This is a genomic window from Enterobacter sp. Lyrl_3 (assembly GCF_051948675.1).
Taxonomy (GTDB): domain Bacteria; phylum Pseudomonadota; class Gammaproteobacteria; order Enterobacterales; family Enterobacteriaceae; genus Enterobacter; species Enterobacter cloacae.
On the sequence record NZ_JAYJLI010000023.1, the window covers coordinates 1 to 42,722 of the forward strand.

The window sequence follows — 42,722 nt, forward strand, 5'->3', positions numbered from 1 at the left end:
GCGTGGCGAATGCCGAAGCGGGCAACACCGTAACCGTGATTATTGGCGGCAACAGCTACACCGCGACGGTGCAGAGCGATCTGAGCTGGTCCGTGAGCGTGCCGGAGTCGGTCCTGACCGCGCTGGGCAACGGCGATTTAACGGTATCAGCGACCGTCACCAACGGCCACGGCAACACCGGTACGGGCGAACGCGATATCACCATCGACGCCAACCTGCCGGGTCTGCGTGTGGACACCGTGGCGGGCGACGATGTGATCAATAGCATCGAACATGGTCAGAACCTGATTGTCACCGGCTCCAGCGACGGGCTGGCGGCGGGCACAACGCTCACCGTGACCCTGAATGGCAAAACGTATGCGGCTTCCGTGCTGGCAGATGGTACATGGAGCGCGGCGATCCCGGCTGCAGACGTCGGGGCGCTGGCTGCTGGTACGGTCACCGTCACCGTTGCAGGCCAGAGCGCAGCAGGCAACCCGGTGACCATCAGCCATGACGTCACGGTCGATCTGACCGCGGTCGCCATCAGCATTGACACCATCGCCACCGACGACGTGATTAACGCGGCGGAGAAAGGTGCGGATCTGGTGCTCTCCGGTAGCACCAGCAACGTGGAAGAAAACCAGACCGTTATCGTCACCTTTGGCGGCAAGTCTTATACCGCCACCGTCGATGCAGACGGCAACTGGGCCGCCACCGTACCGTCCGCGGATCTCGCGGGCCTGAAAGACGGCGATGCCAGCGTGCAGGTGAGCGTCACCAACGCGCACGGCAACAGCGCGTCCGCAGGGCGTGAGTACAGCGTAGATGCCACCGCGCCAGGCGTCACCATTGATACGGTTGCTGGCGATAACGTCATAAACGGCAGCGAAGCATCCGCTGGTGTGACTGTCTCCGGCACGACCACGGCAGAAGCCGGGCAGACGGTTACCGTGACGCTGGGCGGCAACAGCTATACCGCCCAGGTACAACCGGGCGGCACCTGGAGCGTCAGCGTACCTTCCGCCGATCTGTCCGCACTGGCTGATAATGGCTATACGGTGCAGGTGAGCGTCAGCGATACGGCGGGTAACCCGGGCAGCGCGAACAAAGCGATTACGCTGGATACCACACCGCCGACCGTCAGCTTTAACGTGGTGGCGGGCGATGATGTCATCAACAGCGTGGAACATGCGCAGGCGCAGATCGTCAGCGGCACGTCCACCGGCGCGAACGTAGGCGATAAGGTCGTCATCACCTTGGGTTCAAACCAGTACACCACCACCGTTGATGCCAGCGGTAACTGGAGCGTGGGCGTACCGGCGGGCGTGATTTCTGCGCTCAATGACGGCACCGTGACCCTCAGCGCAACCATCACCGACAGCGCGGGCAACAGCAGCACCCAGACCCACGACGTGGTGGTCAATACCGCCTCCGTGGCGCTGACGGTTAATACCCTCAGCGGCGATGACGTAATCAACGCAGCAGAAGCCGCTACGTCTCTGGTGATTAACGGCTCCAGTGCCCAGTTTGCCAGCGGCACGGTGGTGACCGTGACCCTGAACGGCAAGAGCTATACGGCCACCATTCAGAGCGACGGCAGCTGGAGCACCACCGTACCGGCAGCCGATGTGGGTGCGCTGGCCGATGGCGCGAACTATCAGGTAGCGGTTTCGGCGCAGGACAGCGCGGGCAACAGCGCTTCGGCAACGCACAGCATCAGCGTGGACACCACTGCGCCAGTGGTGAGCATTGCAACGCTGTCGGGCGATGACGTGCTGAACGCAGCGGAAGCGCAGCAGCCGCTGACCGTGCACGGCTCCTCCAGTGCAGAGGCGGGCCAGACCGTCACCGTGACCCTGGGCGGCAAAACCTACACTGCAACCGTGGCGAATGACGGCACCTGGACGCTGGATGTTCCGGCCACTGACCTGGCTGCACTCAGCCAGGGCGCGCTGACGGTGACCGCGTCGGTCAATGACAACGCCGGTAATAACGGCCAGACCACGCACACCTTAACGGTGGACACCGTTGCGCCGACCGTCACCATCAGCACCGTGGCCGATGACAATATCGTCAACAACGCCGAGCAGCTGGCCGGCCAGACCATCCGCGGCACCACTACGGCGGAACAGGGCCAGACAGTGACCGTCTCCTTTAACGGCCACAGCTATCAGGCAACCGTCGCGGCAGACGGTACGTGGTCGGTCTTCGTACCGGGCCGAGATTTCCTTGGCCTGAGCGACGGGGATTACACCATTACCGCCTCGGTGAGCGATAAGGCGGGCAACCCGGGCAGCGCCACGCACGACGTGACGCTGAACGGCGATGTACCGACGATCGTTATTAACACCTTTGCCCAGGACGACATCGTCAGCGCCGCCGAACACGGTACGCCGCTGGTGATCAGCGGTACTACCGACGCGCCAGCGGGCCAGACGGTGACGGTGACCCTGAACGGCAAGTCCTATACGACGACCGTGCAGAATGACGGCAGCTGGAGCTATACGCTCGGCAGCGCAGATGTTTCCGCGCTGGCAGACGGCGGCGCGTATGTCATTAACGCGCAGGTGAGCAACACCATCGGCAACACCGCCAGCGACAACCACACCGTTACCGTGGATCTGACTGCGCCATCGATGGGGATCAGCATTGATTCCCTGCAAAACGACACCGGTCTGAGCGCGAGTGATTTCATCACCAACGACAGCCAGATTATCCTCAACGGTTCCCTGACCGCGCAGCTCGGCAACAACGAGAAGGCGCAGATCAGCCTGGACGGCGGGGCCACGTGGAGTGATCTGAGCGTCACTGGCACGACCTGGCGCTACACCGATAGCCGCACTCTGACGGACGATATGTACCAGTACCAGGTACGGGTGATCGATAACGCGGGCAACGTGGGGGCAACGGACAGCCAGGACGTGGTGATTGATCTGACCGCGCCTGTGGCAACGAGCATTACGGTTGACTCCATCTCCCAGGATACCGGTCTGTCCGACAGCGACTTTATTACCAGCGATACGCAGATCAGCCTGAAAGGGACGCTGGGGGCGGCGCTGGGCAGCGGTGACCACGTCCAGATCAGCCTCGACGGCGGCCAGAACTGGACCGATGTTAGCGTCAGCGGTTTGAACTGGACCTATGTGGATGGCCGTACGCTGGCCGACGGGGATTACAACTACCAGCTGCGCGTCATTGATGATGCGGGGAATATCAGCGCTACCGTAAGCCAGGTAGTGACCATCGATACCGTTGTGCCGGACGCCAGCAAAACGATCGCTATCGACAGCATCAGCGATGACACCGGCCTGAGCAGCAGCGACTTTATCACCAGCGATACCTCGCTGACGCTGCACGGCTCGCTCGGCGCGACGCTGGCCGACGGGGAATATGCCCAGATCAGTATCGACGGCGGCGTGACCTGGCAGAACGTGATTGTCACTGGCAACAGCTGGTACTACGTGGATGGCCGCACGCTGGCTAACCAGACCTACGACTACTACGTTCGCGTGGTGGATGCCGCGGGTAACGTGGGTGCCAGTGCTCATCAGCAGGTCACCGTCGACACGGTGGCCCCGGATGCGGCGATTACGGTGAGCGTGGATAACATCACCGTGGATACCGGCTTCGACAATAACGACTTCCTGACCAGCTCGACATCCTACACCCTGCACGGCACGCTCGGTGCTGAACTGGGAGCGGGTGAGTACGTTCAGGTGAGTATGGACGGCGGCACTACCTGGGTCTACGCCACCGTGAGCGGCACGCAGTGGAGCTATAACGACACGCGCACGCTGACCGACGATAGCTACAGTTACCAGGTACGTGTTGTCGACCAGGCGGGGAACGTCGGGGCTACCACGTCGCAGGTGGTAACGGTGGATACGCAGGCGCCGCAGTACGGCGTCACTATCGACAGCATCAGCGACGATACCGGACAGTCCGGCAGTGATTTCATCACCATGGACACCACGCTGACCATTAACGGTTCGCTCGGTAGCGCGCTGGCAGGCGACGAGCGCGTGCAGATCAGCCTCGACGGCGGGAATACGTGGGTTGACACCACGTTCACCAACCAGCGCTGGAGCTACACCGATACCCGCGATCTGGATGACGGGAACTACACCTACCAGGTGCGGATTATCGACCAGGCGGGTAACGTTGGCTCCACCGCGTCGCAGGTGGTGACGGTCGATACTACGCCGCCAACCACCGTGGGTACCGTGGTGAGCTACACCGACGGTGAAGGCGAGCGTCAGGGCACTTACGGTACGTCGGTGGCGACGGATGATACCTCACCGCTGATCAACGGCACGCTGAACCGCGCCCCGGACGACGGTGAAATTGTGCAGCTCTATCGCGACGGCATTCTGCTTGGTCAGGTAACCATGAACGGCAGCGCCAGCTGGTCCTTCCAGGACAACGGCCTGAGCGATGGCAACCACACCTACATTGTGCGCGTCACCGACAAAGCCGGTAACTACACGGAATCGGACGGGTTTGTGCTGAACGTCGATACCAGCGTGCCGACCACCACGGCGGCAATTACCGCCCAGACCACCTCCGATACCACGCCGATTGTCAACGGTACGGTATCCGCAGACCTGGTGAACGGTGAATATCTGGTGGTGACGGTGAACGGGAAAACCTACACCTCCCAGACCGGCGGTGCGGTCGTGGTCGACCCGGAACACAACACCTGGTATCTGCAGATCCCGGACAGCGATGCGCTGGGCGTGGCGAGCTATAACGTCACCGCTCAGGTGAAGAGCAGTGCGGGCAACGGTAATACCACCGGTATTGCCAACGGCAGCCTGGTGATTGATACCACCACCGTGAATACCGACTGGGCGACCACGGCGGGTAACCTGAATAACTCGACCATGACCGTCGGCACGAACAGCAGCGGCCTGTGGAATATCATTGCTAACGGCCAGTCTTACTCCAGTAGCGATAGCTCCACTTATGCGGGTAATGCGCTGACCAACACGCGTTCCTACTACGTGGTCAGCCAGACGGCCGCAGACTTTGACCGAAACGGCACACAGGATGTGTTCGGTACTGAAACCGGCTACGCAGGCTCCACGCAGGTCATGTGGACCTACGATGGCAGCACCTATAACGCCAGCCAGCTGGCGATGGGGACCACCATCTGGTACGGCGGCGTGGTGGCGTACGACAAAAACGGGGATGGTTACCTGGATCTGGCGTACGGCGATGCGGGTATGGACTCATTGACCTATCTGGTGAACAACAACGGCGTCCTGTCGCCGGATGGCACCGGCGGTGAAGGTGGGTTCTACGGTCAGTTTGACTCTGGACGTGAAATCTCCGGTGTCGACCTGAACAATGACGGCACCGTAGACATTGTGCAGCACACCAACCGCAGCAGCGCGTACTCGTTAACGGTGATTAATAACAACGGCAACGGCACGCTCTCCATCGGCCAGAACCTGACCAACGTGTTTGTCGCGAACGCCTCGAATACCACCACAGCAGCCTCCATGACGTGGGCGGACTTCAACGGCGATGGCTACATGGATCTATACCTGGGCAGCAGCTACAACAACACCGGCGGGGTGATCTACTACAACAACGGTGCAGGGCAGCTGTCCACGACCAAGAGCGCGGTAGAAGCTTCTAACGCCACGGCGGGGTATCTGTCGGTGGCGGTGGACTGGAACGGTGACGGGCAGATGGACATCATCAAGCTCAGCACCTACGGCGCGTCACAAACCGCAACCCTGTTCACCAACAACGGTTACGGTTCCACCTGGACCTCGAGCCAGCTGGCGTCTGGGCTTGCCAACGTCACCGGCGTGGCTGCGGTGGATTACAACTGGGACGGCGCACAGGATCTGCTGGTGTCGCAGCAAAACGGCAAGGTGGTGCTGGTGCAAAACAGCAAAACCATTGCCGACGGCACCGCGATGCACCTGCACATTGTCGACAGTGAGGGTATCAACGCTTACTACGGCAACACGGTCAATCTGTATAACGCCGCGGGTGTGCTGGTGGCCTCGCAGATCATCAACGCCCAGTCCGGTATCGGCTCGAACGATACCTCTGCGCTGGTGAGTTTCTACGGGCTGGATCCGAATGAGACCTACTCGGCCGAGATCGTCAAGATCACTAACGGCGTGTCGGATAACGTCACCTGGAGCGGCCTGGAGGCGGGCAACGGTAAGGAGGGCTACGTGCTCACTGCCGAAGCGGCCACCGGCGGCCACAGCGGAACGATTACCGGCACCGGGTATAACGACAACTTTATCGCAGAGGACGGCACCTATACCTATAACGGTTCCGGCGGCTGGAATACCCATTCCGACTATGACACCTGGAGCAACACCGGTGGGATGGACGTGGTGGATTACCGTAACGCAACGTCCGGCATTACCGTTGATTTACGTCTCTCCACGGCGCAGGACACCGGGTTTGGCACCACGCGGTTGTTGAACATTGAAGGGATCAACGGCTCGGACTTCGACGATGTCATTACCGGCAACAGCGGTGATAACCAGTTTGAAGGCCGGGGCGGAAACGACACCTTCAATATCGGCAGCGGCGGCCACGACACGTTGCTCTATAAGCTCATCAACGCGTCGGATGCCACGGGTGGTAACGGTCACGATGTGGTGAACGGCTTTACCGTCGGCACCTGGGAAGGCACGGCGGATACGGACCGTATCGACCTGCGCGATCTGCTCTCCGACAGCGGTTATACCGGCACGGGTTCGGCGAGCTATGTGAACGGGGTGGCAACGCTGGACAGCAGCGCGGGGAACATCACCGATTACATCCGCGTGGTGCAAAACGGCAGCAATACCGAAATCCAGGTTGACCTCGACGGTACGGGCGGTCAGTTCTCGCCTACCACGCTGGTGACCCTGAACGGCGTCCAGACGGATCTGGCGACGCTGCTGGCCAATCATCAACTGTTAATTGCGTAAAACCCTGCCGCGGGGAGCGATCCCCGCGGCCTTTTGCGTTTCTTTAGACGACTTACGTTAACCCGGAGATTATGAAGACACATCCACAGTACGAACCCTGGTTGCAGGGCATGCTCACCATCGCGAAGCACTATCGGCTGGATTTTTCGGCGGAGCATGTTCGGGTCACGATTAACCATGAAAGCCAGTCCCCGCGCCAGCTGGTGCTGGAGGAGATGGCGCGCCAGCTTGGGCTTGGGATGCGTAAGGTGGAAGCAGACGCCGTCTCCCTCGACCCGTGGCGTTTACCGCTGCTGGCGGAGTTCACTGGCGGACAGATCGCGGTTATTAACCGCATGGACAACGACGGCAACGTCAGCCTGCAGTTCAGCGGCGATGGCGGGCTGGAGACAACATTAACGCGGGAAGCGCTCGGCGCACGGCTGAAAACACTGCTGGTGTTGCGCCCGCTCGAATCCACGCCGGATGCCCGCGTGGATGATTACATTAAACCCTATGAGAAAAACTGGTTCTGGCAGCTGGCGCTGAAAGACTGGCGACGCTACAGCGACATCATGCTGGTGGCGCTGGTCGCGAACGTGCTGGCGCTCTCCGGCATGGTCTTCTCCATGCAGGTGTACGACAGGGTGGTGCCGTCGCAGTCTGAAGCCACGCTGTGGGTACTGTTTGGCGGCGTCATGCTCGCCATCGTGTTCGAATTCATTATGCGTATGCTGCGCGTGCATATTTCGGATGTGGTGGGTAAGCGGGCGGATCTGCGGATCTCCGAGCGGGTGTTTGCTCACGCGCTGCGGATCAAAAACGGCGCGCGCTCTAAATCGACCGGGTCGTTTATCGCCCAGATCCGCGAGCTGGAGTCGGTGCGCGAGCTGATTACCTCCACCACCATTGCGGCGATTTCCGATCTGCCGTTCTTCCTGCTGTTTGTGTTCATTCTGTGGATGATTGGCGGTCCGCTGGTGCTGGTGGTTCTGCTTGCTGTGCCGCTGCTGCTGATCCCGGGCCTGCTGGTACAGCGCCCGCTGGGAAAACTCTCCAGCGAAGGGATGCGCGAATCCGCCATTCGTAACGCCACCCTGGTGGAGGCGGTGCAGGGCATTGAGGACATCAAGCTGATGCGCGCCGAACAGCGTTTTCAGAATCAGTGGAATAACACCAACGATGTGGCGGCCACCGTCGGAATGAAACAACGCTGGCTGACCGGACTGCTCCTGACCTGGACCCAGGAGGTACAGTCGATTGTTTACGCGGTAGTGTTGCTGGTGGGGTGCTATCTGGTCATCAGCGGCGACATGACCACCGGTGCGCTGGTGGGGACCTCGATTCTGGCCTCGCGCACCATCGCGCCGCTCTCACAGATTTCGGGCGTGCTGTCCCGCTGGCAGTCGGCGAAGGTGGCGAGAAAGGGGCTGGACGACCTGATGCAGCGCCCGATTGACGATCCTCAGCAGGGTAAAAAGGTGCATAAAGCCCATCTGCGCGGGAACTATACCCTCGACGAGGTGGGATTCTGGTACGACGACGAGGAAAAACTGACCGTGCTGCACATCAGCAAATTGCAGATCCGCGCCGGCGAACGGGTGGCGGTGCTGGGGCGCAACGGCTCCGGCAAAAGTACCTTACTGCAGCTTCTGGCCGGGATGCAGGAACCGCAGCAGGGAAGCATTCTGCTGGATGACATTGCCTTAAATCATCTCGACACCGCCGATGTGCGCCGGGATATGCAGCTGCTCAGCCAGCAGGCGCGGCTGTTCTTTGGCTCTGTGCGCGACAATATCCTGATGGGCAACCCGCTTGCTACCGACGAGGAGATCCATCAGGCGCTGGTGAACAGCGGTGCGCTGGAGTTCGTGCGTAAGCAGAAAATGGGGCTGAACTACCTCATCAATGAAGGGGGGGCCGGGTTATCCGGCGGCCAGCGACAGGCGCTGTTGCTGGCGCGCGCCCTGATCACGTCGCCCAATATTCTTCTGCTGGACGAGCCTACCGCCTGGCTGGATGAGATGAGCGAAAAGCAGTTCATTCAGCACTTACAGCAATGGCTGGGCAAGCGCCGGACGCTGGTGGTGGCAACACACCGGCTGCCGATTCTGGATCTGGTTGACCGCATCATCGTGCTGGAAAACGGCAAAGTGGTGATGGATGGCCCGCGCGACGCGATCCTGCGTCAGCACGGTATGGCGCCGCAAAAGGCAGCGCAGCGTACCGTGACCATGAAACCGGCGGCCGTGGCCGAGGAGGGAATGGCATGAATGATCTATCCCGCTATAACAGCCGCCTGAAAGAGCCGCGCCTGCCGCGCTCAACGTGGGTGGCCTGGTCGCTGTTCGCGCTACTTGCGGCGTTTATCGCCTGGGCGAGTCTGTTCCAGCTTGATGAAGTCACCACCGGCAACGGCAAAGTGATCCCGTCTTCTCACGAGCAGGTCATTCAGTCGCTGGAGGGGGGCATTATCCATAGCCTGCTGGTGCGCGAAGGTGACATCGTTGAACGTGGGCAGCGGCTGGCTCAGCTTGACCGCACCAAAACAGAATCCAGCGTGCTGGAAAGTGAGTCTCGTCTGAATGCCGCGCTGGCCACGGCTGCGCGCCTGAAAGCGGAAGTGAACGACACGGAACTGACGTTTCCGGAAGAGCTGGATGACGACGTTGAACTGGTCAAACAGGAAACGGCGCTCTTCCAGTCCCGTCGCGAAAGCCTGGAAAAAGGGCTGGCCGGTTTGCGTCAGGGGGCTGAACTGGTCCAGCGCGAGCTGTCGTTAACCCGTCCGCTGGTCACTCAGGGGGCGGCGAGCAAGGTGGAGGTGTTACGTCTGGAGCGGCAAAAAAACGAGCTTGAGAACAAAATCACCGAAATGAAAAACCAGTATTACGTGCGCGCCCGTGAAGAGCTGGCGAAAGCGAATGCGGAGATCGAAGCCCAGCGCTCGGTCATGAAAGGGCGCGAGGATTCCCTGACCCGTTTGACCTTCAACGCGCCGGTGCGCGGGATTGTGAAGGACATCGACGTCACCACCGTCGGCGGGGTTATCCCGCCCAATGGGAAACTGATGAGCCTGGTGCCTCTTGACGATCAGATGGTGGTTGAAGCGAAAATTTCACCGCGTGATGTGGCGTTTATCCACCCCGGACAAAAAGCGCTGGTGAAAATCACCGCCTATGACTACTCGATTTATGGTGGACTGACGGGCGAGGTGACCATGATTTCACCCGATACCCTTCAGGATGAGGTCAAAAGAGACGTGTACTACTACCGCGTCTATATCCGTACTGACAGTAACCACCTGACCAATAAACAGGGCAAGGAATTTCCGGTGTTTCCGGGGATGATTGCGACGGTGGATATTAAAACGGGCAGTAAATCCATTCTGGATTATCTGCTGAAACCACTCAATAAAGCGAAAGAGGCGTTGCGGGAACGCTGACGAACAGAAAAGGGCGCTCGGGAAACCGAACGCCCCAGGATTATACCGGGGAGGTTACGTCACCCCTCTGGCGCCGCTCCTTCGGAACCACGTTGATGTAATGCGTGACATAGGCAAAATATAAACCGGCATAATTTTCGACGAGCTGCATAAATGCAGGATAAATGGTCATGCGGCCATCCCCTCTGTCTTTAAGATAACCTGCCTCTTGCGCGGATTTAATTATGCGCGCCACGTGGATACGTGAGACAAAAAACGCTTTCGCCAGCGTGCCGGGCGAATAATCAATTATCGCGCCATGTGCGGTTTTGTTTTTAATGGCCTGCAAATATAAATACAGCATAATCATTCGCCCTCCATCCTTATCAATAAATAACCCCACTTCCGGTAACACGGCTTTGAAGGTTAATCCGCGAAACAGATACTCAGCCGCCCGGCGGAAAAAGTTATTTCTCAGAATATCGTTATCTAACAGGTTAAGGTCGATGTTAAATGTCGGGTAAAGAATACTGACGGGTATAAATGCGCCGCTCATGTAACGTTTTAGTTCATCCAGTCCTTTTTGCGTGGGGGCGATGCGCGTCTTTCGGCGATCCTCCATACAGCGCCAGGTCTTAATCCGCCCGGTAGTTCTCAGTAAGGTGATGATAGCAATAACGCTGTTGGGACTGGCGATTTTGTATCGCGAACATAATGCTTTTATCTCTGAAACAGATTCGGCCTGATTGCCGAATATAAAACAACACATGGCAAGAATAATATTGAATCGTGATTCCTGGAGCATTGTTTTGTAGAACAAGGGTTGTTTTTTATAGATGCTGTCATTGATTTTGTAGTGTTCTATTATTGCCTCGCTAAACCGCGGGTTGTTCTTAATAACATCCCTTCGATGTAGCAAGGCCCTGGATGAGATATGATTATCCATAGCATTTTCTCTTTTTGAGCAAGCCGACGTAATGAAGTGACCAGACTTCTTTTTCGGAATTTTCATTATACCTTGCGGGGAAAACATTTTCCGTCGTTATTTGCAAAGATTGTTATATTTGCACAGCATATGGATCCAGGCGGTGATTAACGCAAAGATGTTGCAGGACGAGACGTTGATAACGGTTTATTAACCTACGGGGGTAAGATAAAATTAACCTGTTACGCAGGTTATATTCAGGCTTGTGACATTTCCGCATGTTTTTAGTCTCGATGTGCTGGTCATTATTGACCAGGGCAACGGTGTTTTTGTACCCAGGAGCGCATTATGATTCAAAACAATTCTCACAATAATCATGATTGTCATGCACAGGAATTTGTTATTTCAGCCTGCAGTTTTACGTTCCAGGGGTACCGTCTGTTACTGAAAGAGCAGGGAGGAGTGGCGTCACAGGTACGTTTTGAGGATGACGTCGCAAATCGGGAAGATGTCTACACTATTATCAAAAATCAGGACGCTAAAATTACGGTCTTTCTCGGGGAAGAGATCGTGGATCTTTTGCAGAGCCTCAGGCACCTTGCCGATCTTCTTAACACGCTTCCCGTCATCCGCCCGGTCACTCTGTATGGCAATATACCTGACAGTTGGCTGTACAGGACCTTGCGTAGTTTATTGAATAACAATCAAAAATTATCTCTGATCCGCATCGCCAACAGCGGCGATATTATTGCGCGTGTCCAGAAAAAAAGCGACGCATGCAGGGACAGATCTCGCTCATTGCAGGATCATCATGCGGACTGTAGCTTTAAAGATCGTCAAAAAGGGCTCACAAACAGAGAACTCGATGTCTTATTAAATTTCTACCGGGGTATGTCGGTAAATAAACAGTGCAAAAAATTTGGGCTGACGAATAAAACGGTATATACACATCGCAAGGCCGGTTTAAGAAAGCTGCAATTAATCCAGTTGTGGTATAAAAATTCTCAGGGTTTTTCTGCACCAGGGAGTGGGGAACGGCAGGGGAAAATAGAATCACTGTCCAGTACTGAGGTGGATGTCTTTAATGCGCTGCTTAAAAGGGAGATATTTCCTGCGTATCAAATCATCACCGATAAAAATAAAAAGGGTGTGGGGTTTGAGATTTTATTACGCTGGAACAAGAACGGTAAAATTATCAAGCCTGCCCATTTTCTTACCGGGGTGAAAAATCGTGAGCTATGGTTGAATATCACGGCGCTGGTGCTGCATGCCGCTGTTTCTGGCATCAACAAATATAACGGGAAATATTATTTTTCGGTGAATATACCGCCGGAACTCGCGGCAGGAAATGCCTTGCCCGAGATGGCCAAAAAAGCCATCAAGATGCTGCTCAAACCCCAGTGGTCCGGGAACCTGGTCTTTGAATTTGCTGAAGATATTGATGTGACCAAAGATAAAACCATCCCAGAAACCATGCGTCGCCTGCGCAGTACGGGGTGTCGGTTATTCCTGGATGATTGCTTCTCCAGCCATCAAACCATGTTTCCGGTGAGGCAGGTTCATTTTGATGGTTTAAAGCTTGACCGGGATATCGTCGGAAAGTTTGTCGCTAATGACAATGATTACAAACTTATCAAAGCGATTCAGATATACAGTGACATGACCGGCAGCGAATGTATTGCAGAGGGGGTGGATAGCGAAGAGAAATTTGAAAAGCTGGTGGCGTTAGGCGTAAAAAGTTTCCAGGGATATTATCTTTCCCGCGCCGTGAAGGAAGAGGAGTTAGATCGCATGGTAAGATTGTTTAGCTAATAAAAATAAGGCCCCGTGGGGCCTGAGATTATTTACGGCCGAGTAACAGGCCCAGAACAATACCCACTGCACCAGCCGCAATCAGGCCGGTTAACGGGTTATTTCTGACTGCCTCAGTGACATCAGAAACGGCATCACTGGCCTGCGCAGCATATTTTCGTGCTGCCCCTTTCACCTGATGTTTAGGGGAGTCAACGAATTCACCAAACTGCTGCTGAGCAGAGCCCGTCAGTTCGTCGAGTTTATTTTTGGCTTTATCACCAGCATACTGTGCGTTTTTATCAGCGTCGAAATCAGACATTGTTACCTCCTTTTGTGGATAATTAAAGGATAGCCGCTATTTCAACATCTGAGAGCCGTAATGCGGATTCTGGCGCGTTTTAGGATATGTCTCCCTTCGCGCCGCCTTACTCGTCAGACTCGTCTTTGCCGTAAAACAGTTTGCCAATTTTGATGAGAGGACGCCCCTGCGACTTACGGTGAAGGTTGCTGTCACGCAGGGAATATACGCATCCGCAGTACTCCTGCTGATAAAACTGTTCGCGCTTGCTGATCTCAATCATCCGCGACGATCCGCCTTGTTTGCGCCAGTTATAATCCCAGTAGACCATGCCCGGATAGTGGGCTGCCGCGCGCTGACCGCAGTCGTTAATCTGCTGCATATTCTTCCAGCGCGAGATGCCAAGGGAGCTGCTGATCACACTGAAGCCATTTTCCGCCGCGTATAACGCCGTGCGTTCGAAACGCATATCGAAACACATGGTGCAGCGGATCCCACGCTCAGGCTCCCATTCCATCCCTTTTGCGCGTTCAAACCAGTTGTCCGTATCGTAATCCGCATCAACAAAGGGCACGCCGTGTTTTTCCGCAAAACGAATATTCTCTTCCTTACGGATGAGGTACTCCTTTTGCGGGTGGATATTGGGGTTATAGAAGAAGATGGTGTAATCAATGCCCGAGGACTGAATGGCCTCCATTACCTCGCCGGAGCAGGGCGCGCAGCAGGAGTGCAGCAGCAGTTTGTCAGCGCCGTTTGGCAGGGTAAGCTGAGGACGAATGAAGGGGGCTGTGCTCATGGTATTCAACAATATGTTAATGAAATTTATGGAATTGTAGCATAGAGCCCGCACAGCCGGGATCTCTGCACAGTGCGCGCCGTTTACCCGGCAAATTTCAGCAGCGCTTCTCCATCCAGGCGATAGCGCACCCACTCGGACTGCGGGAGCGCGCCAATGCTCAGATAGAAGTCGATTGCCGGCTGGTTCCAGTCCAGTACGCTCCATTCCAGACGACCACACTGGCGTTTTACGGCGAGCTGCGCGATATGCTTCAGCAAGGCTCTTCCCGCGCCTTTACCGCGATAATCCGGGGATACATACAGGTCTTCCATATAGATACCGTTGCGGCCAAGCCAGGTTGAATAGCTGGTGAAGAACACGGCATAGCCAGCGATCTTACCTTCATACTCCGCGATCAGCGCTTCGGTTTTACTGTCTGCGTCAAAGAGGGTTTCGCGGATCTCGTCCGGCGTGGTGATCACTTCTTCCGGTGCTTTTTCATAGACCGCCAGCTCATAGATCATGGCGTAAATGGCCGCCGCATCCTCGGGGCGGGCCTGACGAATAGTAATGCTCATGGTATTTCCTGCATGTTTTGCGATTGATGGCGCTAAGCATACGGAGTATTGTCCGAAGAATTAAGTGCAATGAAATCAACAAATGATGAATATTATGCATCCGGCCCTGAGACGCCTTGATTTAAACCTGCTGCCCGTTTTCGACGCCATTTACCGTCACCGTTCGGTTCGCCTGGCCGCCGATGAGTTAGCGATGAGCACATCGGCACTGAGCCATGCACTGTCACGTTTGCGAACGACGCTGAATGATCCGCTATTTTTCCGGGAAGGGCATCGCATGTCACCCAGCGTGTATGCCACACAGCTCGCGCCGTCCATTGCATCTGCTTTGTCGTTTCTTAATCATGAGCTTACCCCGCAGCCGGAGTTTGAAGCGGCCAAAAGTAGCGAGAGCCTGCACATTGCGATTACAGATTTTACCGCGCTTTGCATTTTCCCGGCCCTGATGCACACGTTGAAGGATGCCGCGCCGGGTTTGCGTTTTGAACTGCGCTATCTGCCACACAGCCCCGCGCTGACGGAGCTGCTGGCAGGCGAAGTGGATCTGGCGCTCGGTTTCAGCACGGCCGAGGAGATCCGCCATCCTGAACTGGAGGAGATAAGCTGGTTTGAAGATGAGTATGTGGTCATCAGCAACGCAAGCCGGACGCGTCTGACGCTGGAGGATTATCTCGCGGCCCGCCATCTGGTGGTCACCCCCTGGAATGAGAAGCAGGGCGTGCTGGATTTACGGCTGGAGGAGTTGGGCTATACCCGGCACATTGCGATCAAAACCCCGTCAATGCTCAGCGCGCCGTTTATCGTTGCGCAAAGCGATCTGCTGATGGCCATTCCCCGGTATGCAGCCGAAAAGCTGAAGGCGGCAGTGAATATCAACATTTTTACCTTACCGTTCGCCATTCAAAAATTTGACGTGAAAATTTACTCCCATAAACGCAGCGGTCAGCGGGGCGCAACCCGCTGGCTGAAAGAAGAGTTGCAAGCGCTGGCGCAACAGGGTGATAAATGATTAATGAATATATTGTCTGAAATATGAACGCGCGCCTGCCGCAAGTCATCGGCAGGCACGCGGGGGCCGTAACTGATAGGGGTTCAGTTGGTATCTCAGTAAAATATATGTTAAGCATGCGGTCCCTGTAACAGGGGACAGCGGATCCAAAAGTTAACTTATTAAATGATTAGCTATCGCGGGGCACTCTTATTATCAAAGGGGTTGTCTCAAATCCGTGCGGGCATTTGCGCGCATTGCAATGCTCAGCGTATGAGCAGTCCTCAGAATCCAGGTTTTTATTAAAAGGACAGGCCATTTTGTTTTTTATTTCGTCCCACAGGTTCTCATTGTATGGCGAGACGTTATAAAGGGATATTTGGTTGAACACCCCATTTACAAAAATTCCATTTTTTGTTGTATGTATTCTGTCTCCGGGCAAAAGATAGATGTCACTTTCGTACCAAATTATTAATCTTAATAATTTCAAACCAACAATGTGCGAATAAACGATTCCTGTGTTAGGGCAAATGACAGAACTTAATACTCGCCACGACATCATACTCTTCTCCATAAGATATTTTTACCTGGATTTAGGTTTAGCACGTGATCAGACATCGAACAATGTTGTAACTCATTGATATTGATCGTTATTTTAAAGTTTTTTGATTTTTCTCTATATATAACAATGGCTTGCGCAATATGGTTTCGATAATTATTTTGAATTATATATCTTACATCAAAGAGGAGTGGTTTGATTTTGACCGTTTACAGGTTCTGAACGCCAAAAAATAAGATTTCGTAGAAGCCTTTATTATTAAGGAAAATTTAATCATGGCGGAAACCATTTCATTTCAACCTGTTACCAGGTTTAAGGTTTAGAAGGTTTTTTGAATTATTATCAATGCTGCTTATCGATTCCAGCGAATAAAGGGTACTGGTGACGCTTTTTTTTGGCTTAGCCATAGAAAATGGCTTAATTCGAATGTTGAGGCCAGCATTTCAAAGAGAAATTATTCAGAATTACTTATGTATGATAATGCGCTTCAAGAGCCTGATAACCCTATGAAAGCTGTTGTTTACATAATGTTGCTTTAAGGGGTACCATACCCCCCTATAGTATCAGGAGGCCGTATGCCGCACTCACCCGAAGATAAAAAACGTATCCTCACTCGCGTTCGTCGCATTCGGGGCCAGGTTGATGCCCTTGAACGCGCGCTGGAGTCGGGCGACCCCTGTCTGGCCATCCTGCAGCAAATTGCCGCCGTGCGCGGTGCTGCCAATGGCCTGATGGGCGAAATGGTCGAAATTCACCTCAAAGATGAGCTGGTAACGGGGGAAACCACGCCGGATCAGCGAGCCGTGCGCATGGCAGAAGTCGGCCATTTACTGCGCGCTTATCTAAAATAAACCCACACACCACACAATAAGGGAAGACACTATGAAATCTCGCGCAGCCGTCGCATTTGGCCCTGGCCAGCCGCTCAAAATCGTTGAAATTGACGTTGCTCCGCCGAAGAAGGGCGAAGTGCTGATCAAAATTACCCATACCGGGGTGTGCCATACCGATGCCTTTACGCTGTCGGGCGACGATCCGGAAGGCGTTTTCCCGGCGGTGCTCGGCCATGAAGGGGGTGGTGTGGTGGTGGAAGTGGGCGAAGGCGTGACCAGCCTGAAGCCGGGCGACCACGTAATCCCGCTCTACACCGCAGAATGCGGCGAGTGTAAGTTCTGTAAATCCGGTAAGACCAACCTCTGCCAGGCGGTTCGCGCCACCCAGGGCAAGGGGCTGATGCCGGACGGTACCACCCGTTTCTCCTACAACGGCGAGCCGGTTTACCACTACATGGGCACCAGCACCTTCAGTGAATACACCGTTTGCGCGGAGATCTCACTGGCGAAGGTGAACCCGCAGGCGCCGCTGGATAAAGTCTGTTTGCTGGGCTGCGGCGTCACCACCGGGATTGGTGCAGTACACAATACGGCGAAAGTGAAAGAGGGCGACACCGTGGCGGTGTTCGGTCTTGGCGGGATTGGTCTGGCGGTGATTCAGGGCGCGGTCCAGGCGAAGGCCGGGCGGATCATCGCGGTGGATACCAACCCGGAGAAATTCAAACTGGCGGGTGAAATGGGCGCGACCGATTTCGTGAACCCGAAAGATCACGAAAAACCGATTCAGGAGGTCATTGTTGAGATGACCGACGGCGGCGTGGACTTTAGCTTCGAATGTATCGGCAACGTGAACGTGATGCGTTCCGCGCTTGAATGCTGCCACAAAGGCTGGGGCGAGAGCATTATCATCGGCGTGGCCGGTGCGGGCCAGGAGATCAAAACCCGTCCGTTCCAGCTGGTAACCGGGCGCGTATGGCGTGGCTCAGCGTTCGGCGGCGTGAAAGGGCGCACGCAGCTGCCGGGGATGGTTGAAGATGCGATGGCCGGGAAAATCCAGCTTGATCCATTCATTACCCACCGTTTACCGCTGGAGCAGATCAACGAGGCGTTCGATCTGATGCATGAAGGTAAATCCATTCGTACCGTCATTCATTTCGGCGACAAGTAACTATTACGCCAGCGGTTTTTCGCCGCTGGCGTTTCTTTAATAATCTTCTCTAAAGTGTGACCAGTGCGGCGTTTTTAGCCGTAATCTAAATCTCAGCCGTGCCGATGACTATTTAACAGGCGTGTTTTTACGCATCTTACCTACAAGAGAGTCGACGGTCATGGACAACACTACTTCGATGCCAGCGCAGCGCAAGCTGGGCTTCTTGCATCACATCAGGCTGGTTCCGCTGTTTTCCTCCATTCTCGGTGGCATTATTCTGCTATTTGCCTTGAGCGCAGGTCTGGCGGGGTATTTCCTTTTACAGGCCGACACCGATCAGCAGGATGTCACGTCTGAAATTCAGGTGCGTATGGGGCTGTCGAATAGCTCAAACCATCTGCGAACCGCGCGTATCAATATGATCCACGCCGGGGCGGCGAGCCGTATCGCGGAAATGGATGCGATGAAGCAAAACATCGCTGAGGCGGAAAAACGGATCAAGCAGTCTCAGGAAGGGTTTAATGCCTACATCAATCGCCCGGTTCGTACGCCTGAGGATGAAGCGCTGGATGCCGATCTGAAAACACGCTATGACGCCTATATCGCAGGCCTGCAGCCGATGCTTAAGTTTGCAAAAAACGGCATGTTTGAAGCCATCATTAACCATGAAAACGAAAGCGCCCGCCCGCTGGATGACGCCTACAACGCCGTGCTGCTGAAGGCGATAAAGATCCGCACCGAGCGCGCGAACGCCCTGACGGTTAAGGCACACAGCCGCACCCAACTGGGCTTGATGTTTATGGTGGGCGCGTTTGCCCTGGCGCTGGTGCTGACGGCCATGACCTTTGTCGTGCTGCGTCGCACGGTGATCACCCCGCTGCAGCGCGCCGCGAAACGCATTGAAAATATCGCCAAAGGCGACCTCACCATGCCGGACGATATGGCCGGACGCAGCGAAATTGGCCGCCTGACGCGCGACCTGCAAACCATGCAGCACTCGCTGGAGAATACCGTCGGTACCGTGCGTCAGGGGGCGGAAGAGATCTATCGTGGCACCAGCGAAATCTCCGCAGGCAACACCGATCTCTCTTCCCGTACCGAGCAGCAGGCGGCTGCCATTGAGCAGACGGCGGCCAGCATGGAGCAGCTCACCGCAACGGTGAAACAGAACGCCGATAACGCGCACCATGCCAGCAAGCTGGCGGAAGATGCCTCTGGTAAAGCCAGCCGTGGCGGCCAGATGGTCTCCGGGGTGGTTAAAACCATGGGCAATATCTCTACCAGTTCGAAGAAGATCTCTGAAATTACCGCCGTGATTAACAGTATCGCCTTCCAGACCAATATTCTGGCGCTCAACGCGGCGGTAGAAGCGGCGCGTGCGGGTGAGCAGGGGCGCGGGTTTGCCGTGGTGGCAAGCGAAGTTCGTACTCTGGCAAGCCGCAGTGCGAATGCCGCCAAAGAGATTGAAAGCCTGATCAACGAATCCGTTTCGCTGATTGACCAGGGCTCGGGTGAGGTCGTCGCCGCCGGTAATACCATGAATGAAATCGTCGAAGCGGTTAAACGCGTCACGGACATTATGCTGGAGATCGCTGCCGCGTCTGATGAACAGAGCCGTGGTATTGAGCAGGTGAGCCAGGCGATTTCTGAGATGGATAAAGTGACCCAGCAGAACGCCTCGCTGGTGGAAGAGGCTTCCGCCGCGGCGGCGTCGCTGGAAGAACAGGGCGCGCGTCTGACCGAGGCGGTGGGTGCGTTTCGACTGAGCGGCGCGAAGCAAGGCCGGGCGGCAACGTTTGCGCCAGTGGCGAAGAATGCGCCGCTGCGTCCGGCGGCAGCGGTTTCCGGGGATAACTGGGAGACGTTCTGAGTAGCGTGTTGTGTCGGGTGGCGGCTTCGCCTTACCCGACCTACAAATAAAAAGGGACCTTTCGGTCCCTTTTTTCATCGCTTACTTTTTATCGGGTAACGCATACGCGATAACGTAATCACCGCGATCCGGTGACTGGCGGGCGCCGCCAGCGTTAATGACGATGTACTGTTTACCGGTTTTCGGTGAAACGTAGGTCATCGGCCCGGACTGGCTGCCGACCGGCAGACGGTCTTTCCAGATCTCTTTTCCGGTGGCGGTATCGAACGCGCGCAGGTAGAAATCCTGAGTGCCGGCAAAGAACAGCAGGCCAGACTGGGTGGAGAGCGACGCGCCAAGGGTTGGCATCCCGATAGGGATCGGCATATGCATGCGAATACCCAGCGGGCCGGTATCTTCCACGGTGCCCACCGGCACCTGCCACACCAGCTTGCCGGATTTCAGGTCAACCGCGGACATCGTGCCAAACGGCGGTTTCTGGCACGGAATACCCAGCGGTGACAGGAAACGCTCGCGCATGGCGCCGAACGGCGTGCCGTCCATGGGCACAATACCCATCTCAATCCCGCTGGCGTCTTTCGCCACGCTGGCACGCGGTACCATGTAGTTGGCCAGACCCAGGCGCATATCGTTGACGAACATCAGCCCGTTGTTCGGATCGACTGAGACGCTGCCCCAGTTCATCCCGCCCAGTGAGCCAGGGAACTGCAGGGAACGATCGAGACCCGGCGGGGTAAAGACCCCCTGATGGCGCATCTCTTTAAACTGAATGCGGCACAACAGCAGGTCGACAGGCGTCGCGCCCCACATATCGGACTCGGTCAGGGTCTGGTTGCCAATCATCGGCATACCGACGGAATACGGCTGTGTCGGGGAGTAGCGTTCGCCCTGCACGTTACCCGCCGGGACCGGCCGTTCTTCCACTTTCGCCACCGGTTTGCCGGTTTCGCGGTTGAGCATAAAGATCATGCCCTGTTTACTGGTCTGCACCAGAACCGGCGTGGTTCCGCCTTTACCGTCTGGCAGATCGTACAGCAGCGGTTGAGAAGGCAGATCGAAGTCCCACAGGTCGTGATGGGTGGTCTGGAAATGCCAGCGGACCTGGCCGGTGGTGGCGTCAACGGCAACGATGGAGGAGCTGTATTTATCATCCAGCGCGGTGCGTTCTCCGGCCCAGAAATCTGGCGTGGCGTTACCGGTTGGCAGGTAAATCAGGTTCAGTTTTGCGTCATAGGACATTGCAGACCAGACGTTCGGTGTACCGCGCGTGTAGGTCTGGCCTTCCGGCGGCAGGCCGGTCAGGTTCGGATTACCCGGATCCCACGCCCAGGCCAGTTTACCGGTATGAACGTCATAGGCGCGCACCACGCCCGGCGGTTCGCCGGTGGAGAAGTTATCCGCCACGCGTCCGCCGACCACCACCACGTTTCCTGCCACCAGCGGCGTGGAGGTTTGCTGATAGTAGCCCGGTTTTATCTCACCCATACCCACGCTCAGATCCACGGTACCTTTGTCACCAAAGTCTTCGCAGGCTTTACCGTTATCGGCGTTGATGGCAATCAGGCGGGCATCGGTGGTGGGCAGGAACAGACGGCGCGGACAGGCGGCGGGCTGCGCATCTGTCTGTGACGTTGTCACTTTTTGTGAATCTTCAAAATAGCCCAGCCCACGGCAGCGCTGCCAGTTCGGGGCCGTGGCTTTGGCGTCGTAACGCCACTTCTCTTTCCCGGAATCTACATCCAGCGCCAGCACTTTGCTGTACGGCGTACAGACGTAGAGCGTGTCGCCAATCTGCAGCGGCGTGTTCTGGTCTTCCGCACCGGAGCCGTTGCTCTGGGGGATATCCCCGGTATGGGCAACCCACGCGACTTTCAGCTCGTTAACGTTCTGCTTGTTGATCTGGTCGAGGGCCGCAAAACGATCCCCGTGGGTGGTATTACCCCAGTGTTCCCAGTTCTTCTGCTGTTCGCCAGCCGCGACCGGTTTCACCGGCACCGGCTCATTCGCCGCCACCAGCGTTTGGGGTTTAAACATCCAGCCCAGGCTGACAAGCATTGCCACGGCGAGCAGCGCCGCCACGCCAAAGGCCGGGCCTTTTTTCACCGGCGTCGCACGGTTTGCCGCACGCAGGAACGGCCAGACGAGGGCACACAGGAATGCCAGAACCGCAAAGGTGAAGAGGCGTGAGAAGAGCGGCCAGAAATCCCAGCCGGCATCGCTTACCGCCCAGAACAGCGACGCGATAAACGCGATGCCATACAACACAATCCCGCTGCTGCGGTTGATGAAAATCAGGATCGCGGCAATCACCATTACCACGCCCATGATCAGGAAGTATCCACTTCCGCCTACGGTGACGAGTTTAAAACCCAACCCGCCAACGGCCAGACCGACGATCGCCATCAGTCCGGCAAGGAGCCACTGCAGGATACGGGGTATCCCACGTGGCGCGCTGCCAAATGCCATCTCTTTCTCCTTAAGATCCCCCGCTGCTCAGCACGACAACGTGCCGGAAGTGTACCAGGTGGGTAATAAATGCAGTGGGAATAATGATTAATACGCTTGAATTCGGGGTTGATAAAACACTTACGAACCATTTGGTGAATTCGTCGCTATGATAAAACTGTTAAATTGTTTTGCGCAATTGTTAATAAATGATTTCGCATTAAATGATTAGAACGCAGGAATGACCCTCGCCCCGGGGGGAGAGGGTCAGGGCAAGGGGAAAGGAATCAGGCAGGCATCGATTTACGTATCGCGCTCAGCAGCGTCTGTGCACCTGAGGAGAGCGGCGTATCAACGCGGGTTAGAATGCCAATCGGTTCGCCGGCGCCGGGCGAGGTCACCGGCAGTGCGGTGAGCGTGCCCTGGCGTAAATCATCTTTGACCGCGCCGGAGGGGACGAACCAGACGTAATCATAATCCACGGTAAGCTGGCGTGACAGGGAGGCGGACAGGGTTTCAATACAGCCTGTCGGCAGCGTACAGCCCTGCATCTGCAATAACGTTTCGGCATTTTGCCGTGGAACCGTACCTTTTGGAGACACGACCACCGGCCACTCCATCACCCGGCTTAGGGTAACCGTATCCTGCAACAGAGGATGGTTGGGGCGTACCACCAGCTTCAGGGATTCCAGGAACAGCAGTTCATAATTCAGCCCCACCATCAGTTCGGGATCTGACATCCGTCCGATACCCAGATCCAGCTCGCCGGATTTCAGCCCCGCAAGCAGCATGGTGTTATTCATGGTGGCGACCTGCAGGGTCGTATGTTTCTGCTGTTTGTGAAACTGACCAATGACCGGCGGCAAAATGCCCAGCGCCGCCGTGGGCAGGGCACCCACACGGACAATCTCGTGCGTCTGCTCTTCTTTACGGTTTAGCGCCTGTCCGGCGGTATTGAGCGCATCAAGCACTTTGACTGCATGGGTCAGAAACTGCTCGCCGACCAGGGTCAGTTGTGCGCCCAGACGGCCGCGATCGAACAGACGGGCACCGGTCAGTTGTTCCAGCTCGTTAAGCGTTTTTGAGAGAGCAGGCTGGCTCAGGTTAAGGGTTTCAGCCGCACGCCCCAGCGTTCCCTGTTGAGCGACGGCCACAAATGTATGCAAATGGCGCAAGCGTATGCGCTGACTGAACAGACCATTTTTTTCCATAGGCGATGTTAAAAACAGAGCGATGCGGGTGACAAGCTAAGTTGTTTAATTTTGATAACTTGATAGCAAAATATTTTTAACATTTGATCTGTTTGAGTTACAACATGTTTTTGGCGGGGGGCTGAACGTCCTTGTTCATTTATTGCACATTCGGGCAGGGAAACGTTAAATCACGCCATCACCGCCGTCGGAACACCATACCTGGCCTGTCGTAAAGGAACACTCATCTGACGCCAGCGTGACGTATAAAGGTGCAATCTCCACCGGCTGGCCCGGACGGCCCAGGGGTGTGTCACCCCCAAACTGCTTCACTTTTTCCATCGGCTGGCCGCCGCTGGATTGCAGCACCGTCCAGTAAGGCCCGGGAGCCACGGCATTAACGCGAATGCCCTTCGGCCCCAGTTGTTTGGCAAGGGATTTGGTAAACACCGCCAGACAGGCTTTGGTCTGGGCATAGTCCAGCAGGACAGGGCTGGGTTTTACCGCCTGCACTGAGGAGGTGTTAATAATTGCCGCAGGGGCTTTCAGATGGCGAAGCGCTGCTTTGGTGATCCAGAACGGGGCATAAACGTTGGTTTTAAACGTGGCATCGAAATCTTCGGTAGTGAGTTCTTCCAGCGATTCCCGATACTGCTGGCGACCGGCGTTGTTCACCAGAATGTCCAGTCCGCCAAGTTTAGCCACCGCTTCTTCCACCAGGTTCTGGCAGAAGGTTTCATCCCGGACATCCCCCGGCAGCGCGACGGCGTTGCGTCCTTCGGCCTTGATCAGGTCGATGACTTCTGCGGCGTCTTTCTCTTCTTCAGGCAGATAGTTAATGGCGACATCGGCGCCTTCACGGGCGTAGGCAATGGCCACCGCGCGGCCGATACCGGAGTCACCGCCGGTAATCAGCGCTTTTTTGCCCGCCAGACGGCCGTGGCCTTTATAGCTCGTTTCCCCGTGATCGGGAACAGGTTGCATCTCAGAAGCCAGTCCTGGTGGCGTCTGCGGCTGTTCCGGGAAAGGGGGTTGCGGATAAGCGTTCGTACGTTGTTGAGTATCACTCATAGCTGACTCCTTAAGCCAATAGGTGAGTTAGGATGAAAATACAGCGTTAACGCTTCGCTGAGTTATTTCTGCAGATGATCGACACGCACCACGGAAGGCGATGACTTTTTATCAAGCGAACCGTTAATGCTGATCATCTGGTCTGGTTTGACTGTTCTGCCGTCAAAAACTGCTTTTGGGATAATAACGTCGATTTTTCCGGATTTATCCTGAAATACATACTTATCGCCGCTACCGTCAATAAGGTTGCCGCGCAGTGAAATGGTCGCGCCATCATGCATTTGTCTCGCCTGGTCGATGGTCATAATACGGGCATCATCGGTGCCGCGATAACCGCTATCCAGCGCATGTGGAGGAGGCGGCGCTTCACCCTTTTGTAACCCGCCGTTATTATCAGCCCATGCGGTTGGCACCATAAATATTAAAAAAGCGGAAATAAGTGATAATTTCATCTGATATCCTTCATTTAAGGTGTCTTGACTTATTAAGTATTGTTGCTATTCCTTTATGTGGCAAATGTGATAAGTCTTAAAAACATTCGCCATACAAAACAGAACGTTTGGTAAATAAGCGAAACGGTGATGGCTGCCATGAATGATAAAAATGAAAAGTTACCCGGGATAAATGAGAGTTATCGCTTGCTGAGGTTTGAATATGCATTTCGCCAGGTCGGATTTATTGTGTTACTGAGTATTATCATCGCAGCGATTGCCGGTCTGTTTTCAAGTGGGATAGTGAGTGACACGGAGAAAACCAATTCTGCAAAAAACCTGACCCTCAACTATGAGCGCTTTGCGCGTCGCCAAACGGAGTCGCGACTTCAGCTGACCTTTCCGGTCAACAGCGAGGGCAAATACACTGTGAGCATGACCAGCGAGAGCAGCGACGCCTACGAGCCGGGCAGCGTCTGGCCGCAGCCAGACAGCATGTACAGCCGCGGGAACACGCTCTATTTTGTCTATAATCATCTTGAAAAATCGCCACATTTTTCGGTCTGGCTGTTCATTACCCCGACCAGAGGTGGTAAATGGCACAACGTCATTCGTGTAAACAACCTGCCGGATATTCCTTTCTGGCAATTTATTTACCCTTAGGAGGCTGCCATGGATATGGTTTTTAGGGCGTTGGCGATTTACCTGTTTCTGGTGGTGGTCTTCAAAGTTGCCGGACGACGTGCGTTGCTGCAGATGACCAGCTTTGACCTTATTCTCCTGTTAATTATCAGCGAAGCAACCCAGCAGGCCCTGCTGGGGGAGGATTTTTCGGTCACGGGTGCAATGATAACCATCACCACGCTGGTGGTTGTGGATATTATTTTTGGACTGATGAAAAAGTATTTTTCGCCGGTGGAGAATATCCTGGATGGCACGCCGGTAATTCTGGTTGAGAACGGCGTGCCCTTAGCAGATAAACTAAAAAAGGTCGATGTTTCATGTGATGATATTCTGGTTTCAGCCCGGCAGAATAATGGTATTACAAAGTTAAGCGAAATCAAATATGCCATTCTGGAACGCAATGGCCATATTTCCATTATTCCTGAGAAAAAATGAGAGGCCTGATGATGAGCAATCTATACCACGACAACAGCATTACCGTGGCTGAACTGACCAAAAAACTGGCGAGCAGGTTAATCGATGCCGGGCTTCGCTTAACAACCGCAGAATCCTGCACCGGCGGAAAGCTTTCCGTGGCGCTCTGCGCGGAAGAGAACACTGCCGATTTTTATGATGTGGGGCTGGTCGTCTTCAGCGATAGCGCGAAGGAGAGGATCCTGGGCGTAAGCCCGGAAACCCTCGCGCGGTTTACCGCCGTCAGTGAACAGACCGTCACCGAGATGGCAGCCAGCATCCGCGACATTGCCCAGGCCGATGTCAGTATTGCCATCAGCGGGTATGCCGGGCCGGAAGGGGGAGATGACGGCACGGCGGCGGGGACCGTGTGCTTCGCCTGGAATATCGGCGGAAAGACGGAAACGAGCAGGGTGCTCTTTTCCGGCGACTGTCAGGACGTGGTGGAAAAAGCGGTGCATTACTCGCTGGCTGAATTAGTGACGAAATTATCGGGCTGAAATAACGCGGAGGTTTTATGGCTGTGATGGTCATTACTGGCGGGACGGCGGGCGTGGGGAAAGCCACGGCGCTGCACTTTGCAAAAGCAGGCTACGATGTGGGCATTATTGCGCGCGAGGAGACAAGCCTTCACTCGACCCAGGAAGAGCTACGCCGTTTTGGCGTCAATGCGTTGGCCGTGCAGGCGGATGTGGCCGACAGTCAGGCGGTGGTGGATGCCGCCAACGAAATTGAGTATCGCCTTGGGGCGATAGATGTGTGGGTCAATAATGCCATGGGGGCGGTGCTGGCGCCGTTTCGGACCATGACGCCGGATGAATTTCGCCGTGTCACAGAAGTCACCTACCTTGGCTACGTGAACGGTACCCGTGCCGCGTTGGAACTGATGGTGCCGCGCGATCGAGGCGTGATTATTCAGGTTGGCTCCGCGCTGGCCTACCGCTCCATTCCTCTGCAGTCCGCCTACTGCGGCGCCAAAGCCGCGATCCGGGGCTTTACCGATGCGGTGCGTACCGAGCTGATGCATGAGAACAGCCGGGTGCAGCTCGCCATGGTCCAGATGCCGGGGCTGAATACCCCGCAGTTTGAATGGGCACGGAATAAGTTTGCCTGGGCGATGCGCCCGGTTCCGCCGGTGTTTGAGCCGGAAGTGGCCGCGAGTGCCATTTTCAGGGTGGCGCAAAAACCGGTGCGCGAGCTGTGGGTGGGCAGCAGTACCATCCAGTCGATTGTCGGCCAGTTCCTCTTCCCCGGCTTTCTTGATCGTCTGATGGTGAAAAAGGCCTGGGAAGGGCAGATGACCGACACCCTGAACGCAGAAGACCGGCGGGATTATCTCGACCAGCCGGTCAACGACCTGCATAAAATCCACGGCCATTTCTCCGCTGAGGCGAAAACGCGCGCCAGCGCCGTCTCCTCCGGCGCGCCCGGGAAAGTGCTGCTGGGCTCCCTGGCCGTCGCAGGGATTGTGCTCACACGCCTGATGCGCGGCCGCAAAAAGTAGTCAGCGCAGCGCGCTACGGTTTGTCCAGAACCAGCGATAGCCGTAGCCGCCTATATCCAGCTCAACGGTTTTGCCGCAGACCAGCGCATCCTCGTAGCGTTTGTCTGCCAGGCAGGCGGTCCAGGTGGCGTGGCGGATCCCTCTGGCGGTGAAGGTCACCGGTTTATCGCTGAAATTAACAAAGGTAAGAATGCTGCGATCTTCAGCCTCGTAGTAAATCCCCAGCACTGCATCATTATCGATGGCGATAAGATGAAACGGCGCCACGGCAATCTCCGGGAATTCAGACCGGGTGTTGGCGATATCGATAATCCGGTGCAGCAGTGAGTTGCGGTGCAACAGCGAATCCGCCACGTTAATTTTCTGATAACGATAGGGCCCGTGGTCAATGATGGGCGCGATAAAGCTCTGCGGGTCTGCGTCAGAGAAGCCACCGCCCTGAGAGGGCGCCCACTGCATGGGCGTACGCACGGCGTAACGCTCTTCTAAATCCAGATCATCACCCATGCCGATTTCATCCCCGTAGCGCATAACGGGCACCCCGGGCAGGGAGAACAGCACGGCGTGGCAGAGCGCCAGCCGCTTCTGGTCGCCATTCAGCATGGGCGCCAGGCGACGGCGGATCCCACGCTGGTACACGTTCATCTCTTCATCCGGGGCGAACGTGTCGAGGACGAACTGTTTATCCTTTTTACCGATCCCCTCCAGATCCAGCTCGTCGTGGTTACGCAGCCAGTTGGCAAAGCAGCAGGAGTCCGGCGGGACGATCATTTTCTTCACCGCGTTGCGCAGCGGGCGGGCGCTTTTCCTGGCCAGGCTCACGTAGAAATATTTGTTAAGCCAGAAGTTAAGCACCAGATGCAGGCGGTCGTTATTGCCAAAATAGTCCTTGTAGGCTTCCACCTCTACGTCAACTTCCCCGAGCAGGATCGCCTGCGGGTTATGTTGGGTAATCAGGCGGCGCAGGTGCTCCAGGATCCACAGCCCCTTTTTCTCGTCACCGCCTCCGGCCTGGGTGGTGAGATGCGACGCGGCATCCAGACGGAATCCCGATACGCCAAGCTTGAGCCAGAAGAGGATAATGTTCTCTATCTCTTTAATTACCGCAGGTGAGGTGAGGTTGAGATCCGGCTCGTGGCGATAAAACATATGCCGGTAGTATTGGCCCGCCTCGTCATCCCATGTCCAGATGCTCTTTTCCACGCCGGGGAACATCGGAGGCGTATCGTCATCGTCATTATCTGACCACAGATAATAGTCGCGAAAGGGGGATTTCGGGTTGCGCCGGGCCTCCTGAAACCAGGGGTGGGCGTCCGACGTATGCTGGATCAACAGCTCGATAATGACCTGCATCCCCAGCTCACGTGCCTGCTCAATAAAAGCGATAATATCCGCCAGTTTGCCGAACCGGGGGGCGACCTGCAGGTGGTCGCTGACGTCATACCCTTCGTCCAGAAAAGGGGTAAGGTAAAATGGGGTGATCCAGATTACTGTCGCCCCCATGCGGCGTATATATCGCAACTTGGCCGTTATTCCGGCGATGTCTCCGCAGCCATCGCCGTTTAAATCGTAAAACAGTGCCGTATCAATTTGATAAATAATGGCCCGTGTATGCCATCCTGCCATCCTGCACCTCAGTGGTAACCTTCTGTATCAGAAACTTTTCCCCGAAAGACGTAGTAACTCCAGGCGGTGTACACCAGGATCACCGGAATAATCAGTAACGTCCCCACCAGCATAAAGAGCTGGCTGGCGGGCGGGGCCGCGGCATCCCACAGGCTAATGCGCGGCGGAATAATGTTCGGCCACAGGCTGATGCCAAGTCCGCTAAAACCGAGAAAGATAAGCCCAAGCGTCAACAGGAACGGACGCGCGTGGCTGGCCGGGTTGCGGGTCAAGCGCCAGATCCACAGGCTAAATACGCCTACCAGCAGAGGCACCGGCAGGAACCAGAAGAAGTTAGGCAGGGTAAACCAGCGCTCGGCCACGTACTGCCAGCCGAGTGGCGTCCAGATGCTCACCACCGCGATGACGACAATCAGCGCCAGCAGCACGTGGCGGGTCAGTTCGCGCATGCGGTTTTGCAGTGCACCTTCGCTTTTCATGATAAGCCACGTGGTGCCCAGGAGCGTGTAGGCCACCACCAGCCCGATACCGCAGAACAGGTTGAAGGGGGTCAGCCAGTCGAGGGCAGAACCCACGTAGCGACGGCCTTCCACTTCAAAACCGTTGATCACCGCGCCGACCACCACGCCCTGGCTGAAGGTGGCGAGTAGCGAGCCTCCCGCAAAGGCATAGTCCCAGAACTGGCGGTGAGAGGGCGTCGCTTTGAAGCGGAACTCAAAGGCGACACCGCGAAAGATAAGACCGATCAGCATGGCGGTAAGCGGAATGGTGAGCGCATCGATGATCACCGCATAGGCCAGCGGAAAGGCGCCAAAGAGCCCTGCGCCGCCCAGCACCAGCCAGGTTTCGTTGCCGTCCCAGACGGGGGCCACGCTGTTCACCATCACGTCGCGCTCTTTAGCATCGCCCACGAAGTTAAACAGCAGACCGATCCCCAAATCAAAGCCATCCATGATGATGTACATCAGGGTGGCGAAGACGATGATGGCAAACCAGATAACCGAGATATCGACGCCCATCAGATTCTCTCCTCTTCCGGAACAGACTCAGCGGCAGACAGCGGACGGGCGGGAGTGCCCGAGGTGTTTGAGGTTAGCGTGTCCACCGGCTGTGGTCCTTTCTTAATCAGACGCACAAGGTAGACATAGCCCACGCCAAACACCGAGCAATAAACGACGATGAAGGCCAGCAGGCTGATGCTCATCTGCAGCGTGCTATGCAGAGAGACCGCGTCGATGGTGCGCAGATAGCCGTAGACCACCCACGGCTGGCGACCCACTTCGGTGGTCACCCAGCCAGCGAGCAGCGCCAGCAGACCGGCTGGCCCCATACAGAGGGCAAACCAGTGGAACGGGCGCGAGTGATACAGCCGGTGGCGATAGCGTAGCCACAGGCTCAGGACGCCGAGGGCAATTATCAACAGCCCCATGCCAACCATGATGCGGAACGACCAGAAGACGATGGTGGAGTTCGGGCGATCTTCTTTCGGGAAATCTTTCAGCGCGGGGACCTGTTTATCCAGACTGTGGGTGAGGATCAGGCTGCCGAGGGCCGGGATCTCAAGCCCGTATTTGGTGCGCTCCTCTTCCATATCCGGCAGACCAAACAGCAGCAGCGGGGTGGCTTCCCCTGGCGGATTTTCCCAGTGCCCCTCGATGGCGGCGATTTTGGCAGGCTGATGCTCAAGCGTGTTCAGGCCATGCATATCCCCGACTACGGCCTGAATGGGGGCGACCAGCAGGGCCATCCACATGGCCATCGAGAACATTTTGCGAATGGCGGGCGTGTCGTTGCCGCGCAGCAGGTGCCAGGCCCCCGACGCGCCCACAAACAGCGCGCTGCACAGGAACGCGGCAATGGACATATGGATCAGCCGGTACGGGAAAGAGGGGTTGAAGATGACGGCCAGCCAGTCTTCAGGGATCACCTGGCCGTTCTCAATGGTGAAGCCCTGCGGAGTGTGCATCCAGCTGTTAGAGGCGAGGATCCAGAAGGTGGACATTAGCGTACCCAGCGCCACCATGCAGGTTGCGAAGAAGTGCAGTCCCGGTCCAACCTTGTTCCAGCCGAACAGCATTACGCCGAGGAAACCGGCCTCGAGGAAGAAAGCGGTTAATACCTCGTAGGTCAGTAATGGCCCGGTGATGCTGCCTGCAAACTGAGAGAACCCGCTCCAGTTGGTGCCGAACTGATAGGCCATGACCAGCCCGGACACAACGCCCATACCAAAGTTGACGGCAAATATTTTGAGCCAGAAATGGTACAGGGAGCGCCAGACGTCGTTTTTGGTACGCAGCCACATCCCTTCGAGCACCACCAGATAGCTGGCAAGCCCGATGGTGATCGCCGGAAAGAGAATATGAAACGAGACGGTAAAAGCGAACTGAATTCTCGCCAGATGAAACGCGTCGAGTTCGAACATGGTCCGTACCTCTGGAACGATGGGGCACGAGAATTACCAGGCAGCGGGAGCTGCCTGGCAAAACCGGTTACGGTTTTTTCTTACCGGCGCCTAGCTCGGCACCTGTTAACGGGTCGGCGTTCGGATCGGATTTTGTGCGAGCAGACATCGCCTTAACGAGCGTAGCCTGTTCGGTCGAGAGCGTCACGCTTGCACTCCCGTCTCCACCGTCAACCGCAGGTTGGGGGGCCTCAACGTAGTCGAAATGCTTATCGCTGTTCCAGCTTCCGCGGACCTCGCCACCTTCAGACATATTGTAGTACTTGTTGGTGAATTCCTCGATTGGCGGCAATTTCCCCGGCGGGAAATTATTGCGAATAGACTGAAGCGCCTTCTCGAAGGAGAGCTGGTGCGCCGCCTCTCGCGTCATCAGAAACGCCAGTGCATCTTTCACCCCGGGATCGTCTGTCACGTTGATCAGACGCTCATAGATGATTTTTGCCCGCGCCTCTGCGGCCACGTTCGAGCGCAGATCCGCCGTGGGTTCACCAATGGTATCAACATAGGCCGCCGTCCAGGGCACACCCGCAGAGTTAGTGAGCGGGGTACCGCCGCCGTAGAGCAGGGAGGTGATATGGCTGTCGTTGCCGTTTTCGGTCATGGACCGGTACAGCTCGGCTTCGTTCTCTACCCCTTCCGCCAGCGCGCCTTTGGCCCCTTTATTCAGCATGCCGACCAGCGTCCCGATGATTTCGAGGTGGCTCAACTCCTCGGTCGCGATATCCATCAGCATATCTTTACGGCCAGGATCGTCATCACTCAGGCCCTGGGTGAAGTAGCGACAGGCGGCCGCCAATTCACCCTGCGGCCCGCCAAATTGTTCCAGCAGAAGATTGGCGAGGCCGGGATTCGGTTCAGCAACGCGAACCGTGTATTGCAGCTGTTTGACGTGTCGAAACATACACTCTCCTGTGGTTTATTTTTTCGCTTCGACACCTGATGCATCAGAACGCAGCAGGAACTGTTCCGTCGTTTGCGGAATATGACGAATCAGCCAGTCGGCCATCTCGCGCTCTTCGGCGAGAATGGTTTCAATGGCGGGTACAGAGGCGGTGTCGCCCGCTTTTTTGGCCGCGGCCAGCAGGGAGGTGTAGCAGGCAATTTCGAACTGTTCGAAAACATAGCCGCTGATGGAGCCTTTAACAATCTCATCGGACGGGAACATGCCGCCGATGGACTGGCCGAGCGCAGCCATTTTGCTCATCGAGTCTTTTAAAACCGAACGAGAAATATCATTACGATCGAGGATTTCCTCCAGCAATGTGATTTGCCGTTTTGTCTCATTAAGGTGCTGCTCAATACGGGCGCGAACATCAGGATAATTTTCAATACGGCTGGCCATCGATTCCAGCATTGATTCGGCTTGCTTTTCCATTGCATGGGCATCGCGTAGCCAGTCATGGTAGTGTTCTACGTGATTCATATTTCGTTCCTCATTATAGGTTCGCTTATTTGGTCTCACTTTCAGCAGCCTGATCGGCACGTGCGGCACTGTAGCCAGATAAATGGCCGACAATATTGGCGTAAATACTGATGATAATGACCCATAGTACGCTATTCTTCCACCATATTACGGAAGGGATAGCAAGAATGAACCATATTATAGCTGCCGTTAAATGGCACCGTTTAATTGTCCTGGGACTGATGCTCATTATATTTAACCTGTGTTATAGCGTCATTTTTGCGCTTTTTGGTTAATATTTCCTACGGCCAGGTCGGTGAGTTTAAGATCGGTTTCTTTTTCTTCTTCCAGTGTTTCGGCAAGAAGTTTAACGGCTTTTTTATAGCCAAGTTGTTCTGCTAATGTGGCAAGGGTACCGTAACTGGCAATTTCGTAATGTTCCACTTTTTGCGCAGCAGCAATTAATGCAGCATCACGGACTTCATTCTTTTCTGTGCTTTCGATGACCTCATTGGCCTCTTCAATTAAGCCTTCCATTGCCACACATTTCATTCGCTTAAGCTTAATACCGTCTTCCTGTTCGATAATCTGATCGATACGCTCAATCTGACCCTGCGTCTCCTCAAGGTGGGCGGTGAAGGCCGCGCTGAGCTTTTCACTGGAGGCGGCGCGGGCGAGTTTGCTCAGGGCTCGGGTAAGCTGTTTTTCCGCGCTGTAGGTATCGGACAGTAGATGAATAAAAACATCCTCGATACTTTTCATATTCATATATTTTGCTCCGGTTAAAACGTTAAGGGAACTGCGAGCCTTTCGGCCCGCAGCATGCTCTCTGGTATTACTGAGACAGCTTAATAAAATCAGGAGTTATCAGATTTACGGCCTCCGCCGTGACTATTCTGACCCCCTTTCTTACCTGCTTCAGATGCGCGTTGCGGATCGTTTTTGAAATTACCGCCGCTGTGCTGGCCGCCTTTACGTCCAGCTTCTGATGCTTTTTCACGGTCTTCAGCGAAATTACCGGAACCACCACGATGCTCTGCCATATTAAACCTCATAGTCATATATTGGTTATGTCAGTACGATACAGAAATATTCCGTATCACTCGTCGTTCGAGTAATAACTTTAGACGCTGTGCGGCATGCGTCAAATGCGTTTCGCCATTCACGGTTGCGTTATTTAAAAATATTGGTGGGTTTACGCTTCGTTTGGCGAAAAAATATGGATGAGTGGGAAGGACTTGTAAAAAAATGCTCGGATTAATCCTAAGTTGCCGCTAAAAACCTGAAAGGTGAGGATAAAAATTGTAGCGCCACAATTTCGTTCAATTTTTAGCCGGGATGGTCTCCAAAATTACTCCTTTAAAGCTAGAAAACAGAATAATCATTAATTATAAGGAAACTCCTGGACGACGGGCCGGGGGGAAAGGAAGGGGGCCTGGTACGGCCGCGACAGGTTCGGGCAGCACACGGTTTGACCACTGTCGTCGTAAGATCACAAATCGTAAATTCTTCCCCCCGGAAGGAACGGGTTTCTCTACACTCCAGGTAATATTCACTGGAGGCATGACACCATGGCGAACACCATCACGGCTGATGATATTCGGGAACATTTTTCGCAGGCTATGTCGGCGATGTACCAGCAGGAAGTTCCGCAGTACGGCACCTTGCTTGAGCTCGTCGCGGACGTAAACCTGGCGGTTCTGGAAAACAATCCACTCTTACATGAACAACTGGCGAATGCAGATGAGCTGGCGCGCCTGAATGTGGAGCGTCACGGGGCTATCCGCGTTGGCACCGCAAAAGAGCTTTCTACTTTACGTCGTATGTTTGCCATCATGGGCATGTACCCGGTCAGCTACTACGATCTCTCTCAGGCGGGCGTTCCGGTTCACTCGACGGCATTTCGCCCGGTGGATGATGCGGCGCTGTGCCGTAACCCGTTTCGTATCTTTACCTCACTGCTGCGCCTTGAGTTGATTGAGAACGTTGCCCTCCGCGAGCGGGCGGCGGAGATCCTCTCTCACCGCAACATCTTTACGCCGCGCTGCCTGGCGCTCATCGAACTGCATGAAAAAGAAGGGGCGTTCACCGAGGCGCAGGCGCGGGAGTTTGTTCAGGAAGCGTTAGAAACCTTCCGCTGGCACCGTCATGCGACGGTAGATCAGGAGACCTATCTGGCGCTGCATAATGAGCATCGCCTGATTGCGGATGTGGTCTGTTTCCCGGGATGCCACATCAACCACCTTACGCCACGCACGCTGGATATTGACCGGGTGCAGGAGCTGATGCCGAAGTACGGCATTGAACCCAAAATTCTGATTGAAGGGCCGCCGCACCGCGAGGTGCCGGTGTTATTGCGTCAGACCAGCTTCAAGGCGCTGGAAGAGCCGGTGCTGTTTGCCGGGGAACATAAAGGCACCCATACCGCGCGCTTTGGTGAAATTGAACAGCGCGGGGTAGCGTTGACGCCGAAAGGTCGCGAGCTTTATGACAGTTTGCTCGCCGAGTCCGGCACCGGTAAAGACAACCTGACCCATCAGCTTCATCTGCGTGAAGTGTTCAGCGCCTTCCCGGACAGCGAGCTGATGATGCGCCGACAGGAGCTGGCGTATTTCCGCTATCGCCTGACGCCAGCGGGTGAAGCGCATCGTCATGCGTTTCGTCCGGGCGACGATCCGCAGCCGTTAATTGAACGCGGGTGGGTGGTTGCCCAGCCGATCACCTACGAAGATTTCCTGCCGGTCAGCGCCGCAGGGATTTTCCAGTCCAATCTCGGGAATGAAACCCAGGCGCGCAGCCACGGTAACGCCAGCCGGGATGCCTTCGAAGCGGCGCTGGGCTGCCCGGTCTATGACGAGTTCGCACTGTACGAGGAGGCGGAAACCCGCAGCAAACAGCGTTGCGGTTTGCTCTGAAATCGTTACTCTTCAGGGGTGTGATGGAAAAAGAAGGTAGTTATGCAATATCCCTCCGCCCCTGTGGTTGAAACGCGCTACGGCGCACTGGCTGGTTTTACGGATAATACTGTTCAGGCGTGGTACGGCATTCCCTACGCCGCACCGCCCGTTGGCAACTGGCGGTGGCGCTCGCCGCGACCGCCCGAACGCTGGGATGGGGTTCGCACGGCAACGGCGTTTTCCGCCTCAAGCTGGCAAAGCAGCGAATATTGCCAGGAGCTGGGCGGCGGGGATCCCGGACAGTTTTCAGAGGATTGTCTTTATCTTAACGTGTGGTCGCCCGTTGACCGCGTTGAGCCGCTGCCGGTGATGGTCTGGCTGCACGGTGGTGGGTTCACGCTCGGCGCGGGTGGCTTACCGCCCTATAACGGCAGGGCGCTGGCGGAACGCGGCGTGGTGGTGGTCACCCTCAATTACCGTCTTGGTCATCTCGGCTTTTTCGCCCATCCTGCGCTGGAGGGGGAAGAAGATCGCGTGGTGCATAATTTTGCCCTGCTGGATCAGATCGCCGCCCTCGAGTGGGTGCGGGACAATATCGCCGCGTTTGGCGGCAATCCCGAAAACGTCACGCTGTTTGGTGAATCAGCTGGCGCACGCAGCGTGTTGTCGCTGCTGGCCTCGCCGCTGGCGAAAGGGTTATTTCATAAAGCGATTGTGCAAAGTGGCTATACCTTGCCGGATACCCCGCGCGAGCAGGCCCTGCGAAAAGGGGAAGCGCTGGCCGCGCATTTTGGGCTGGAGAACGCGACAGCGGAGCAGTTGCGTGCTATTCCACCTGAGTCGTTCTGGCCGTTAACGGCACCGCTGAATATCGCCCCGGCCCCTGTTGCCGGAGATTGTGTTCTCCCGGAGCCGATGCTGGACGTATTCTTCGCCGCCCGTCAGCAGCCTGTCCCCATCATGATTGGCTCCAACAGCGACGAGGCGAGCGTAATGGCGGTGTTTGGCATCGATCTCGCCGGACAAATTCAGAAGCTCCGCCGGGAGCGGCGCTTTGGTCTGGGGCTGATCAAGCTGCTCTATCCAGGCGTGAAAGGCGATGAAGAGCTGGGAAGGCAGGTGTGCCGGGATATGGCGTTCACCACCATGGGCTATGTGGTGATGCAGGCCCAGCAGCGCGTCGGCGCGCCGTGCTGGCGCTACTGGTTTGACTATGTGGCCGAAGCGGAGCACGCCATCTATCTCAACGGTGCCTGGCACGGCAACGAGGTGCCGTATGTTTTTGATACGCTCGGAGAGGTGGAACCTTCACGGCAGTATGTGAACGCGCGTGATTTACAGTTCGCCGCCCACGTGGCCGACTACTGGGTGAGTTTTGCCCGCGATGCCGGGCATCGTGACAGCCTGCCTGGGCCGACGCACTGGCCAGCCTGCCGTAAAGGGCGTGACGTCCTGTTACGCATTGGTGTGAATAAGCATGCAGGTTTTAAGCTTGAAAACCGCTTTATGCGCGCCCGCATGAGCCTATTCAAACGGGTGATGAAGCACCACGTTAACCTCGATTAAGCAAACAGGCACGAAACGCGGCCAGGCCGTTTTCCGTGCCTGGCGCTTCGCGCAGCACCAGCCGGTAGCTCGCACCGGTTTTTATACTGGTCGCAAAAGGCCGCACCAGCCTTCCTGCGCGGATGTCCTCTTCCACCAGCGTTTCATCGGCGATGGCGACGCCCAGCCCCTGAATGGCCGCCGTAATGGCGAGATCCATCGTGTCGAAGTGTTGATTTTTGTGCATAACAACGCCCGGCTCATCCTGTTTCGCCAGCCACAGTGACCAGTCGGTTTTATCCCGTGTCGGGTGAAGAAAGGTTAATGAACCCAGTCCAGTCCCCGCCCGCAGCGGGCTGAGCACCGGAGTTAACGCCTCTTCGAACAGCAGATCGCCCGCGCTCATGTGCGTGCCAAACACGATGGCGGCGTCGTAGGATTCGGTTTTAAAGTTGACGTTATGATCGGTGGTGGTGGTCAACGCGATTTGCAGATCGGGCTGCTCGCGCTCTACCTCCAGCAGGCGCGGCACCAGCCAGCGCATGGCGCAGGTAGGCGCTTTCAGCCGGATCACCGTATGCTGGGTGCGGGCCCGATCGGCCACGTTCAGCATCTGTTCGAAAGCGGATTGTAGCTCCGGCAGCAGGGCGCTACCCTGGGAAGAGAGGCGTAATCCGCGCGCGTGGCGTTCAAAAAGCGGAAAGCCAAACCACGCTTCCAGAGCGGCGATTTTACGGCTCACGGCCCCCTGAGTCAGACAAAGCTCTCTGGCGGCATGGGTGAGATTCAGGTGACGCGCGGTCACCAGGAAGGCGTCGATGGCATTGAGCGGGAGCGAACGGCGCGACATAAAAACACCTCAGCTATGCATTTTTCTCATGGCTATTATGACAACAATTCGATTGTCCCGGCAACGGCGTTGTTGTTTGAATAGTTATGCAATCCCCATGAGAAGGATAAATGATGACCCTGAAGACCGCGGTACAAACCCGTTCCAAATTACCGGATGTGGGTACCACCATTTTTACCGTAATCGGCCAGCTTTCTGCTCAGCACAACGCCATCAATCTTTCTCAGGGCGCACCGAATTTTTCCTGCGACCCGAAACTGATTGCGGGCGTAACCCGCGCAATGGAGGCAGGGCATAACCAGTATGCCGCGATGACCGGCCTGCAGCCTTTGAAAGAGCGTATCGCGGAGAAAATTGCCACCCTTTACGGCACCACGTATGACCCGGGGCGCGAGGTGCTGGTTACCGCCAGTGCCAGCCAGGGGCTCTATTCCGCCATCAGCGGGCTGGTGCATCCGGGCGATGAGGTGATCTACTTCGAACCGTCATTTGATAGCTACGCGCCGATTGTTCGCCTGCAGGGTGCCACCCCGGTCGCCATCAAACTCACGGTGCCGGATTTTGCCGTGAACTGGGATGAGGTCCGCGCGGCCATCACCCCCAAAACGCGCATGATCATCATCAATACGCCACATAATCCAAGCGGGCAGGTGTTCTCCGCGAATGACCTGCAGCAGCTGGTGGCCGTGACGCGTAATACCGATATCATTATTTTGTCTGACGAAGTGTACGAGCACGTCGTTTTTGACGATGAGCCGCACCACGGTATGGCCACACACCCGCAGCTGGCGGAGCGTAGCGTCATTATCTCTTCCTTCGGAAAAACCTATCACGTTACCGGATGGCGCGTGGGGTACTGTGTTGCACCGGCGGCACTGATGGAAGAGATTTGTAAAGTGCATCAATTTTTGATGTTTTCTGCCGATACGCCAATGCAGCATGCGTTTGCCGAACATATGACCGATCCGCAAACCTGGCTGTCGCTGGCGACGTTTTATCAGCGCAAGCGCGATCTGCTGCAAACTCTGCTGGCTGAGTCGCCGTTTAAACTGCTGCCGAGCGCGGGCTCGTTCTTCCTGCTGGCGGATTACAGCCCATTCAGCGACGAGCCCGACAGCGAGATGGTGAAACGGCTGATCGTTGAGTGCGGTGTCGCGACCATTCCGCTGTCCGCTTTCTATACGGATGGTACGGACAATAAATTGATTCGTCTCTCTTTTGCCAAAGATGAGGCGACGTTACGGGCAGGTGCCCAGGCCCTGTGTCGGGTTAAACCACGCTAAGGAGTTTGAGATGAAATTACGCGCGTTAGTTGTCGGCATGGGACTGCTGTGTACGTTTTCGTCATTCGCGGCCACCGAACTGCGGTACGGACTGGAAGCGGAATATCCACCGTTTGAGAGCCGCAATGCCTCCGGCGAGCTGGAAGGGTTTGACGTTGAATTGGGGAATGCCATTTGCAAAGCCGCAGCGCTGAAATGCACCTGGGTGGAAACATCCTTTGATGCGTTGATTCCGGGACTGGTGGCGAAGAAATTTGATGCCATCAACTCGGCGATGAACATCACCGAACAGCGGCGCAAAAGTATCGATTTTACCCAACCTATCTACCGCATCCCCTCGCAGTTAGTCGGCAAGGCCGGAACCGCAGTAGAGGCGACACCTGAAGGGCTGAAGGGCAAAACCATTGGCGTGTTGCAGGGTTCCATTCAGGAAACCTATGCCAAAGAGCACTGGGAAAAGCAGGGTGTCACGGTAGTGTCGTATAAAGATCAGAATATGGCGTGGGGCGATTTGCTGAATGGCCGCATCGACGCCTCGCTGGTGATGTCCGCGGCCGGGCAGGCAGGGTTCCTGAGCAAGCCGCAGGGGAAAGGGTTTGGCTTTATCGGCAAACCGGTGTCTGACGATACCATCCTCGGCAGCGGGATCGGCTTTGGGCTGCGCAAAGGGGATGAGGCCACCAAAAAGCAGCTTGATGCCGCGATTGATAAAGTTCGTGCCGACGGCACGATCGCAAAACTCGCTGATAAGTACTTCCCGGGTATCGATGTCAGCGTAAAATAACCACCTCATTTCGCCCCGGTTGTCGATGTCGCACCGGGGCATTTTTCTTCACACTTTCCAGGCTTTCTTTACACCACTTTCGGGCCGTTCTGGTCGACAGAAAATATTTCTCACTTTGCTCATATAATCACCGGCCAACAATTGGATTCTTAACCGTTTTTGTTTAGGCTGTGCGTTCTTTCTTGCCGTCATTTCGCCGAGCGCGAAACACATTCACACGACCATAAGGACGTTTTTCCAGGCATGAATCGCAGACGTTTTTTACAAGGTTCGCTGGCAATGGCAGCCCTGAGCGGCACTTCTGGCCTTGCTTCACTGTTCTCCAGAGCGGCCTATGCCGCTGACTCTGACATCGCTGATGGCCAGAGCCGTCGTTTTGACTTCTCCGTACTGCAATCCATGGCCCATGACCTGGCGAAAACCCCGTGGGGTGGTGCGCCGCGTCCGCTGCCGGAAACGCTGGCAACCATGACGCCGCAGGCCTATAACGCCATCCGGTACGATGAAAAGCAGTCCCTGTGGAACAACATTGAAGGCCGTCAGCTTGACGTGCAGTTCTTCCACATGGGGATGGGCTTCCGCCGCCGCGTGCGGATGTTCTCCCTGGACCAGTCGACCTCCCAGGCGCGTGAGATCCACTTCCGCCCGGAGCTGTTCAGCTACGGGGATACCGGGGTAGATACCAAACAGCTGGAAGGGCAGAGCGACCTCGGTTTTGCTGGCTTCCGCGCCTTCAAAGCACCTGAGCTGGCGCGTCGCGATATTGTCTCTTTCCTCGGCGCGAGCTATTTCCGTGCGGTGGATGACACTTACCAGTACGGCCTGTCGGCGCGTGGTCTGGCGGTGGACACCTTTACCGACACGCCGGAAGAGTTTCCTGATTTTACGGCCTTCTGGTTTGAAACCGTCAAACCGGGCGACACCACCTTTACCGTCTATACGCTGCTGGACAGCCCAAGCATTACCGGTGCCTATAAGTTCGTGATCCACTGCGAGAAGAGCCAGGTGATCATGGAGGTGGAAAACCATCTCTATGCGCGTAAAGACATCAAACAGCTCGGTATCGCGCCGATGACCAGTATGTTCAGCTGCGGCAATAACGAGCGCCGTATGTGCGACACCATTCATCCGCAGATCCATGACTCTGACCGTCTTGCCATGTGGCGCGGTAACGGCGAGTGGATCTGCCGTCCGCTGAACAACCCGCAGAAATTGCAATTCAATGCCTTTGTCGATAAAAACCCGAAAGGGTTTGGTTTGCTGCAGCTTGACCGGGATTTCTCCCACTATCAGGACGTGATGGGCTGGTATAACAAACGCCCAAGCCTGTGGGTGGAGCCGCGTAACGACTGGGGTAAAGGTGCGGTTGGCCTGATGGAGATCCCGACCACGGGTGAAACGCTGGATAACGTGGTTTGCTTCTGGCAGCCGGAAAAAGCGGTCAAAGCGGGCGATGAGCTGGACTTCAAATATCGCCTGTACTGGAGCGCCATGCCGCCGGTACGTTCCCCGCTGGCCAACGTCTTCGCGACGCGTACCGGTATGGGCGGCTTCCCGGAAGGCTGGGCGCCGGGTGAACACTACCCGAAAGTGTGGGCCCGCCGCTTCGCCATCGACTTTGTCGGCGGCGATCTGAAAGCGGCCGCGCCGAAGGGGATTGAGCCGGTGATTACGCTCTCCAGCGGTGAAGCGAAGCAGGTGGAAATCCTCTACGTTGAGCCGTTTGACGGATACCGCATTCTGTTTGACTGGTACCCAACGTCCGATTCGACGGAGCCGGTGGATATGCGCCTGTTCCTGCGCTGTCAGGGCGATGCCATCAGTGAAACCTGGCTGTATCAGTATTTCCCGCCAGCGCCGGACAAACGTAATTACGTTGACGACCGGGTAATGCGTTAACGATCGATTCCCTCTCCCTTCGGGAGAGGGATCCCCACAAATAATGCCTGCACAGACGGCCCCCTCTCCCTTTGGGCTGAGGGTTCCCT

Annotated in this window: 35 protein-coding genes; 17 read left to right on the top strand and 18 right to left on the bottom strand. The window is 55.9% G+C overall.

Annotation, left to right across the window (positions count from 1 at the left end):
- The 3 genes from VF709_RS22805 to VF709_RS22815 all read left to right on the top strand — a co-directional run.
- The coding region (locus VF709_RS22805; protein WP_440232352.1) for a beta strand repeat-containing protein at nucleotides 1-6,932 on the top strand (6,932 nt) is incomplete at its 5' end.
- Nucleotides 6,933-7,003: 71 nt separating this feature from the next.
- The gene (locus VF709_RS22810) at nucleotides 7,004-9,184 is read left to right on the top strand and encodes a type I secretion system permease/ATPase (RefSeq protein ID WP_149896392.1); all 2,181 of its coding nucleotides are present in this window, start codon (nucleotides 7,004-7,006) and stop codon (nucleotides 9,182-9,184) included.
- Nucleotides 9,181-10,356, top strand: coding sequence for an HlyD family type I secretion periplasmic adaptor subunit (locus tag VF709_RS22815; protein WP_028027873.1), 1,176 nt, complete (start codon nucleotides 9,181-9,183; stop codon nucleotides 10,354-10,356). Before VF709_RS22810 ends, VF709_RS22815 begins: the two co-directional genes overlap by 4 nt.
- Nucleotides 10,357-10,396: 40 nt before the next feature.
- Here the strand turns inward: VF709_RS22815 and VF709_RS22820 are convergent, their stop codons facing one another.
- Entirely contained in the window at nucleotides 10,397-11,281 is an 885-nt protein-coding gene (locus VF709_RS22820) for a MarR family transcriptional regulator (protein ID WP_440232354.1), read from the bottom strand.
- A gap of 327 nt (nucleotides 11,282-11,608) precedes the next feature.
- On the opposite strand from VF709_RS22820, the gene VF709_RS22825 reads away from it, so the two are divergent.
- The gene (locus VF709_RS22825; protein WP_149896391.1) at nucleotides 11,609-13,072 is read left to right on the top strand and encodes an EAL domain-containing protein; all 1,464 of its coding nucleotides are present in this window, start codon (nucleotides 11,609-11,611) and stop codon (nucleotides 13,070-13,072) included.
- Between the two features lie 28 nt (nucleotides 13,073-13,100).
- Here the strand turns inward: VF709_RS22825 and VF709_RS22830 are convergent, their stop codons facing one another.
- The 3 genes from VF709_RS22830 to VF709_RS22840 all read right to left on the bottom strand — a co-directional run bounded on the left by VF709_RS22830 (nucleotide 13,101) and on the right by VF709_RS22840 (nucleotide 14,708).
- Entirely contained in the window at nucleotides 13,101-13,373 is a 273-nt protein-coding gene (locus tag VF709_RS22830) for a DUF883 family protein (RefSeq protein ID WP_013096686.1), read from the bottom strand.
- A gap of 106 nt (nucleotides 13,374-13,479) precedes the next feature.
- A complete protein-coding gene (locus tag VF709_RS22835) occupies nucleotides 13,480-14,148 on the bottom strand; it encodes an epoxyqueuosine reductase QueH (RefSeq protein ID WP_149896390.1) in 669 nt (222 codons plus the stop codon).
- Nucleotides 14,149-14,231: 83 nt separating this feature from the next.
- Complete coding sequence (locus VF709_RS22840) at nucleotides 14,232-14,708, bottom strand: GNAT family N-acetyltransferase (RefSeq protein WP_149896389.1); 477 nt, start codon at nucleotides 14,706-14,708, stop codon at nucleotides 14,232-14,234.
- Between the two features lie 82 nt (nucleotides 14,709-14,790).
- On the opposite strand from VF709_RS22840, the gene VF709_RS22845 reads away from it, so the two are divergent.
- Nucleotides 14,791-15,717 (top strand): LysR family transcriptional regulator, encoded by a 927-nt coding sequence (locus VF709_RS22845; protein WP_149896388.1) that lies wholly within the window; start codon nucleotides 14,791-14,793, stop codon nucleotides 15,715-15,717.
- Between the two features lie 169 nt (nucleotides 15,718-15,886).
- Here the strand turns inward: VF709_RS22845 and iraM are convergent, their stop codons facing one another.
- Entirely contained in the window at nucleotides 15,887-16,270 is a 384-nt protein-coding gene (iraM, locus tag VF709_RS22850; protein WP_306295019.1) for an anti-adapter protein IraM, read from the bottom strand.
- Nucleotides 16,271-16,830: 560 nt separating this feature from the next.
- On the opposite strand from iraM, the gene VF709_RS22855 reads away from it, so the two are divergent.
- The 3 genes from VF709_RS22855 to VF709_RS22865 all read left to right on the top strand — a co-directional run bounded on the left by VF709_RS22855 (nucleotide 16,831) and on the right by VF709_RS22865 (nucleotide 20,108).
- Nucleotides 16,831-17,106 (top strand): metal/formaldehyde-sensitive transcriptional repressor, encoded by a 276-nt coding sequence (locus tag VF709_RS22855; protein ID WP_013096678.1) that lies wholly within the window; start codon nucleotides 16,831-16,833, stop codon nucleotides 17,104-17,106.
- 31 nt (nucleotides 17,107-17,137) lie between these two features.
- Nucleotides 17,138-18,256, top strand: a complete 1,119-nt coding sequence (locus VF709_RS22860; protein WP_023619503.1) for an S-(hydroxymethyl)glutathione dehydrogenase/class III alcohol dehydrogenase — start codon at nucleotides 17,138-17,140, stop codon at nucleotides 18,254-18,256.
- 160 nt (nucleotides 18,257-18,416) lie between these two features.
- Nucleotides 18,417-20,108, top strand: coding sequence for a methyl-accepting chemotaxis protein (locus VF709_RS22865; protein WP_149896387.1), 1,692 nt, complete (start codon nucleotides 18,417-18,419; stop codon nucleotides 20,106-20,108).
- An 81-nt stretch (nucleotides 20,109-20,189) separates the two neighbouring features.
- Here VF709_RS22865 and VF709_RS22870 read toward each other — a convergent pair whose 3' ends face one another.
- The 4 genes from VF709_RS22870 to VF709_RS22885 all read right to left on the bottom strand — a co-directional run bounded on the left by VF709_RS22870 (nucleotide 20,190) and on the right by VF709_RS22885 (nucleotide 25,266).
- Complete coding sequence (locus tag VF709_RS22870; protein ID WP_149896386.1) at nucleotides 20,190-22,574, bottom strand: glucose/quinate/shikimate family membrane-bound PQQ-dependent dehydrogenase; 2,385 nt, start codon at nucleotides 22,572-22,574, stop codon at nucleotides 20,190-20,192.
- A 266-nt stretch (nucleotides 22,575-22,840) separates the two neighbouring features.
- Entirely contained in the window at nucleotides 22,841-23,764 is a 924-nt protein-coding gene (locus VF709_RS22875; protein WP_014831860.1) for a LysR substrate-binding domain-containing protein, read from the bottom strand.
- Nucleotides 23,765-23,929: 165 nt separating this feature from the next.
- Nucleotides 23,930-24,814, bottom strand: coding sequence for an SDR family oxidoreductase (locus VF709_RS22880; protein WP_013096673.1), 885 nt, complete (start codon nucleotides 24,812-24,814; stop codon nucleotides 23,930-23,932).
- A gap of 62 nt (nucleotides 24,815-24,876) precedes the next feature.
- Nucleotides 24,877-25,266 (bottom strand): YdeI family stress tolerance OB fold protein, encoded by a 390-nt coding sequence (locus VF709_RS22885; protein ID WP_149896385.1) that lies wholly within the window; start codon nucleotides 25,264-25,266, stop codon nucleotides 24,877-24,879.
- A 138-nt stretch (nucleotides 25,267-25,404) separates the two neighbouring features.
- Here VF709_RS22885 and VF709_RS22890 point away from each other — a divergent pair, with 138 nt between their 5' ends.
- Genes VF709_RS22890 through VF709_RS22905 form a run of 4 tightly spaced genes read left to right on the top strand, consistent with a single transcriptional unit; the run spans nucleotide 25,405 to nucleotide 27,886 of the window.
- Complete coding sequence (locus tag VF709_RS22890; protein WP_047024897.1) at nucleotides 25,405-25,908, top strand: hypothetical protein; 504 nt, start codon at nucleotides 25,405-25,407, stop codon at nucleotides 25,906-25,908.
- Between the two features lie 9 nt (nucleotides 25,909-25,917).
- Nucleotides 25,918-26,364, top strand: coding sequence for a DUF421 domain-containing protein (locus VF709_RS22895; RefSeq protein WP_013096670.1), 447 nt, complete (start codon nucleotides 25,918-25,920; stop codon nucleotides 26,362-26,364).
- Nucleotides 26,365-26,375: 11 nt separating this feature from the next.
- Nucleotides 26,376-26,882 carry a 2-oxo-tetronate isomerase gene (locus VF709_RS22900; protein ID WP_149896493.1) on the top strand — a complete coding sequence of 169 codons (507 nt, stop codon included), beginning with the start codon at nucleotides 26,376-26,378 and terminating at the stop codon, nucleotides 26,880-26,882.
- A gap of 17 nt (nucleotides 26,883-26,899) precedes the next feature.
- On the top strand, nucleotides 26,900-27,886 hold the full coding sequence (locus VF709_RS22905; RefSeq protein WP_020688581.1) for an SDR family oxidoreductase: 987 nt from the start codon (nucleotides 26,900-26,902) through the stop codon (nucleotides 27,884-27,886).
- On the opposite strand, the gene VF709_RS22910 is transcribed toward VF709_RS22905, so the two are convergent.
- The 8 genes from VF709_RS22910 to VF709_RS22945 form a co-directional block, all read right to left on the bottom strand.
- Nucleotides 27,887-29,512, bottom strand: a complete 1,626-nt coding sequence (locus tag VF709_RS22910) for an alpha-amylase family protein (RefSeq protein WP_353797305.1) — start codon at nucleotides 29,510-29,512, stop codon at nucleotides 27,887-27,889. It lies immediately after the preceding gene.
- An 8-nt stretch (nucleotides 29,513-29,520) separates the two neighbouring features.
- Nucleotides 29,521-30,531 (bottom strand): cytochrome d ubiquinol oxidase subunit II, encoded by a 1,011-nt coding sequence (gene cydB / locus VF709_RS22915; RefSeq protein ID WP_020688583.1) that lies wholly within the window; start codon nucleotides 30,529-30,531, stop codon nucleotides 29,521-29,523.
- Nucleotides 30,531-31,934: a cytochrome ubiquinol oxidase subunit I gene (locus tag VF709_RS22920; RefSeq protein ID WP_149896384.1), complete on the bottom strand. Its 1,404-nt coding sequence runs from the start codon at nucleotides 31,932-31,934 to the stop codon at nucleotides 30,531-30,533. The genes cydB and VF709_RS22920 overlap by 1 nt, the downstream gene beginning before the upstream one ends.
- A gap of 67 nt (nucleotides 31,935-32,001) precedes the next feature.
- A complete protein-coding gene (locus VF709_RS22925; RefSeq protein WP_020688584.1) occupies nucleotides 32,002-32,874 on the bottom strand; it encodes a manganese catalase family protein in 873 nt (290 codons plus the stop codon).
- Between the two features lie 15 nt (nucleotides 32,875-32,889).
- Nucleotides 32,890-33,396: a ferritin-like domain-containing protein gene (locus VF709_RS22930; RefSeq protein ID WP_013096663.1), complete on the bottom strand. Its 507-nt coding sequence runs from the start codon at nucleotides 33,394-33,396 to the stop codon at nucleotides 32,890-32,892.
- Nucleotides 33,397-33,421: 25 nt separating this feature from the next.
- Complete coding sequence (locus VF709_RS22935) at nucleotides 33,422-33,625, bottom strand: hypothetical protein (RefSeq protein ID WP_013096662.1); 204 nt, start codon at nucleotides 33,623-33,625, stop codon at nucleotides 33,422-33,424.
- 23 nt (nucleotides 33,626-33,648) lie between these two features.
- A complete protein-coding gene (locus VF709_RS22940) occupies nucleotides 33,649-34,143 on the bottom strand; it encodes a YciE/YciF ferroxidase family protein (protein ID WP_014831873.1) in 495 nt (164 codons plus the stop codon).
- An 89-nt stretch (nucleotides 34,144-34,232) separates the two neighbouring features.
- On the bottom strand, nucleotides 34,233-34,418 hold the full coding sequence (locus VF709_RS22945) for a general stress protein (RefSeq protein ID WP_004150795.1): 186 nt from the start codon (nucleotides 34,416-34,418) through the stop codon (nucleotides 34,233-34,235).
- 528 nt (nucleotides 34,419-34,946) lie between these two features.
- Here VF709_RS22945 and hglS point away from each other — a divergent pair.
- Nucleotides 34,947-36,290, top strand: coding sequence for a 2-oxoadipate dioxygenase/decarboxylase HglS (gene hglS / locus VF709_RS22950; protein WP_440232353.1), 1,344 nt, complete (start codon nucleotides 34,947-34,949; stop codon nucleotides 36,288-36,290).
- Between the two features lie 42 nt (nucleotides 36,291-36,332).
- Entirely contained in the window at nucleotides 36,333-37,838 is a 1,506-nt protein-coding gene (locus tag VF709_RS22955; RefSeq protein ID WP_040020828.1) for a carboxylesterase/lipase family protein, read from the top strand.
- Here the strand turns inward: VF709_RS22955 and VF709_RS22960 are convergent.
- The gene (locus tag VF709_RS22960) at nucleotides 37,825-38,667 is read right to left on the bottom strand and encodes a LysR family transcriptional regulator (protein ID WP_020688590.1); all 843 of its coding nucleotides are present in this window, start codon (nucleotides 38,665-38,667) and stop codon (nucleotides 37,825-37,827) included. The two genes, VF709_RS22955 and VF709_RS22960, sit on opposite strands and share 14 nt — an antisense overlap.
- A gap of 113 nt (nucleotides 38,668-38,780) precedes the next feature.
- Between VF709_RS22960 and VF709_RS22965 the strand changes: the two genes are divergently transcribed.
- From VF709_RS22965 to VF709_RS22975, 3 genes are all read left to right on the top strand, one after another.
- Nucleotides 38,781-39,950, top strand: a complete 1,170-nt coding sequence (locus tag VF709_RS22965; protein ID WP_040020829.1) for a pyridoxal phosphate-dependent aminotransferase — start codon at nucleotides 38,781-38,783, stop codon at nucleotides 39,948-39,950.
- A 10-nt stretch (nucleotides 39,951-39,960) separates the two neighbouring features.
- On the top strand, nucleotides 39,961-40,734 hold the full coding sequence (locus VF709_RS22970) for an ABC transporter substrate-binding protein (RefSeq protein ID WP_014831878.1): 774 nt from the start codon (nucleotides 39,961-39,963) through the stop codon (nucleotides 40,732-40,734).
- Nucleotides 40,735-40,977: 243 nt separating this feature from the next.
- Entirely contained in the window at nucleotides 40,978-42,633 is a 1,656-nt protein-coding gene (locus VF709_RS22975; RefSeq protein ID WP_013096654.1) for a glucan biosynthesis protein D, read from the top strand.
- The last annotated feature ends 89 nt before the right edge of the window (nucleotides 42,634-42,722 follow it).

Excerpts from the sequence above, each read along its gene's own strand:
- VF709_RS22810 (WP_149896392.1), top strand. The coding sequence starts at position 7,004 with ATGAAGACACATCCACAGTACGAACCCTGGTTGCAGGGCATGCTCACC.
- VF709_RS22815 (WP_028027873.1), top strand. The coding sequence starts at position 9,181 with ATGAATGATCTATCCCGCTATAACAGCCGCCTGAAAGAGCCGCGCCTG.
- VF709_RS22820 (WP_440232354.1), bottom strand. The coding sequence starts at position 11,281 with ATGGATAATCATATCTCATCCAGGGCCTTGCTACATCGAAGGGATGTT.
- VF709_RS22825 (WP_149896391.1), top strand. The coding sequence starts at position 11,609 with ATGATTCAAAACAATTCTCACAATAATCATGATTGTCATGCACAGGAA.
- VF709_RS22830 (WP_013096686.1), bottom strand. The coding sequence starts at position 13,373 with ATGTCTGATTTCGACGCTGATAAAAACGCACAGTATGCTGGTGATAAA.
- VF709_RS22835 (WP_149896390.1), bottom strand. The coding sequence starts at position 14,148 with ATGAGCACAGCCCCCTTCATTCGTCCTCAGCTTACCCTGCCAAACGGC.
- VF709_RS22840 (WP_149896389.1), bottom strand. The coding sequence starts at position 14,708 with ATGAGCATTACTATTCGTCAGGCCCGCCCCGAGGATGCGGCGGCCATT.
- VF709_RS22845 (WP_149896388.1), top strand. The coding sequence starts at position 14,791 with ATGATGAATATTATGCATCCGGCCCTGAGACGCCTTGATTTAAACCTG.
- iraM (WP_306295019.1), bottom strand. The coding sequence starts at position 16,270 with ATGGAGAAGAGTATGATGTCGTGGCGAGTATTAAGTTCTGTCATTTGC.
- VF709_RS22855 (WP_013096678.1), top strand. The coding sequence starts at position 16,831 with ATGCCGCACTCACCCGAAGATAAAAAACGTATCCTCACTCGCGTTCGT.
- VF709_RS22860 (WP_023619503.1), top strand. The coding sequence starts at position 17,138 with ATGAAATCTCGCGCAGCCGTCGCATTTGGCCCTGGCCAGCCGCTCAAA.
- VF709_RS22865 (WP_149896387.1), top strand. The coding sequence starts at position 18,417 with ATGGACAACACTACTTCGATGCCAGCGCAGCGCAAGCTGGGCTTCTTG.
- VF709_RS22870 (WP_149896386.1), bottom strand. The coding sequence starts at position 22,574 with ATGGCATTTGGCAGCGCGCCACGTGGGATACCCCGTATCCTGCAGTGG.
- VF709_RS22875 (WP_014831860.1), bottom strand. The coding sequence starts at position 23,764 with ATGGAAAAAAATGGTCTGTTCAGTCAGCGCATACGCTTGCGCCATTTG.
- VF709_RS22880 (WP_013096673.1), bottom strand. The coding sequence starts at position 24,814 with ATGAGTGATACTCAACAACGTACGAACGCTTATCCGCAACCCCCTTTC.
- VF709_RS22885 (WP_149896385.1), bottom strand. The coding sequence starts at position 25,266 with ATGAAATTATCACTTATTTCCGCTTTTTTAATATTTATGGTGCCAACC.
- VF709_RS22890 (WP_047024897.1), top strand. The coding sequence starts at position 25,405 with ATGAATGATAAAAATGAAAAGTTACCCGGGATAAATGAGAGTTATCGC.
- VF709_RS22895 (WP_013096670.1), top strand. The coding sequence starts at position 25,918 with ATGGATATGGTTTTTAGGGCGTTGGCGATTTACCTGTTTCTGGTGGTG.
- VF709_RS22900 (WP_149896493.1), top strand. The coding sequence starts at position 26,376 with ATGAGCAATCTATACCACGACAACAGCATTACCGTGGCTGAACTGACC.
- VF709_RS22905 (WP_020688581.1), top strand. The coding sequence starts at position 26,900 with ATGGCTGTGATGGTCATTACTGGCGGGACGGCGGGCGTGGGGAAAGCC.
- VF709_RS22910 (WP_353797305.1), bottom strand. The coding sequence starts at position 29,512 with ATGGCAGGATGGCATACACGGGCCATTATTTATCAAATTGATACGGCA.
- cydB (WP_020688583.1), bottom strand. The coding sequence starts at position 30,531 with ATGGGCGTCGATATCTCGGTTATCTGGTTTGCCATCATCGTCTTCGCC.
- VF709_RS22920 (WP_149896384.1), bottom strand. The coding sequence starts at position 31,934 with ATGTTCGAACTCGACGCGTTTCATCTGGCGAGAATTCAGTTCGCTTTT.
- VF709_RS22925 (WP_020688584.1), bottom strand. The coding sequence starts at position 32,874 with ATGTTTCGACACGTCAAACAGCTGCAATACACGGTTCGCGTTGCTGAA.
- VF709_RS22930 (WP_013096663.1), bottom strand. The coding sequence starts at position 33,396 with ATGAATCACGTAGAACACTACCATGACTGGCTACGCGATGCCCATGCA.
- VF709_RS22935 (WP_013096662.1), bottom strand. The coding sequence starts at position 33,625 with ATGAGCATCAGTCCCAGGACAATTAAACGGTGCCATTTAACGGCAGCT.
- VF709_RS22940 (WP_014831873.1), bottom strand. The coding sequence starts at position 34,143 with ATGAATATGAAAAGTATCGAGGATGTTTTTATTCATCTACTGTCCGAT.
- VF709_RS22945 (WP_004150795.1), bottom strand. The coding sequence starts at position 34,418 with ATGGCAGAGCATCGTGGTGGTTCCGGTAATTTCGCTGAAGACCGTGAA.
- hglS (WP_440232353.1), top strand. The coding sequence starts at position 34,947 with ATGGCGAACACCATCACGGCTGATGATATTCGGGAACATTTTTCGCAG.
- VF709_RS22955 (WP_040020828.1), top strand. The coding sequence starts at position 36,333 with ATGCAATATCCCTCCGCCCCTGTGGTTGAAACGCGCTACGGCGCACTG.
- VF709_RS22960 (WP_020688590.1), bottom strand. The coding sequence starts at position 38,667 with ATGTCGCGCCGTTCGCTCCCGCTCAATGCCATCGACGCCTTCCTGGTG.
- VF709_RS22965 (WP_040020829.1), top strand. The coding sequence starts at position 38,781 with ATGACCCTGAAGACCGCGGTACAAACCCGTTCCAAATTACCGGATGTG.
- VF709_RS22970 (WP_014831878.1), top strand. The coding sequence starts at position 39,961 with ATGAAATTACGCGCGTTAGTTGTCGGCATGGGACTGCTGTGTACGTTT.
- VF709_RS22975 (WP_013096654.1), top strand. The coding sequence starts at position 40,978 with ATGAATCGCAGACGTTTTTTACAAGGTTCGCTGGCAATGGCAGCCCTG.